This window comes from Paraburkholderia sp. J76, from assembly GCF_905220295.1.
Classification (GTDB): domain Bacteria; phylum Pseudomonadota; class Gammaproteobacteria; order Burkholderiales; family Burkholderiaceae; genus Paraburkholderia.
On the sequence record NZ_CAJMZJ010000001.1, the window covers coordinates 169,342 to 227,012 of the forward strand.

A 57,671-nucleotide genomic window follows, 5' to 3' on the forward strand; every position below is an offset into this window, starting at 1 on the left:
AGCGCGCGGCCTTCTATGCGGGCATTCCGCGTGCGCGCATGCTCATCATGACTTACGCGATGTGCGGCGTGCTGGCCTCGCTCGCGGGGCTCGTCAGCGTTTCGCACACGCTCAGCGCGAAATGGGACTACGGCAATTCGTATCTGCTGATCGCCATTCTCATTGCGGTGATGGGCGGCGTGAATCCGGCGGGCGGTTATGGACGCATCATCTGCGTGTTTTTTGCCGCCACGGTGCTGCAATTCCTTTCGAGCCTGTTCAACTTGATGGGTGTTTCGCAGTTCTTCGGCGACTGCGCCTGGGGCTTCCTGCTGTTGCTCTCGCTTGCGTTCGCGGGCGGCGAGCGGGTACGGGCGATTTTTGGTTTCGCAGGCACGCCGTCCGCGGGCAAGGGGCGAACCTCGGGTTGACCGGCTGAACCGTGCAGCAGGCGGGCTTCGAGCCTCGGAGGTCCGCCGCGATCGATTTCGGGGCGTGAGTTTATAACAAACGGAGACATGGAAATGAAGATCAAGCGACTCAGCGTGGCAATCACAGCGTGTGCACTCGCGGCTGGCATGGCGGCCGTGGCGTACGCGGCGGAAAACCCGACCATCGTCACGGTCGTGAAAGTGACCGGCATTAGCTGGTTCAACCGCATGGACGACGGCGTCAAGGAATTCGGCAAGGACAACCCGAACGTTTCGGTGTACCAAACGGGCCCGGGACGCGCCGACGCCGCCCAGCAACTGAAGATCATCGACGACCTGATCGCGAAGAAAGTGAGCGCGATTGCCGTCGTGCCGTACGATCCGCCCACGCTCGAACCCGCGCTCAAGAAGGCCATGGACCGCGGCATCAAGGTCGTCACGCACGAGGCCGACAACGAGAAGAACACGATGGTCGACGTCGAGGCGTTCGACAACTCCGCCTACGGCGCCGCGCTCAACGACCGCCTCGCGTCGTGCATGCACAACGAAGGCAAGTGGGCGACGATGGTCGGCTCGCTCGGCAGCCGCTCGCAGGTGCAGTGGGCCAACGGCGGCATCGACAACGCGAAGAAGAAGTTCTCGAAGATGCAGCTCGTCGAAACGAACCTCGAAACCAACAACGACGGCGAGCACGCGTACGAAGTGGCGAAGGAAGTGCTGCGCAAGCATCCGGACATCAAGGGCTTCCAGGGCTCGTCATCGCTCGACGTAATCGGCATTGGCCGCGCGGTCGAAGAAGCGGGCCTGCAAGGCAAGATCTGCGTGTACGGCACGGGTCTGCCGACGGAAGCGGGCAAGTACCTCGAAAGCGGCGCGATCAACGGCATTGCGTTCTGGGACCCGAAGCTCGCGGGCATGGCGATGAACAAGATCGCGCTGATGCTGATCGACGGCAAGACGGTGGAGAACGGCGCGAATCTCGGGTTGCCGGGCTATGAAAAGGTCACCGTGTCGAAGGGTCCGGGCAAGGGCATCATCGTGCGCGGCCAGGGCTGGGTGAGCGTCGACAAGTCGAACTACAAGCAATACAACTTCTGATCGGGAGAAAGCGGCGCGCGCAACGGTCCGCGGACCTCGCGCGCGCTTCGTCGCAACGTCACGAAGAGAAGACATGGCTTCAGAACCGTTATTGCAGGTGCTCGGCGTGCACAAGCGCTTTACGGGCGTGCACGCCCTGCGCGGCGTGACGCTCGCGTTCGAGCGCGGGCAGATTTATCACCTGCTCGGCGAGAACGGGTGCGGCAAGAGCACGCTCATCAAGATCATCTCCGGCGCGCAGCCGCCCGACGAAGGCGAACTCGTGATCGACGGCGCGCGCCATTCGCGGCTCACGCCGCTCGAATCGCTCGCGGCGGGCATCGAGACCGTCTATCAGGACCTTTCGCTGCTGCCCAACATGAGCGTCGCGGAAAACGTGGGGCTCACGACTGAGCTTGCCGAACATGCGGGCCGTCTTGCACGCACGTTCGACCGGCGCGAACTCGCGCGCACGGCGGAGCGCGCGTTGAAAGCAGTGGGCCTGCCTGGCGACGCCGACTTCCAGGCGACGCTCATCGAGCAACTGCCGCTCGCCACGCGCCAACTCGTGGCCATCGCGCGCGCCATTGCGAGCGAGGCGAAGTTCGTCATCATGGACGAGCCCACGACCTCGCTCACGCAAAAGGAAGTGACCAATCTCATCGCCGTGCTGGGGCAGTTGCGCGCGCAGGGCGTGACCGTGCTGTTCGTGAGCCACAAGCTCGACGAATGCTATGCGATTGGCGGCGAGGTGATCGTGCTGCGCGACGGCCAGAAAGTGACGCAAGGCCCCATTACGAATTACACCAAGGCGCAGTTGAGCGAACTGATGACGGGCCGCGAGCTTTCCACCGAACGCTACCGCAACGTCGCAGCGCAGGCCGACGTGCTGCTCGAGGTTCGCGGCCTTGGCCGCACGGGCCTCTTCAGCGAGGTGTCGTTCAAGCTGCACCGCGGCGAGATTCTCGGCGTGACGGGCCTGCTCGATTCGGGCCGCAACGAACTCGCGCGTGCGCTTGCGGGCGTCGCGCCCGCCGAGGCGGGCGAGATCGTGCTCGAAGGCCGCGCGATCAAGCTGGCGACGCCTGGCGACGCGCGGCGCGCGCGCATTGGCTACGTGCCGGAAGACCGCCTGAACGAAGGCCTGTTCCTCGACAAGCCGATTCGCGACAACGTGATCACCGCGATGATCGCGAGCCTGCGCGACCGCTTCGGCCAGATCGACCGTACGCGCGCTCGCGCATTGGCCGAAGACACCGTGAAGGAACTGCAGATCGCCACGCCCGATGTGCAGAAGGCCGTGCAGTCGCTTTCGGGCGGCAACCAGCAGCGCGTACTGATTGGCCGCTGGCTCGCCATCGACCCGCACGTGCTGATTCTGCATGGGCCGACCGTGGGCGTGGACGTGGGCTCGAAGGACATCATCTATCGCATCATGCAGCGGCTTTCGCAGCGCGGCATCGGCATCTTGCTCGTGAGCGACGACCTGCCCGAGTTGCTGCAGAACTGCGACCGCGTGCTGATGATGCGAAAGGGCCGCGTCGCCGAAGAGCATCACGCCGATGGCCTGACCGAGGCCGAGCTGTACCGCGCACTGCTTGCAGAGGCAGCCTGAATTCCGCGTAACGTTTTGCCGGACACCGCATGAGCATGAATCAGACAATGAGCACGTCGTCCAACACCGTCGAAGTCTCGCGCCAGACCGTGCCGCTCAACTGGCGCGCGAAACTCGCCCGCAATCCCGAGTGGTTTACGGCCACGCTGATCGTCATTACCTGCGTGATCGTGGCCTCTATCAATCCGCGTTTCTTCCAGTGGGCCACGCTGTTCGACCTGCTGCACTCGGCCACGATCACGTCGCTGTTCGCGCTCGGCACGCTCGTCGTGCTCGCTTCGGGCGGCATCGACGTGTCGTTCACGGCCATTGGCGCGCTCACGATGTACTCGATCACGAAAGCCGTGTTCGCGTGGTGGCCCGATGCGCCGTTCGCGCTCATTCTGCTCACGGGCGCAGTGGGCGGCATCGTGCTCGGCGTGATCAACGGCATGCTCGTGCACCGGCTGCAGGCGCCTTCGCTGATCGTGACGATCGGCACGCAATACCTCTATCGCGGCCTACTGCTCACCTTTGTGGGCACGACGTTCTTCATGAACATCCCGCACAGCATGGACCGCTTCGGCCGCATTCCGCTCATTGCGTACAAGACCGCCGATGGACTCAACGCGGTGCTGCCCGTTTCCGCAATCGCGCTTGTGGCAGCCGCGCTTCTCACATGGTGGCTGCTCAACCGCACGATGATGGGGCGCGGCGTCTACGCCATGGGCGGCAGCACGGCGATTGCGGAGCGGCTCGGTTTCAACCTGCGCGCGATCCGGCTGTTCGTGTTCGGCTATACGGGGTTTCTCGCGGGCGTGGCGGGCATTTTGCATGTGGCGAACAATCGCCTCGCTAACCCTTTCGACCTCGTGGGCTCGGAACTCGACGTGATCGCGGCGGTGATCCTGGGCGGCGCGCGCATCACGGGCGGCAGCGGCACGGTCGTGGGCACGCTGCTCGGCGTGGCGCTCGTTACGCTCATCAACAACGTGCTCATTCTCGTGGGCGTGCCGAGCACCTGGCAGAAGGTGATTGTCGGCGCGTTCATTCTGGTGGCCGGTACGCTGTTCGCGCTGCGCCGTCGCGGCTGATTCAACGCGTAGCCGGAAAGGCGGCCGGCCTTTGCGGCCGGCCGGCACTCATGCGCTGTGCCCGCGCAATGTCTGGCCTTTCTCGGTGATGATGGAATTGAAGTCGTCCATCTGCGAAAAGCGCCACGCCTTCACAATGCCGTATTTGCTTGCGTCCACAACGAGATGGCTTTCCACGGCGCTCGCCATGGCGGCCTGCTTGAGCGCGACTTCGTGAAAGTTCCAGCACGTCACGCCGCGCGCGGCGTCCACGCCGCCCGCTGAAATAAACGCCTTGTTGATGCCCATGCGGCGCAGCGTTTCAAGACTTTCCTCGCCGGAAAACGAATCGGACGACGGCACATACGCGCCTCCCAGCAAGATCATGCGCACGTTGGGCATGCGCCGCAGAATCTCGGCCACGTTCAGCGAATAACACACCGCCGTGATCTGCAGTTGCGAAGGGATGAGACGCGCGAGCGCGGCGAGCGTCGTGCCGCAGTCGATAAAAACGGTGTCGTTCTGCGAGATGAGCCGCGCCGCGTGCGCGGACGCTTGCGCCTTGGCCTGCGCGAAGTGGTCCTTTTCGTGTTCGAGCGAGTAGCCCGCGGTATTGGGCACGTCCTGCGCGCTCACGATATAGCCGCCCAGGTACGTGAAACGTCCGGGATTCGCGGCGATATCGCGCCGCACCGTCATTTCGGAGACGCCAAGCACGCTGGCTGCATCGCGCAGATGCATGACGTTGTGTTTCGCGAGCGCGTCGGCAAGGGCGCGCAGCCGGTCGGTTTTGGCCATGTAGTGGGTGTTGCGCCGGTGTGTGCCGCCTTCCGGCGAACGTTAGATTTGTTTCGTCCGTGTGATCGAATTATAACAAGCGCGCAATGCGAAAGCCACGCGCTTTGACTGGCGCCGTTGTCGCGCGCCACCTCGGCAAGCATGCGTTTTTCGCATGCTCCACTCGACAATTAATCGTTTGTCGCGTCCCGATGCCGCACAGATACTGCCCTTTCTCAAGAAGCGGCGGCAACGCCGAATGGGCGGCAATTCATGCGATCAGACCTCAATTTCATCAATGGGCAGTTCGTCGGCGCCGAAGGGCCGCGCATTGCTGTCCATAACCCCGCAACCGGCGACGCCGTCGGCCAGGTGAGCGCGGCGAGCCCCGCTGACGCGGTTCGCGCGGTCGTTGCCGCGAAGGCCGCGCAGCGCGCGTGGCGCAAATTGGCCGCCGCCGAACGCGGCGCGATCCTGAACCGGTTTGCGGACGCGATCGTCGCGCGTGCGCCGAAGATCGGCGCGGCACTCGCCGCCGAGTCGGGCAAGAGCGTTGCCGACGCCACCGCCGAAGCCCGGTACGCCGCCGAGATCCTGCGCTATCACGCGCAGTGGGCGCGCCGTATCGAAGGCGAGGTGATTCCGAGCGACAGCGCGAACGAAAACCTCGTTCTCATGCGCGAGCCGATTGGCGTGGCCGCCTGCCTGATTCCGTTCAATTTCCCTGTCTATACGCTGCTGCGCAAGGTTGCGCCCGCGCTCATCACGGGCAACGCCGTGGTCGTGCGGCCGAGCAACAACACGCCCTGTTCGGCGTTCGAAGTGGCTCACGCGGCGCAGGAAGCGGAACTGCCGCCGGGCATTTTCAACGTGCTGACCATGGACCACGACACCGCCGCGGTGCTTTGCACGCACGCGGACGTCGGCATGATCACGCTCACGGGCAGCGTGAGCGCGGGCCGCAAGGTGCTCGACTACTGCAAGGAAAACATCGCGAAGCCGTCGCTGGAACTGGGCGGCAAGACGCCGGCCATCGTCGAGGACGACGCCGATCTCGAAGCGGCCGCCACGGCCATCGTGCGCTCGAAAACCACGCATTGCGGCCAGCTTTGCACGGCAATCGAACGGGTGTACGTGCACGCTTCGGTGCACGACCGCTTCGTCGCGCTGCTGCGCGAGAAGATGAGCGCGGTGCGCTTCGGCGACCGCGCGCAAGACGAAACGCGCATGGGCCCGCTCGTGAGCGCGAGCGCCCGCACGGCGGTCCACGCCATGGTCGAGCGCGCAGTGGCCGAAGGCGCGAAGCTCGAAACGGGCGGCTATGTGCCCGAGGGCAAGGGGCACTTCTATCCGCCCACGTTGCTCACGCGTTGCCGCCAGGACTTGGAGATCGTGCAGGAAGAGATTTTCGGACCGGTGCTGCCGGTGCTGTCGTACGAGACGCTCGACGACGCGCTGCGCATGGCAAACGATCACCAGTTCGGCCTGTCGTCGGTGCTCTTTACGGAGCGCTACCGCACGACCATGCGTGTCGCCAATGAAATCGAGGCCGGCGAACTGTACGTGAACCGCACGCCCGCCGATCCCTACCAGGGCTATCACGCTGGCTGGAAACGCTCGGGCCTTGGCGGCGACGACGGCAAGCACGGCATGCTCGAATTCACGCAAACACGCCTTGTCGTGATGCCGTTCTGATCGTTCGACATACTGATCAATCGTAAAAAAGGCGCCCCGCGAAAGGGGCGCCACCGATAAAGAAAGAACGCCTCGCGCGGCAACCGCCCGCGCGCCGGTGTCAGCGTTGCATGGGACAGGAGACAATTTTGCAGAAGTCCATCGGAAGGCCCAATGCGCCGGCGAATTCGCCGCGCGCCGAAACCCCCTCGCTCACGCCCGCCGCTTCGGGCTCGATACAGCGCTACGTGCAGTTGCTGCTGCTCGTGCTCGCTGCGGGCGGCATCTATCCGCTGCTGTATCTGCGTCAGGTCTATCAGACCACGATGCTCGATGTGCTGCATATCGACAACGCCCAGCTCGGTTATCTCTACTCCGTGCTCGGCATTGTGTTCTTCGTTTGCTATCTGCCGAGCGGCTGGCTTGCCGACCGCATCGCGCCGCGTCTGCTGATCTGCTTCTCGCTCATCGGCACGGGAGCGCTGGGACTTTGGTACTCCACCGCGCCTTCGTTCCATGCGCTGCTCGTGATCTTCTGCCTTTGGGGCGTCACCACGGGGCTCACGTTCTGGGCCTCGGTGCTCAAGCGCGTGCGCATGATCGCGGCGGCGAACGAACAAGGGCGCTTCTTCGGTCTGCTCGACGGCGGACGCGGACTCGTCGAGGCGCTGCTCGCCACCGCGGCGCTCGCGCTCTTCGCCGCCGCAACCGGCTCGGGACGCGGCGAAGCGGTGGGCCTGCGCCACGTGATCTATATGTACTCCTTCACGTGCATCTCGCTCGGCGCGCTGATGAGCTTCTTCAAGGACCCCGCGCCCGCGCAGGCCGAAAGCGGGCAGACCGAAGCGAATGCCGCGAGTTCCCTCTGGCGCGATCTCGCGACGCTCGCCGCGATTCCGCAACTCTGGCTCATGGCGGGTGTGGTGTTCTGCGGCTATCAGATCTTCTGGGCGACTTACAGTTTCTCCGCGTATCTCCAGCAAGGCGAGATGCGTATGAGCGTCGTGGCGGCCGGCATGGTCACCACCGCGAAGCTCTGGATGCGTCCCATCGGCGGCATAGGCGGCGGCTTTCTCGGCGATCGTCTGTCGAACCTGCGCGTGCTGATCTGGGCGCTGTTTCTCGCCGTCGCGGGCCTGATCGGCCTGATCCTGCTGCCCGCGCTGCGCAATATGGCGCTGCTCGGCGCGGTGGTGCTGTTCATCGGCCTCATGACCTATGCGATTCGCGGCCTCTACTGGACGTTGCTCGACTACTGCGCGATTCCCATGCGCATAACGGGCCTCGCCATCGGTCTCGTTTCGCTGATCGGCTATTCGTCTGACATCTTCCTGCCGCTCGTGAACGGCTATATCACCGAACACTACGCGGGCATGCTCGGCTACCAGATTTATTTCGCCTATGTCGCCGCCATCGGCACGCTCGGCGGTGTCGCCGCGCTCGTGCTCCAGCGCATGACTCATTCCAAACCTGCCTGAAACAGCCTGAACCATGAAAGTCGTTGCCATTGAAACGAACGTCGTCGCGGTGCCTCCTCCGCACCTCGGCGGCATGTACTGGATTTTCGTTACGCTGAAAACCGATTGCGGAATCGAAGGCGTAGGCGAAATCTACGCCGCCACGTTCCACCCCGACGTGATGGTGCGCGCGATCGAAGACGTCTTCACGCGCTATCTGCTCGACCACGACCCGCATCGGGTCGAGCGCCTGTTCCGCGAGACGTATTCGAGCGGCTTCACGCAGCGCCCGGACCTCACGATGATGGGCATCGTGAGCGGCCTCGAAATGGCGTGCTGGGACATTATCGGCAAGGCGGCGGACAAGCCGGTGTACGAACTGCTCGGCGGCATGGTGAACGAGCGGCTTCGTTCGTACACCTATCTGTACCCGAAGAATGCGAAGGGCGAATACGACTACGACGACCCCGACCTCGCCGCGCAGTGCGCGGCCGAGAACGTGGAGCGCGGCTTCACGGCGGTCAAGTTCGACCCGGCGGGCCCGTACACGGCGTATTCGGGGCATCAGCTTTCGCTCGAAGTGCTCGACCGCTGCGAAACCTTCTGCCGCAAGGTGCGTGAAGCGGTGGGAAGCAAGGCCGACCTGCTGTTCGGCACGCATGGGCAGATGGTGCCTTCTTCGGCCATCCGGCTTGCGAAGCGGCTCGAAAAATACGATCCGCTGTGGTTCGAAGAGCCGGTGCCCCCGGGGCAGGAAGAGGCCATCGCCAATGTCGCGAAGCACACGTCGATTCCCATTGCCACGGGCGAGCGCCTCACCACCAAATACGAATTCCACAAGCTGTTGCAGGCGGGCGGTGCGTCGATCCTGCAACTGAACGTCGCGCGCGTGGGCGGCCTGCTCGAAGCGAAGAAGATCGCCACGCTCGCCGAAGTGCACTACGCGCAGATCGCGCCGCATCTCTACAACGGGCCCATCGGCGCGGCCGCGAGCATTCAGCTCGCCGCCTGCACGCCGAACTTCCTGATCCAGGAAAGCATCGGCACGTGGGATGGTTTCCATGCGAAGGTGCTCAAGCGGCCGATTCAGTGGGAAGACGGCTACATCATTCCCTCGAAGACGCCGGGCCTTGGCGTCGAACTCGACATGGACGTCGTGCGCGCGCACTCGCCCTATACGGGCGAGCGTCTGCATCTGCAGATGGCGAGCCAGCCGGCCGACGTGCGCGACACCTCGCCCGCACGCGGCTGACCTGCCGGAGCATTCAAATGAACTACGACTACATCATCGTCGGCGCCGGTTCGGCGGGCTGCATTCTCGCGCAGCGGCTCAGCGCTTCGGGGCGTCATTCGGTGCTGCTGCTCGAAGCGGGCGGACCCGACGATTCGTTCTGGTTCAAGATCCCTATCGGCTTTGCCAAGCTGTACTACAACCAGCAGTACAACTGGATGTACTACAGCGAGCCGGAGCCGGAGCTGGCCAACCGGCAGATCTACGCACCGCGCGGCAAGGTGCAGGGCGGCTCGGGCGCGATCAACGCGATGATCTACGTGCGCGGCGCCGCGCGCGATTACGACGACTGGGCCGCCGCGGGCAACGCGGGGTGGTCGTACCAGGAAGTGCTGCCGTACTTCCGCAAGCTCGAATCGCACCCGCTCGGCGACACGCCCTGGCACGGCGCGAACGGCCCCGTGCGCATCACGCCGATGAAGGACGGCGCGCATCCCGTGTGCCGCACGTTTGTCGAAGGCTGTACGCAGCTTGGCTACGAGCGCAACGACGACTTCAACGGCGCGCGCCTGGAAGGCGTGGGCATCTACGATGTGAACACGCGCAACGGCAAGCGCGATTCGAGCAGCGTGGCCTACCTGCATCGCGCGGGGCATCGCGCGAATCTGAAGATCGAGCATCATGCGCGCGCCACGCGCGTGCTGTTCGACGACGCGAAGCAACGCGCCGTGGGCGTGGAGATCGTTCAGCAGGGCGTGAAGCGCACGTTCCAGGCGAATCGCGAAGTGATCGTCGCGGCGGGCGCGGTCGATTCGCCGAAGCTGCTCCAGCTTTCGGGCGTGGGTCCGCGCGCGCTGCTCGCGAAGCACGGCATCGACGTGGTGCACGAACTGCCCGCGGTGGGGCAGAATCTGCAGGACCACCTGTGCGTGAGCTTCTACTATCGCTCGCGCGTGAAGACGCTCAACGATTCGTTCGGTAGCTGGTTCGGCAAGCTGAAGTTCGGACTGCAATACGTCTTCCAGCGCAAGGGGCCGTTCTCGATGAGCGTGAACCAGTCGGGCGGCTTTTTCCGCACGAGCCAGGACGAAGCGCATCCGAACATGCAGGTGTACTTCAATCCGCTGTCGTATCGGATTCCTAAGTCAAATCGGGCGCAGCTCACGCCGGAGCCGTATTCGGGCTTTCTCGTCTGCTTCAATCCTTGCCGGCCCACGAGCCGTGGTTCGGTGGAGATCGCTTCGTCGAACGTGGAAGACTCGCCGAAGATTCGCGGCAACTATCTCTCGACGCAGAAGGACCGCGACGAGGCGATTGCGGGCAGCCGCCTCGTGCGCAAGCTGATGACGGCGCGCGCGTTGCAGGACATTACCGTTGCCGAGGTGACGCCCGCAAACGAAGTGACCGACGACGCGAGCATGCTCAAGTTCTTCCGCGAGCAAAGCGGTTCGATCTATCACCTGTGCGGCACCTGCGCGATGGGCCCGGACCCGCGCACGGCGGTCGTGGATGCGCGCCTGCGCGTGCATGGCCTCGAAGGCCTGCGCGTGGTCGATGCATCGATCTTTCCAAATATCACCTCGGGCAACACCAACGCGCCGACGATGATGGTCGCGGAAAAGGGCGCGGACATGATTCTGGAAGACGCCGATCAGGCGCTCGCCGAGAAGGCCGTCGCGCAAGGCCGTCAACGCATGGCGGCGATTTCGTCCTGAAGCCATTGCCGGAACAGCTTGAGCGGCTTCGACGCCTTCTGTTCCGGCCGCACCACGAACCAGTATGACTGGCGGCCGTCCACGTGGATGTCGCGCACCGGCGCGAGCAGGCCCCGAGCCAGTTCGCGTTCGATCATGTGGCGGTCGGCCATCGTCACGCCGAGCCCTTCCACGGCAGCGCTGATCGCATGGTCGAGCAGGTCGAATTCGTAGCCGCCCGAGGTGTCCACGTCCTCGATGCGCGCCGCGTCGAGCCAGTGCCGCCACGTGAGATAGCGCTGGTTGTCGCCCGCGAGCACGTGCAGCAGGGTTTGCTTCGTGAGGTCGATGGGCCCGTGCGCAAGCAACGCTGGCGAGCACACCGCGATGTGCGATTCGTGCATCAGCAGCGAGCTGTCGAGTCCTTCCCATTCGCCATCGCCAAAGCGGATCGCGCAGTCCAGCGCCGTCGAATCGGCGAGACTGTCCTGCAGATGCGTCGTGAGGCTCAGTTCCAGTTCGGGATGGCGCGCATGCAGGTGCGTGAGGCGCGGCACCAGCCAGCGGCTCGCGAAGGTGGGCGGCGCGTTCACGCGCAGGCGGTTGAGGTCGCTCTTCTGCTGGATCGTGCGCACCGTCAGCTCGATGCGGTCGAACGACTGCTGGAGCGTGCGCAGCAGCGCGCGCCCCGCGTCGGTCAGTTCGAGCCGGTGGTGATGGCGCTCGAGCAGTTCCTCGCCAAGCTGTTCCTCAAGCTGGCGCACCTGGCGGCTCACGGCGCTTTGCGTCACGTTCAACTGCTCGGCGGCGCGGGTGAAGCTGCCGCTCGTGCCTGCCGCCTCGAACGCCTTCAGGGCGTTCAGCGCCGGCATCTTTCGCTTCAAGGTCGTCTCCTCGCGAAAGGCGCCATCTCGAAACGACGCCTCATGCAAACGACGCAGTATACCGGCCCGCGACCCCATTCAGGCGCCCCGCGCCCGTGAGAGCGCGGCGAGCGCGAGCGTGACGACGAGCGCGAACACATAGAGGCCGCCCGCCCCGAGCAGACGCATGAACAACGACGCGACGGTCGGGCCGGCCGCGCCGCCGAGCGAGAAGACGAGCAGCAGCGTCGCGCTCGTCTGCACGCGCCGCGCCTGATCCACGCGGTCGTTCACGTCGGAGACGATCACGCCGTACAGCGTGAACGTGAGCGCCACGTAGAGAAAGAGCAGCGTATCGACGAGAACCGGCGCGCGCAGGACGGCCAGCGCCGCGGCCGCGCACGCGGAGACGAGCGAGATCAGCCCGAGCGTGGCGCGCCGCCCGAGGCGGTCGGAGAGCCGCCCCACGGGCCATTGCGAAAGCAGCGCGCCGATCAGCACGACGCCCATGGCGCGCGAAATACTGCTGGCGGGATAGCCGATGCGCGCGAGATACACGGGCGTGAGCGCATAGAACGCGCTGGAAAGCAGCCCCGCGCCGATGCAGGCCGGCACGCTGCGCGGCGCGACGCGGTGCAGTTCGCGCAGACCGTCGAGAAGCAGCGTGGGGCGTTTGGGCGTGGCGAGCGCGGAAGGCGCGGCCAGCGAGGCTTCGCCCGATTGCCACTCGCCGATCAATGCCACCGGAATGAGCGCGGCCACGAACAACCCGTTCACCAGCGCGTGCTCGAAAATGCCGCCGGGCGCGCCGATACCCAGCAGAAACTGCCCGGCGCTCACGCCGAGATAGGTGAGCACGAGATAAAACGCGAACGCGCGTCCGCGCCGCTCGTTCGACACGGCGCCGTTCACGCCGCTTTCGATCGACGTGAATACGCCGACCATGCTGAAGCCGGTGATGAGCCGCAGCACGGCCCAGATTTCGGGGGAATCGAAGGAGAGATAGCCGAGCGCCGCGAGCGCGGCAACCGCGCCGAAGCCGATGAAGGCGCGCTGCGGCCCGATGCGGCGGACGATCGGCCCCAGCCCCAGCGCGCCCAGGATGAAGCCCACGTAATAGCAGGATTGAACGAGGCCGACGGCGAGCGCGGTGCGCTCGCCGTGCAGCATGCGCAGCGAGATGAGCGTCGTGAGAAGGCTGTTGCCGCAAACGAGAATCGTATAGCCGCCCAGCAGGCCGATGAGCGCCCGCATCTACGGCGGCTTAGTGCGCGGTCCCGGCGCGGCGCTCGACGAAGCGCCGCACGTAGTCGTCGGCGGGGCGGTGCAGGATGTCGTCGGGCGTGCCGCACTGGATGAGGCGCCCGTCGCGCAGAATGGCGATCTGGTTGCCGATGCGCAGTGCCTCGTCGAGATCGTGCGTGATGAACACGATGGTCTTTTTGAGCGTGGCCTGGAGTTCGAGCAACTGGTCCTGCATTTCGGTGCGGATGAGCGGATCGAGCGCGGAGAACGCTTCGTCCATCAGCAGCACGTCGGTGTTCGCGGCGAGCGCGCGGGCGAGACCCACGCGCTGGCGCATGCCGCCCGAAAGCTCGTCGGGATAGTGGTCCGCGTAACCCGCGAGGCCCACCTTGCCGAGCCATTCGCGCGCGCTCGCCTGCGCCGCCGCTTTCTTTTCGCCGCGCGTGGCGAGGGCGTACGCGGCATTGTTGAGCACCGTCTGGTGAGGCAGGAGTCCGAAGCTCTGGAACACCATGCTCACGCCGTAACGTCGCAACTCGCGCAGGCCGTTGTCGGAGAGCTTGAGCACGTCCTTGCCGTCGATCAGGATCTCGCCCACGGTCGGCTCGATGAGCCGGTTGAAGTGGCGCACCAGCGTGGACTTGCCCGAGCCCGAGAGGCCCATGATCACGAAGATCTGGCCCGAGCCGATCGACAGGCTCACGTCGTTCAGGCCCACGTTGCAGCGCGTCTTTTCGAGGACTTCGGCCTTGCCCGCGCCGCCGCGCAGCAGGTCGAGCGCGCGCTGGCTCGCGTCGCGCGTGCCGAAGATCTTGTAGACGTTCTTGACTTCAATGCCGCTCATGATCGTTTACCTCATTCCATGCTCGTTGCGTATGCTGGATGCGCCGGCCAGATCGCACATTGTGCCGGCGCTTGTGCCTTCGCGCCCGTTATTTGGCCGGCTGGCTCGTCAGGTCGCCGGGCTTCGCGGCTTCGGCGTTTGCGCCTTCCTGTTCGCGAACGCGGCGAAACGGAATGCGCGAGGGCTGCTTCGACTTGCGCGCGAGACCGCGTGTGCGCCGGCCCTGGCCGTAGCCCTGGCTGATGCGGTCGATCACGATCGCGAGAATCACGATAGCCACGCCAGCCTGCGTACCCTTGCCGACATCGAGCGTCTGAATGCCTGCGAGCACGTCTTCGCCCAGACCGCGCGAGCCGATCATCGAGGCGATCACGACCATCGAAAGCGCCATCATCGTGGTCTGGTTGATACCGGCCATGATGCTCGGCCGCGCGAGCGGCAACTGCACGCCGAAGAGCAACTGCGTGCGCGTGGTGCCGAATGCGCGCGCCGCTTCGACGATCTCCGCATCCACGTGGCGAATGCCGAGATCGGTCAGGCGAATGAGCGGCGGCAACGCATAGACGACGGTGGCGAGAATGGCGGGCACCTTGCCGAGACCGAACAGCATGAGCACCGGAATGAGGTACACGAAGCTGGGCAGCGTCTGCATGACGTCGAGCACCGGCAGCAGCACGCGGCGCAGCCCGCTGCTCGACGCCGCGAGAATGCCGAGCGGCACGCCGAGCACGACCGAGATGAGCGTGGCGACCACCATCAGCGCGAAGGTTTGCATGAGCTTGTCCCACAGCCCGAAGCAGCCGATCAGCCAGAGCAGCACGACGAACAGCAGCGCGACGCCAACGCGCCGCGACGCATGCCAGCCGAGCAGGCCCACGGCCGCGAGCACGACGATGGGCGGCGTGGCGCGCAACAGGCCTTCCAGCGGCACGAGCAGGTCGCGCAGCATCAGCACGCTGAAGTTGTGGAACGCGTCGCCGTAGCGCTGCACGAACGCGGCGACCTGATCGTTGACCCAGTCGGCGATCGAGAGGTGAAGAAAGGGAGATCCCATGTTGAGCCTCATTCTGCGTGTGTCATGTGATGCGTACTGTCGTGCGGCCGCGCGGCCGCGCGCAATATGGGTGGCTTACGTGCGCAGACCGGCCTGCACGCGCGCCGCGACTTCCGGCGTGACCCATTGCTTCCAGATTTCCGGATGCTGCTCGAAGAACGTGTGCGCGACCGTGGACGCGTCGAGCTTTTTGTCGTGCATCTGCTGGACCAGTTGCTCGTCGAGCGCGAGCGGCAAGCTCACCTTGCCGAAGAACGCGACCGCGTCGGGCTCGGCGTCGTAGAACGGCGTGGAGACCGCGACCTTCAGATGCGAGACCTTGAACGCGGAGGCGCACGGCGCGCCCTTCGGGTCGGCGATGGTGTTCCAGCACGCGTCGGAATACGGCGCGCCTTCCAGTTGCACGAAGTGGTACTTCGCCATCAGGCCGGCGGGCTGCCAGTAATAAAAGAGAATGGGCTTGCCGCGCTCGTAGGCGGAGGCGATGGCCGCGTCGAGCGCGCCGCCGGTGCCGGGGCGGAAGTTCGTGTAGTCGTCGCCGAGCTTGTAGGCCGTGAGCAGGCGGTTGTTGAAGCGCTCGCAATCCCAGCCGGCGGGGCAGTTGTAGAAGCGGCCCTTGCCGGGTTCTTCGTCGTCGGTAAAGAGGGATTTGTACTGCGGCAGTTGCGCAACCGAGCGCAGTTGCGGCGCCATGGGTTTGATGCCGCGCTTCGCGTCGCCGTTGATCACGTAGTCGGGAACGTACCAGCCTTCCTTGTCGCCGCCGGGAATCAGTTCGCCCACGAGCTTCACGCTGCCATCCTGCAAGCCGTGCGCGACGATGGGGCTGCGGCCCGTCCAGTGTTCGGCCCATACCTGCAGATCGTTTTTCGTGAGGGCCGTTTCGGTGGCGGCCGTGGCGCCCGGCACGACTTCGGTCTTGCAGCCGTAGCCCTTTTCGAGCACCGTGCGGACCATTTCGGTCATCAGCGCGCCGCTTTCCCAGGTGATCTGCGCGAGCTTCACGGTCTTGCCCGACTGGCACCAGCCGGGGGCCGCAAAGCTGCTCGTGGCCGCGCAGGTCAGCGCGAGGGCGGCGGCTATACGCACTTTACGCACGCCAGCCAGCGTGATACGTCTCATGTCGTCTCCAGTTTTATTTGCACGGGCGGCCGTGCTTTTCGAATCGATCGGACCAGAGTCTAGCCGTGGCATTTCGGGTTGCGAAAGCCACGAATAGTCATCGATGCATTACCTGATCTCATGCCACTTTCATCACGCGAATCACGCATGCGCAGCGATGACTGCGCGTCATGCCCCCATGAGATTTCATAGCTTTTGGGCGCTTGCGGCGTGTGCTGGAATGCGTCTGGCCAAATTCGAACTCATGACACAGGAGACGGAGTCAAACATGAAAGACCTGCAAGTTTACATCGGCGAAGGTTTCGCGGGGCCAGGCGTAAACGCGGCCCACATCAACATCATGATTGGCCCGCGCAATGGCCCCGTGGGGCAGGCGTTTACGAACAGCTTGTCGTCGCCCTCCCAAGGTCACGTGCCGTTCATGGTGGTCGCGCAGCCCAACGTGCCGGTGAAGCCCGCCACGCTCTACGTGAACAAGGCCGATATTCGCGGCGACCTGCACGGCAACGCCACGTGGGGCGCGTCGCAAGCGGCCATTGCGAAGGCAGTGACGGAGGCGATGCTCGACGGCACGCTGCCGCCGCAGGCCGAAAACGAATGGTGCATCGTCACGGCGAACTGGGTGAACTGGTCGTGCGACGACCTCGACGCCGTGTACGAGAACAATTACGCGGCCTGCAAAACGGCCATTCGCGCCGCCATGAACGGCCTTCCGAAGCTCGACGACATTGCGAAGATCAAGGATCGGATCAGCAATCCGTTCTACACGCCGAAGGCCCGCGCGGCGTGAGCCGCGCCATTCGTTACAGGTGACTGCGATGCAATACGTGCAACTCGGCCGCTCCGGCCTGAAGGTGTCCCGCCTGTGCCTCGGCACGATGAACATGGGCACGCCCGAATGGAAGCCATGGATCTACAACGAAGAGCAGAGCGAGCCCATTGTGCGCCGCGCGCTCGAAGCGGGCGTGAATTTCATCGACCTCGCGGACTTTTATTCGACGGGCGTGGGCGAAGAAGTGGTGGGACGCATCGTGAAGCGAATCGCGAAGCGCGACGAACTCGTGCTCACGACCAAGGTCGGTTATCCGATCGGCAATGGCGCGAATAACCAGGGCCATTCGCGCAAGCACATCATGGAAGGCATCGACGGATCGCTGCGCCGGCTGCAAACCGACTACGTCGACGTCTACATGCTGCACTACTTCGACGTGAACACGCCGGTCGAAGAAACCATGGATGCGCTCAACGATATCGTGCGCGCGGGCAAGGCGCGTTATATCGGCGTCTCGACCATGTTCACGTGGCAGTTCGCGAAGATTCTTCAGGCGTGCGAGCGCTATAACTTCGCACGCCCAATCAATATGCAGCTTCAACTGAACTGCGCGTATCGCGAGGAAGAGCGCGAGATGATTCCGTTCTGCCAGGATCAGGGCGTGGGCGTTTCGGTGTTCAGCCCGCTCGCGCGCGGCCTGCTTTCCGGCGATGCGAAGTCGGTGCGCAATCAAACCGACTTCTTCACCGTGCAGATGTACGACGACGAAGCCTCGCGCGATATCGCGCGTTCGGTGGCCGAAGTGGCGGCGGCGCGCGGCGTGTCCTGCGCGCAGATCGCGCAGGCGTGGGTGCTGGGCCGTTCGGGCATTTCGTCGATGCTCGTGGGCGCGGACACCGTCGCGCAGTTCGAGAGCGCGCTCGCGGCGCTCGACATGCAACTGGGCGCCGACGAGCTTTACGAACTCGATCGCAACTACACGCCGTGCGACGTGATCAACGATTACGTGAGCGCGCGCATTCCGCGCGTGCCGCGCGCGGCGCGACGCCTGGAGATCGCAGCATGATCGACGGACTCAAGGAAACGCGCCTGTGGCGCACGTCGAGTTTCATCGACGGCGAGTGGGTGGCGAGCGAATCAACCTACCCTGTCATCGATCCGGCCACGGGCGAGCCGCTCGCGCAAGTGGCCCGCGCCGGCGCGCGCGAGGCATTGCAGGCCGTGGCGGCGGCCTCGCACGCGTTCGCCGCATGGCGCGACGCCACGGCGGCCGAGCGCAGCGCGAAGGTGCGCCGCTGGGGCGAGCTGATGCACGCGCATCGCGAAGACCTGGCGCGCATCATGACGGCCGAACAGGGCAAGCCTTATGCGGAAGCGCTCGGTGAAGTGGCCTACGCGGCGAGCTTTCTCACGTGGTTCGCGGAAGAGGCGCGGCGCGCCTACGGCGACGTGATTCCCGCGCCGAAGAAGGGCGCGCGCATTGTCGTGACGAAGGAGCCCGTGGGCGTGGTCGGTGCGATCACACCGTGGAATTTCCCGCTCGCCATGGTCACGCGCAAGGCCGGCCCCGCACTCGCGGCCGGTTGCGCGATGGTGCTCAAGCCTTCTGAAGAGACGCCGCTTTCGGCGTTCGCGCTCGCCGAACTGGCGGCCGAGGCGGGCATTCCGCGTGGCGTGTTCAATGTCGTTTCGGGCGATGCGCCTGCCATTGGCGACACGCTCATGGCCTCGAAGGCCGTGCGCAAGATCTCGTTCACGGGGTCGACGCGCGTGGGCAAGCTGCTCATGCGCGCCGCCGCAGATACGGTGAAGAAGGTCTCGCTCGAACTGGGCGGCAACGCGCCCTTCATCGTGTTCGACGACGCCGATCTCGATGCCGCCGTGGAAGGCGCGATGGCCTCGAAATTCCGCAACACGGGGCAGACCTGCGTGTGCGTGAACCGCTTCTACGTGCAGGCGGGCGTACATGACGCGTTTGTCGGGAAGCTCGTCGAAGCGGTTCGGGCGTTGCGCGTGTCGGGCGGCATGGAGCCGGGCGCGACGCAAGGGCCGCTCATCAACGGCGCGGCGTTGCGCAAGGTCGAGGCCCACGTGAGCGATGCGGTCGAGAAGGGCGGCGCCGTCGTGTGCGGCGGACGCCCGCATGCGCTGGGCGGTACGTTTTACGAGCCCACGGTCATCACGGGCGCGCACGGCGGCATGATGCTCGCCCACGAGGAGACGTTCGGCCCCGTGGCCGCCGTGTTCCGCTTCGAGACCGAGGAAGAAGCGATCCAGGCGGCGAACGACACCGACTTCGGCCTTTCGGCGTACTTCTATGCGCGCGATATCGGTCGCGTGTGGCGGGTGGCGGGCGCGCTGGAAAGCGGCATGGTGGGCATCAACGAGGGCATTCTCTCGACTGAGGTCGCGCCGTTTGGCGGCGTGAAGGAGTCGGGCCTCGGGCGTGAAGGTTCGAAGTACGGACTCGATGAGTACCTCGAAACGAAGTACATGATGATGGGCGGGCTCGGCTGATCTTAAAGGCCGCCGCGCGAAAGCGCAGCGGCTTTTTTCTGGCGTCGGGCGCGGCAAACGACATGCCCACGTTCACAATGTCCGGTCAAAGCCCAAGGCAAACCGCCCCGGCCGCGACGACCACGCACGCGAGCCAACGCGCTCCACTCACCGATTCCCGCAAGAACAGCCGCCCGATCAGCACCGCGAACACGACGCTCGTCTCGCGCAACGCCGACACCGCGCCCATCGCGCCCGACTGCAATGCCCAGATCACGATGCCATACGCCGCGATGGACACGAGTCCGCCCGCGATCGACGAGGCGATCGACGATGGTTCGGTGCGCACCGGCATCAAGAACGACGCGACCCCGCGCGTCGCGACGAACAGCACCGGCATCGCCCAGTAGAACAGGAACATCCATGCGGTGTAGCTAACCGGCTGTCCGTTGGACAAACGCACGCCTATGCCGTCGATCACGGTATAGAGCGCGATTGTTGCGCCGGTCGTGAGCGCGGCGAGCGCACCCGCGCGCGATACGCGACGCCCCTGTACCGCGATCGCGATGATGCCGCCCGAAATCAGCACGATCCCGAGTCCATGCGAGGGGCCGATGGCCTCGTGTGCGAAGAGCGCCGCGCCGAGCGTGACGAGCAGCGGCGAGGAGCCCCGCGCGATGGGATACGCCAGCGCCAGATCGCTGCGGCGATACGACCGCACGAGACTCAAGTTGTAGAAGATATGCACAAGCCCCGAGGCGACGATATACGGCCAGGAGGCGCCGGCCGGCAGCGGCATCGAGAGGGCGACGAGTGCGGCGACCAACCCGATGGCGATGCTCATCCACGTCATCGACAGGAACCGGTCGCGATTGCCGTGCAGCATCGCGTTCCAGCTTGCGTGGAGCAACGCGGCGAAGAGCACGATACCGCCGGTGTAACTGAGCATGTGGGCGCGGACCGGGTTTCCCGGCTTTCATCAGGAGGCTAACAACAAGGATATCTATCTTGTGACCGCGCAACAAACGAGATAAATTGGCGATTCACGTTAGATAAACTATTGCGAATGAAACCGGTGTTGCCCCCGCTCAATGCCCTGCGCGCCTTCGAAGCCGCAGGTCGGCTCGGCAGCTTCAAGGAGGCTGCCGCGGAACTGCACGTGACGCCGGGGGCGGTGAGCCAGCAGGTTCGCCTGCTGGAGGAGTGGCTCGGCGCGTCTCTGTTCGAGCGGCACAACCGGCGCGTGGAACTCACTGCGGCGGCGAAGGCGTGGCTGCAGGAAATCGGCCCCTTGTTCGAACAGCTTGCGCAGGCAACCGCGCGATACGGCATGCCGCGAACGGTCTCGCGCACGCTAACGGTGAATGCCCCAGCGACGTTCACGCTACGGTGGCTGGTGCCGAGGCTGGCGAAATTCCGGGCCCGGCATCCCGGCGTGGACGTCAACGTGGAAACGTCGAACGAGCCGCTGGAGAGTTTGAAGTACGACTACGACCTCGTCATTCGGGGCGGTCCGGACACGTTCTACGGCTATTCGATGCGGCCGTTCCTTTCCGAGGAGCGGCTTCCCGTATGTAGTCCTACGCTTTTGCGGCGCACGCCGCTTCGGGCGCCCGGCGACTTGCGCGAACACACATTGCTGCACACGTCGAGCTTGCCGCGGCTTTGGCCCGACTGGCTGGCGAGCGCGCGGATTCCCGACCTGAGGCCCGCTGCCGCCTTGACCTTCGACCACTTCTATCTGACCTTGCAGGCGGCCATCGACGGTATCGGCATTGCAATGGGGCCCACCGCGCTAGTCGCCGACGATCTTGCCGCTGGCCGGCTCGTTGCACCGTTCGCGGGTCCACGGCTGCCCTCGCGCAGCTATTGCACGTACGTTGCGGATGAGAAGTCCGGCGAAGAACGAGTCGCGCTGTTTCGGTCGTGGCTCGAACGCGAGGGAAGCGGCTCGTGAATGCGTCGCTATTACGCGACGCCTCGCCGGTTTTTTCCTCGCACGCGCGTCTGGATTTGCGGCCCATTTCTTTGCCGCCCAGGAAAAAACGCGTTTAAGCCCTTCGATAGCGGATGGAACCCATTGGCGTTGGCGGCAATGTGACCATCGGCCCATGACTACAAACGGTGCGCCTACTCCATGACGGGATCGATATCAAGCTATGGATTCAGCCGCATTTTCTCCGCCCTGCGCCGCGCGTTGCATTCATATAATCTGCCGCGCGCTCGCGCAAACGGATGCGATGTCGCAACCCATCGCGGCATGACGTCCGCCAACAACAAGACTGTGACAACAGGAGAAACTGCATGAAGGCTCTTCAAGTATTCAAGCTGGCCGCGGCGACGGCGCTCGTGGCTGCGTCGCTGCACGCCTATGCGCAGGACGATGCGGCGAGCGGCGCGGCTGCCGGATCGGAGCAACAGGCCGCCCCGTCGAAGGCGCAAACGAAGCAGGCCAAGGCCGCGAATCGCGCGCTAAGCCGCAAGGTCCGATCCGCTCTCGCCAGGGACAAGAAGATCGACGTGGCGAGAATCACCGTGCGTGCGCGCGACGGCGCCATCGTGCTGCAGGGTTCGGTGCCGGAGCAGTCGCAGATCCAGCACGCCACCGAAGTCGCCACGGGCGTGCAAGGCGTCACGTCGGTCAAGAATGCGCTGACGCTGCGCCCGAACGAGTCCTGATCGTTGCCGATACCCGGAGACACGTCTCCGGGATTCATTATGAAAGCGTCAATGTGAAAGCGCTTCATGACGGTCTTTACAGGGCGGACGGTGCGTGAATTATGCAGCGCTCTGATGGGAATCCATTACCTCCAATGCCAAAAAGCGAAATAAATCGTTGCGCACAATGCGCTTAATTATCTGCGCTCGCTTTCCTAAACTTGTTATGAACTGGTAGTGGTCTGCTTTATGCGCACCACTGCGAACAGTTAAGCGATTTTGATCGCCGCGAGCCGCGTGCATTACGACCACCCGCAAGCAATACGAGTGGATTCGTCAGCGCCGGCATTCCAGCCCAATCAGAGGAGGAGCGAGTCATGAACAAGACAACCAGCACGTTGATGGCGGCCGTCGCCGCACTCACGCTGTCGGCCGGTGCGTACGCACAGAGCAACAATTCGCTGGCGACCCCGAGCGTCACGTCGCCGGCTGCTGCCGCCGCGGCCACCAATAACAATGCAACGAGCGGCTACGGCACGCCGGGCGCCACCAACTCGGACAGCGGTATGAGCGCTTCGCCGAACAGCGCGAACAATAGCGCGGCGCCGCTCCCAAGTGGTCCCGACAACAACTCGCTGGAGAGGCCGAGCGTAAAGTCGCCGGCAGCGAAGTAACCGCAGCCTCTCGCCGTAAGCCAGACCGCTGTCCGCATGGGCAGCGGTCTTTGTTTTTCCGTCGCGAACGCTCAAGTCTGTCCCCAAGCTGCCGTAATAGCAGGCTTCGGAATATTCTCGATGCATCGTGACACATCCCGGGACCCGGCCTTCACTGGACCTTGCTGCGCTTATCGAAACCGTTCAGCGCAACGAGCGCGCCTCCAGGTCGTTCCAGGACGTGGAACTGCGCCTGATCGGCGCGCACGACTGGTGCGCGTTTCTCGAAGGGGTGTTCGTCTATCTGCCCGAGGTGTTCCGGCTCGCAGCGTCGGGCATCTGGCTCGACGCCCGCACGCCGCTCCTGCGCGATCTGCTCGAATCCGGCTGCGAGCGCGCCGACCTCGAAGCGAACCTCAGATCCGGGCTCCAGTGCGGCCTCGCGTTATCGCGCCTGTGCGCGGGAAACCAGCCCTGGCTTGGCCGCGTGAGCGAACTGGGCGATCGCGAGCCCGCCGTGAGCGAAACCTTCTTCGGCGCGAGAACGGCGCATGCGGCGGACACCGCGAATGGCAGCGCCATCGTGTTGCCGCTTCTGAACCGTTCCCATGTGCTCGGCTATTTGTGCCTTGCAAGCGACGACTCCACGCGTTTCGACGCCAGCATGGGCACCGACTTGCTCATGCGCTTTAGCAGCGTGGCGGCGGCGAGTCTCGACAACGTCGCGCACCGCGAACATCTGCGCAAGACCGGCGTGACCGATCCGCTCACGGGTCTTTCGAACCGCCGCTACTTCGACGAACGTCTGCATCACGAGATCCGGCGCGCGAATTCGCACGCGGCGCCCATGTCGTGTCTGTTCATCGACATCGATCATTTCAAGCAGATCAACGACACACACGGCCACGCAACCGGCGATCTCGCGCTGGGCGCCATCGGCACCTGCCTGAAGCAGCAGGTGCGCGTGGGAGATACGGTGTCGCGTTACGGCGGCGAGGAGTTCGTCGCGCTGCTGCTGTGCGAACTGCCCGACGCGCTGGTGGTTGCGGAGCGCATCCGGCATGCGGTCGAGGCACTCGACGTGCTCGACGACGAGGGCGAGCGCATTGCGCTCAGCGTGTCGATCGGCGTGGCCGCTTACCGGCTGAACGGCGGGAGCGCGAGCCCCGAAGCGCTCGCACGCTCGCTGCTGGATCAGGCCGATCAAGCCATGTACCGCGCCAAGCACGAGGGGCGCAACCGCGTTTCCCTGCTGGAGGCTTGAACCCCGCTGAAACGTAAGTTTTCAAAATGCGGCACTATTTAGGGTAGCAGTGATTTCCCGGGCCCGTTGAGCGGTACCTCGACCAGGCAAACGAAATCGTGTCTACCGACCTTTTGATGACCGTTGCCTGTCTGGCCTGCGCGATCGCGATGTTCCTGATCGGGCGGCCCCGCTCCGACGCGGTGGGCCTCATCATGATCGTCGCGCTTGCGCTCTCGGGCGTCGTGACCGTCAACGAGGCGCTGGCCGGTTTCTCCGATCCCAACATCGTGCTCATCGCGGCGCTTTTCGTGCTCGGCGACGGGCTCGCGCGCACGGGCGTCGCCCAGCGCGTGGGCGACTATCTCATCGAGCGCGGCGGGTCCAACGAGCGCCGCCTCGTCATGCTGATCATGGTGGTTGTCGGCGTCATGGGTTCGGTCATGAGTTCGACGGCCGTCGTGGCAATCTTCATTCCCATCGTCATTCGCATTGCGCGGCAGTCGGGCGTCGCTCGCGCGCGCATGCTCATGCCGGTCAGCATGGCTGCGCTCACGAGCGGCATGCTCACGCTCGTCGCCACGACGCCGAATCTCGTCATCAACAGCGCGCTTGTCTATCGCGGCTACCCGGGCTTCAGCTTCTTCGCCATCACGCCGCTGGGCGTGCCGATTCTCGCTGCCAGCATCGGCTGGATGCTGTTCGCGAGGCGCTTTCTGAACGACACGGGCGGCGTGGAGGCGATCACGCGTCCGACGCTTAACGACTGGGTCGCGCGCTATTCGCTCGAAGGGCGCGCGTTTCGCCTGGAGGTGGGCGCCGATTCGCCGCTCGTGGCGCAGACGCTCGGGCACGCCGGGCTCGACGACGACCCCGTGGCGCACGTCGTCGCCATCGAGCGGCGCACGCGCATGGGCGCGACGGTGCTGCCCGCGACGGCCGACAGCAGCATCGCGCCCGGCGACGTGCTGCTGCTCGACGCGGAGTCCGCGCGCTTCGACGTCCAGGCGTTTTGCGCGCGCTATGCGCTGGTGATGCGCCGCATGTCGGGCGCGTACTTCACGGACCAGACTCACGACGTGGGCATGGCCGAGGTCATCGTGCCGCCGGACTCGTCGCTCGTGGGCAACGTCGCGCGCCGTTCCGCGGCGCTGCGCCGGCACGGCGTGACGGTGGTGGGCATGCGCCGCGCCGACGCCGCGCTCGCGCAGGACCTCGAGGCCACGCAACTGAAAGTGGGCGATACGCTGCTGGTGGTGGGGCCGTGGATCGACATCTTTTCGATGCAGTCGGTGGAGCGCGATATCGTCTGCCTCGCCATGCCGGTCGAAAGCGACGCCTACGTGCCCGTGCCGCACAAGGCGCTGCACGCGCTCGCCATCATGGCGTTCGTCATCGCGATGATGCTCACGCCGCGCGTGCCGAACGTGCTCGCGGGGCTGATCGGCTGCCTGCTCATGGGCGCGTTCGGCTGCGTGAACCTCGACAGCGCGTATCGCGCGATTCACTGGCGCAGCCTCGTGCTGATCGTGGGCATGCTCCCGTTTTCCATCGCGCTGCAACGCACGGGCGGCATCGATATCGCCGCCGACGCCCTGCTGCGCGTGGCCGGCGACTGGGGCGCGCAGGGTCTGCTGGGCGCCGTTTTCCTGTTGACGCTCGTGATCGGCACAGTGATCTCCGGGACGGCGACGGCGGTGCTGATGGCGCCCGTGGTGCTCGCAATGGCGGCGCATCTGCACGCGTCGCCGTATCCCTTCGCGATGACGACGGCGGTCGCGGCATCGGCGGCCTATATGTCGCCGATATCGACACCCGTGAATGCGCTCGTCAGCACGGCGGGCGGCTACCGGTTCCGGGACTTCTTCAAGGTGGGTGCGCCGGCGGCGTTCGGGGCGCTCGTGATCACCGTAATGCTCGTTCCGCTTATCTGGCCTGTTTTTCCGCGCTAGCGTGAGACAGCGCGAGAAAGCGTGAGAAAGCGCGGGGCACCCGTTCGTGAGGCATTGACCGGACATGGCGAATTTCTTGACGAGAGCGTGGGCGTTTCGCTGGATCAAGCGGCTTTTTCTTTTTGTGCTGATTGCGTTCGCGTGCCTTGCCGCCGTGCGCTTCTACGACGCGCAGCGCAAGGAGCCATTGAGTTTGTGGCACACGTACGTGCCGCAGGAGATGAATGCGCGCGAAATCGATCATGCGACGTGGGAGGAATACATCGCGAACGAGAACCGTGTGTTCGACGAGGTGAAGCAAAACGTCACCGACAAACTGCCGGCGGACGAACGCGTTCCCGCCAATCGCTATTTCTCGGGCAGTCCGATTTATCCGGGACACTTTCGCACCGACTGGAACCGCTCGTATACGCTCATGCCGCAGGGCGCGCCGCGCGGCGTGGCCGTCATGCTGCACGGGATGACCGATGCTCCCTATAGCTTGCTGCACATTGCGCAGCGCTATCAGCAGGATGGTTTCGCCGTGGTGGCGGTGCGCCTGCCGGGGCACGGCACCGTGCCCGCGGGGCTGACCGAAGTGACGGCGGAAGACTGGGAGGCGGCGACGCGCCTCGCCGTGCGCGAAGCGCGCCGTCTCGTGCCGGCGCCCGCGCCGCTGCATATCGTGGGGTATTCGAACGGCGGCGCGCTCGCGCTGCAATATTCGCTGGAAGCGCTCGACGACGCGAGCCTGCCGAAAGCGGATCACCTGATCCTGCTTTCGCCGATGATCGGCATTACGCGTTTCGCGCGCTTTGCGGGGCTCGCGGCATTGCCGGCGATCCTGCCTGCGTTTGCGAAAGCCGCGTGGCTCGACATCGTGCCGGAATTCAATCCGTTCAAGTACAACTCGTTTCCGGTGAACGGCGCGCGCCAGTCGTGGCGGATCACGAGCAAGATCCAGCGGGAAGTGGCGGATGCGGCGCGCAACGGCAAACTGGCGGCGCTGCCGCCCACGCTCACGTTCCAGTCCGTAATCGATTTCACGGTGAGCACGAGCGCGGTCGTCGGTTCGTTGTATTCGCAACTGCCGGCGAACGGCAGCAGCGAGGCTAGCGAACTCGTGCTGTTCGACATTAACCGCACCGCGCAATGGAGCCCGCTGCTGCGCGCTTCGATGCGTGAAGCGCTGCAACGTATCGCGCCCGCGCCGCCGCTGCGCTACCGGCTGACCGTGCTTACCAACGCCGGCGCCACCTCGCCGCGTGTGGTCGAAGAGAGCACGGCGCCCAACGAAACAACGGCGAAGGTCGAACCCACGGGGCTCGACTATCCGCCCGACGTCTATTCGCTTTCACACGTGGCCCTGCCGTTTCCGGTGACCGATTCGCTGTACGGCCGCACTCCCGATCCGAACGACGACTTCGGCATTCGTCTGGGCGCCCAGTCCGTACGCGGCGAAACCGGGGCGCTGATCGCGGGCGCGGGACTTCTCACGCGTCTCTCGTGGAACCCGTTCTACGGATACATCGCCGCGCGTATCGACTCCCTGGCGAGCCATGGGCCGTGAGCGCGAACGACCATGGCCCGCCTTGCGCTCAGGCGCGCGGCGCGAGTTCGACCCGTGCGGTCATCTGCTCGCCGTCGCGGGCAACGACGATCTGTACGTTGCTGCGTGCGTGCGAGATCATGCTTTGCAACTGCTCGACGGTGTCCACTTCGATGCCGTTCACCGCAACGATCACGTCGCCGGCGCTGATGCCGGCCGCCTTTGCCGGACCGCCCGTTTTCACGACGAGTACGCCGGCATCCACGCCGACTTGCTGCGCTTCGTCGCCGGTAAGCGCGCGCACGGCCACGCCAAGACGCGGATGCGAATTGCGGGCCAACGTGGTGCCGTTGCCGCGACCGCCGCCCTGCACGATCTGATCCTTCATGTGCATGGCTTCGTCGATGGGAATTGCGAACGAGAGGCCCTGGAAGCCGCCCGTGCGCGAATAGATCATCGAATTGATGCCGATGACTTCGCCGTTCAGGTTGAAGAGCGGACCGCCCGAATTGCCGGGATTCACAGGCACGTCGGTCTGGATCAGGTGCGTGGGGCTATCTTCCGAAAGCTGGCGCGACTTCGCGCTGATGATGCCCGAGGTCACCGTGTTGTCGAGACCATAGGGCGAGCCGATCGCGACGACCCAGTCGCCCACCTTGCTGTTGGCCGGGTTGCCGATCTTCACCGTGGGGAAACCCGTGCCGGCGATTTTCAGCACGGCCACGTCGCCGGCCTTGTCGGTGCCGATCACGCGCGCGGGGAATTGGCGGCCGTCGGTGAGTTTGACCGTGACGTCGTCCGCGCCTTCCACGACGTGATTGTTCGTGAGGATGTAGCCGTCCTGGCTCACGATGAAGCCCGATCCCAAAGCGCCCGAATGGCCGTCTTCGGAGTCGGGGTTTTCCTTGACGACCTCGACGTGGACCACAGCCGGACCGTACTGCGCGACGATCGCCGAGAAGTTCGGCGCCGAGCCCTTGACGTCGTCGGCCTTGGCCACCGGCGCCGACAATGTCGTTTTCGTGAGGCCGCTTTCGTCCGCGCTGGCGTGCTCGTGGCTCACGACCCAGGCGCCGGCAAGCGCCACCGCTACACCGGCGATCAGGCCCCGGCGCCGATATTTGAGGGTACTCATTGCTATGGTCTTCGAAGAGGTTGGTGAAGGTGGGCGTAAGGTACTTTTTGCTGCTTAAACGTGACTTAAAGGGCGACAGGATCTTTTGACCGCGCGGCGAGTCGATGTGCGCGCAACGAAAATGAGGGCGGGGTTCGCGGCTGCGCTTGTTCGGAATCGTCGTCAGCTAGCGCGCACGTCTTTTCCAAAGCGGCTAGTCTTGCGAAGTGGCGCCCGATCGCGCCCCCAAGACGCCTAATTGAGGGCCGGATAAAGTGGCGCGCGACGTTAGTGGATTACTAACGTTTCATCGCCGCAACGTGGTTCGTCATCCAGAACATCTCCATGAAACAGGATCTCGTCACGTTCACCTGCGTCGTCGTCGTCGCCGTCATCACGGGATGGGTGCTGTATATCGGGCGGCCGGTGCTGGTGCCGATCGCGTTCGCGATCATTACGTCGTACGTGATCTACGGGCTGGCCGAAATCCTGCGGCGCGTGCCTCGCGTGGGCAGGCGTATTCGCGCGGGCGTGCGCTACTGGAGCGCGGCGGTACTCATTCTCGTGGCCGCGTGGCTCGCAACCGAGCTGCTGCTCTCGGACACGGACCGCATGCTCGCCGTGGCGCCGAAATACGAAGCCACACTGTTGGCGTTGCTCGCCAAAATCACCGCGCTTTTTCATCTGGAGACCGAAGCATCGTGGACAGCCTTTCGCCGCGAACTGCTTGCGACCGTCAACGTGCAGTCGCTGCTCACCTCGCTCCTCGGCTCGCTCTCTTCGCTCATGGCGACGACGCTCGTCGTTCTCTTGTACACGGCGTTCTTCATGGTGGAGATGGGTCGGTTTCGCCGCAAGCTCTCGGCTGTCATGCGCGGCAAGGCCGACATGGAACCCGTGATCGACGCCATCAACGCGAAGATCGGCACGTACCTAGCGTTGAAAGCGCTGCTCGGCGTGGTGCTCGGCATGCTTAGCTGGCTCTGCATGCATCTGGTCGGCCTGGAGTTCGCGCCGCTCCTCGCCGTTCTCATCGTATTGCTCAACTTCGTGCCGTATGCGGGCTCGCTCATTTCCGTTGCGCTTCCCGCATTGCTCGCGGCACTTCAATTCGGGCAGTGGAACGAGCCGATCACGCTGCTCATTGCGCTTTCGGCAATCAACTTCGTCATGGGTAACGTGCTCGACCCCTGGTTGATGGCGGGTTCGCTGAACCTGAGCCCCGCGGTCATCCTCATGAGTCTCGCCACATGGACGGCGCTCTGGGGTATTCCCGGCGCATTTCTTGCCGTGCCGGGAACCGTGGCGCTCACGATCATCTTCTCGGCGTTCAGCTCCACGCGGCCGCTGGCGCTGCTGTTGACGAAGGACGATGTAATCAGGCATGCAGAATAAATTCGTGGCTTGGCGTGGCTTACTTTCACAGGTGATCTATGGCTTCCAGAAACAATCGTCGCGGCAACGCAATCGGCCCGGCTTCCGCATGCCTTTGCGACAAGGCGCTCGCGGATTTCGCCAATCGCCGCATCAGCGCCGATCTCAAGCGGCGCGGCTTTTTGATCGGCATGGGCGCATCCTTGCTGAGCGCGGTGGTGCCCGAGTTCAGCCGTGCGCAGCAGCCCGGCGCCGCGGCGCCCGCGCAGCCCACGACGTTCACGAATTTTCGCCTGTTCGACGGCAAGTCGGCGGCGTTGCAGGACGGCATGCATCTCGTCGTCGACGGCAATCGCATTTCGCAGTTGCGCCAGGGCTCGCCTGACGCGCAGAACGCATCGGGCGGCCGCGTGATCGACTGCGGCGGCAAGGTGCTGATGCCGGGCCTCATCGACATGCACTGGCATTCGCTGATCGCCGCGCTCCCGATTGCCGCCATCTTGCAGTCCGACTTTAATTTCGTGTACCTGGCCGCGGGCGCGGAGGCGCAGCGCACGCTCATGCGTGGATTCACGACCATTCGCGATGTTGGCGGTCCCGCGTTCGCCTTGAAGCAGGCCATCGATGCCGGCATGCTGAGCGGCCCGCGCATTTATCCCAGCGGCGCGATGATCACGACGACGGGCGGTCACGGCGATTTTCGCCTGCTGACCGACATCCCGCGCACGACCAGCCAGATCAGCGCGATCGAGCAAACCGGCGCGGCCGCGATTGCCGACTCGGCCGACGAACTGCGCCTGCGCGTGCGCGAGCAGTTCATGCTGGGCGCCACGCAAATCAAGCTTGTGGGATGCGGCGGCGTTTCCACGCCGCGCAGCCCGCTCGACATGCTCACGTTCACCGAGCCGCAACTGAGGGCGGCGGTGGAAACGGCGTCCGACTGGGGCACCTACGTGCTCGTGCATGCGTATACGCCGGAATCGATGAAGCGTGCGGTGGCCGCCGGCGCGCAATGTGTCGAACACGGCCACCTGATGGACGACCGGACCGCCGAACTCCTGGCGAAGAACGGCACATGGTTGAGCACGCAACCGTTTACCAGCGAAGAGGACGTTGCGCCGTTGGCGCCGTCGAGCCGGGAGAAGTTTCTCGAGGTGACGGCGGGGACCGACAACATGTACAAGCTCGCGCGCAAGCACGGACTCAAGGTCGCGTTCGGCACCGATCTGATCTTCTCGCAGGCGCTTGCCACGCGGCAGGGCATCATGCTCGGGCACATGACACGCTGGTATTCGAATGCCGAGGCGTTACGCATGGCTACGGGCACGAACGGGCAATTGCTCGCGCTGGCGGGCGAGCGCAATCCGTATCCGCACAAGCTTGGCGTGCTGGAAGAGGGCGCCTATGCGGATCTGCTGGTCGTGGCGGGCGACCCGCTTCAGGATATGGCGCTGCTAGGCAACCCCGATCAGAACCTGAACCTGATCATGAAGGACGGCCGGATATATAAAGACGCGTTGAAGGCGTGACGGTGCGTGGAAGCGCCCTGCGAAGGGCGCGAATACATCGATGCGGTCCCGATAAGTCGCCAGCACACGCCTGGCGCTTGCGTCTTCATCGCGTATCCAGGACGCTATTTCTGTATCAAGATGTCACTGCACAGGGCCATATCGCCTGCCGTATAGTGGCGCGCATCGCTGCGCCCTCAGGCAATCGCCGATCTACACCTGGCGCGGGGTCGAAATCCCACCTGTCCAAATCCGCCATGTGGCCGATTCCGCCGGTTGAACTTCACGGCGAAGTAGCCCATATTCAAATCGACTATTTGTTACAACCCTTCCGCCATCCGCGAAATACAGTAGGGATCAGGTAGTACACCCGAAACCATCCGTCAAAGTTTCCATGCCTGCAATGTTCAACGAACCTGGCCGAGCCAAGTCTGGTCCGTGGGGATGTCCATACTGCGGGACCGGCTTTAATGCGCCGCTGATGATCTGTCCTCAGTGCGGCGCGAAGCAACCTGCCGCTGGCCCGCGCATGTCGCCCGCGAGCGAAACCGCCGCGCCCGAATGGCACGATGGCTTCGCGCGCCATGCGCGCACCGAGTGGAGCGCGCCTGCATTCAGTTTCAGCGGTGTGCCGCGCGACAGCGACTACGCGCTGCGTGACGAAGCGCCCGCCGCACAGCGGTCGTGGGTGCCGTTCTACGCCATCGGCAGCGTGATTTCCATCGCCTTCCTGTTGACCGCGTACATGATTTCGCATCGGGCAGACCGGGAACCGACCCCGGGCGCGCAGATCGTCGAAGGCGCGATCCTCGGGCCGAATGCTGCGTCGGCGGTGCAGGACACCAAGCCTCACCCGGTGCGCAGCGTGCCGTCCGCGCCCGCTGCCAGCGTTGCCGCCGTGAAGCCGGCTCCTGTCGTGGCGCCCCCGCCCGTCGTGGCGCATGTCGCGCCGCCGCTTCCCGCGCAGCAGATCCCTGCGCCGATGACCGCTCGCACCCAGACCGTGCCGCCGGGCGATGCCGCGCGGAAGAACGCCGAAGCGCGTTCGCTCGCCGCCGCGAAGGCCAGGGCGGAGAAGGCAAACGACGAGAAGGCCGCGGCAGCGAAGGCCGCAGCGTCTGAACGCGCCGACGTCGCGAGAAGTCTGGCGAGCGCGCGCGCGAGTCTCGACAAGAACAGCCTGGGGCCCGCGCGCAGCGCGATCAATTCCGCGCTTGCGGAACAACCGGGCAATGGCACTGCGCTGCAAATGCAGGCCGAATTGACGTCGCGTGAAGATCAGCGCGATTCGTTGCTCGGCTATGCGCGGCTGTGCGCGCGAGATGGACGGTGGGTGTGCGCCTGGCATAACGCGGGGCACGCATTGACCGTCGATTCGTCCAGCGGCGAGGCGCGGGAAATTCTCTCGCGCTCCATCGCGGCCCAGGGAGCGGGCAACGTGGCGCAGGACGCGGGTCCCGGACCCACGGTGACGCCAGCGCCCGCGCCCACGCCAACCCCGGCCGTGAGGCAGGTGGATTCGGGGCCGCCGGGGCCGCCGATCGATCCCAACTGACCGCTCCCGCCGCGTAAGTCCGGGTGCATGACGCCAGTCATGTACCCGGATGAGGCGCGCGTGCCTGCGTGTTCTGTTCGCTGTGATGCTCGACCAGCCAGTTGCTGAAATTGCGCACGCGTAGCGTGTCCTGGACTTCGGGCCGCACGTCGAGCCAGTATCCCGAAGGTCCCACCACTTCCACCTCGCTCAATTGCACGAGCATTCCGTTCTCCAGTTCGGGCGCGATCATGTGCCGGTCGGCAACAGCAATGCCAAGACCCGCCACCGCCGCGTGTATCACCTGATCGAGCGTGCTGAATTCCAGTTCTCCGCGCGGCGCGATCTGCACGTCGAGCGCCGCCGCTTCGAGCCACGCTTCCCACACCAGCAGCCGCCGGTCGATATCGAGGATATAGAGCCACGGATGCTGCGCGAGAATCTCGCGCAGCGCGTGTTGATCGGCGGCGGCTTCGCTGAACTCGCGCCCCGAGCCAACGAGCACGTGACGCTCGCGCATGAGCAGCGTGCTTTGACCACCCGGCAGCGGCTCGATGCCGAAGCGTATCTGGCAGTCCTCATTGCGCTCCGTGCCGTGCAGCAGACCGTATTCGTTGGTGATGGAAATGCGCAGATCGGGGTGGCGCTTCTGGAAGTCGCGCAGACGCGGCGTGAGCCAGCGCGTGGCGAGCGTGGGCGCGGCGTTCAGACTGAGCAGACTGTTCGACGGATCGGCGCGGATCGTGTCGAGCGTATGCGCGATGCTGTCGAACGCGGCCTGCAGCGTGGGCAGGAGACGTTTGCCAGCCGCCGTGATTTCGAGCCGGTGATGATGCCGCATGAAGAGCGGCGTGCCGAGGTAGTCTTCGAGCAGGCGAATCTGGCGGCTGATCGCCCCTTGGGTCACGTGCAGATTTTGTGCGGCTCTCGTGAAGCTGAGCGTGCGGCTCGCCTCCTCGAATGAACGCAGTGCCGATAAAGAGGGTAGGCGGCGCATGCAAACCTCGCGATGCAGGCGCGCCGGCGTCCTGTCACTTACGCCGTCGCATTTCGATGATAAGGACTGCTAGCAAGCGTTAGAACGCGTGCGTGATGCCCACGCGGGCGACGGCCTGGTTGTCGGTGCCCGAGGGGTTGAAGCCCGTGATCTGCGCGTTTTCCGCCGAGCCCGCCGCGTGCTGGTACACGCCCATCGCATAGAGCGACGTGCGTTTGGACAGCGCGTACTGGCCGATCAGGTTGACCTGGTGATACTTCGGCGAGTCGTCGGTGGCGTGGTCCTGGCCCACCGTGTAGGTGTAGCCCGCGCCCAGGGTGAAGGCCGGCGTCACGGCATAGGTGCCGGCTACTTCGAAGTTCTGGAAGTGCAGGTCGCCGCTGCCGTTGCGCGAGGCGAAGTTCACGTTCGAGTAGTTCGTCATCAGCTTGAGGCTGCCGATCACATACGACGCGCCAGCCGAGAGAATGCCCTGGTAGCGGGCGTTGGCGAGCGCATCGCCGAACACCGAATTCACGAAGCTGCCGCCGCTGCCATAACCGGCCACCGCCGTGATCGGATCGTTCACGCGCAGGTAGCCGACGCCCGCGCTGAACGAGCCGAGCGTGTAGGCGCCCGCCGCGCTATACGAGGCGTTATTCGAAAACTGGCCCGCCTGGCCGCCGAACGAGTAGTGGCTTTCGAACTGGAAGCCGGCGAGCACGGGGCTCACGTATTTCACGGCATTGTTGACAGGGAATCCGTTGTCCAGGTTGTCCATGTCGTTCGGGTGTGCGAAATACCAGCCGCCGTAGTTGCCGTTGAGCGAATACGGTTCGATCAGATCGACAGTGGCGTCCCATTGCTTGCCGAAGGTCACCTGGCCGTATTGATCCGACTTGAAGCCGACATAGGCATTACGCGAAAACGCCAGACCGCCGCCGAGGCCGCCCGTCGCGGCATTGAAGCCGCTTTCGAGCCGGAAGATCGCGGAATAGCCGCCGCCCAGGTCTTCGGAGCCGCGCAAGCCCCAGCGGCTGCCCGCGGGCACGCCGCTTTGCATCTGCACGAGCTTGCTGCCGGTGCCCGGCACCAATTGGCCGTTCGCCCCGTTCGCAACATTGCTCGCATAGTCCACGCCGAGATCGATGAGGCCGTACAGCGTCACGCTGCTTTGCGCGTGCGCGCCCGCAGCGGCGAGCGCCAGCGGCAGCGCCGCGATAATTTTCTTCTTCAATTAAGTCTCCTTATCATGGAGCCGCGTTGCGCGGCTCCGCTTTCTGGTTGAAATCGTTTATCTCAAGCGGTGCATTGCGCTCACGCGCCAAGCGACTTCTGCAACTTCGCCGCCACGTCGGCGGGCACCCAGGCCTTCCACATCTCGGGGTGCTGCTTGAGGAACTTGAGCGCTTCGTCTTGCGCATCGACCTTATGCTCGGTCATGTCGAGAATCGTCGTGTTCAGGAAGTCGATGGGGAAGCTCACCTTCGAGAAGAAGGCCATGACGTCGGGCTCGGCCTGATAGAAAGGCGTCGAAACGCCTATCTTCAACTGCGAGACCAGATACGACGAGGCGCACTGTTGCGCGCTGTTGGCGTCGCGCAGCGTCTTCCAGCACGCTGCGTTGAACGGCGGCATCTTGAGTTGTACGAACTTGTACTTCGCCATTAGCGCGGCCGGTTCCCAGTAGTAGGTCAAGATCGGCTTGCCGCGCGCGTAGGCCGAGGAGATGGCCGCGTCGAGCGCCGCGCCGGTGCCCGGGCGGAAATTCGTGTAGGTGTCGTCGAGCTTGAGCAGCTTGAGCAGCCGCGTATTCACGCGCTCGCAGTCCCAGCCCGAGGGGCAGTTGAGGAAACGGCCGCGATCGGGTTCCTCATCGTCCACGAAAAGGCCCTTGTATCTGGGCAGATCGCTCACCGACTGAAGGTCGGGCGCGCTCGCCTTGATGCCGCGCTTCGGGTCGCCGTGCACGACATAGTCGGGCACGTACCAGCCTTCCTTCGTGCCGCCCGGCAGCGTGTCGCCCACGAGCTTGACCGAGCCTGCCTTGACAGCGCCGGCGATGATCTCCGAGCGGCCCGTCCACTGTTCGGCCCACACCTGCAGGTCGTTGCGCGAGAGCGCCGTTTCGGTGGCGGCGGTGCTGCCGGGCACGGTGTCGGTCTGGCAGCTATAGCCGTTCTTGAGGATGTAGCGCAGCACTTCGCTCGTGAAGTTGCCGCTTTCCCACGTGACGCCCGCAAAGCGCACCGGTTTGCCGCCGCTGCACCAGGTGCCGGCGGCGTGCGCCGGCAACGCGGCGAGGGCGAGCGGCGCCGCGAGGCAGGCCGCGCGAAAGAGGGATGTCAAGCGTTTCATTGCGTGTCTCCTTTTTATAGAAATGTTTCGGAATGCTATATATGTGGGCTGGAACCTCGTTCGTGCCGCCGCCCCCGTTTTGCTTCACTCGTAACGGCTGTCGTGTGCGCGCGTGGCCGCGAGCATGGCTTCGTCGAGTTCGATGCCAAGGCCCGGCGCATCGCTTAGTTCGATCCAGCCATTCGCGTCCACATCGATCACATGCTTGATCGGGAAATCGCGCCGCGCGGGCGTCCATTCGGGCGGGTCGTATGGAAACTCGACGAACGTCGCCGCCCCCGACTCGCCAACGGTCCCCGCCACGACATGCAGATTCGCCGCGAGGCCGATGCCGTTGCCCCACGTATGCGGCGTGAACACCTTGCCGTGCGCTTCGATTTGCGCCGCGAGCCGTCGTGCGCCTTCCATGCCGAGCGTGCAGACGACATCGGGCTGATAAACGTCGAGGCAGCCGTGCGCGAGCAGCGCCGCGAACTCGTGCGCGTCGCGCGTCATCTCGCCGCCTGCAATGCGGATCCCGCGCCCGGCCGTTTGCGTGCGCAACTGCGCGTGGCCCGTGTAGTCGCCGCGATGCAGCGGTTCCTCGACCCAGTACACGCGATGTTTTTCGATCTGCCGGATCACGGCGAGCGCTTCGTCGGCGCGCCATGGCGCCTGGGTGTCCCACGGCATGCGCCAGCCCTGGTTGCAGTCCACCATCAGTTCGATGTGCTCGCCCGCGGCTTCGCGCACGGCGGCGAGCGCGGCGAGATCGTCGGCGAGGGTCGGACGGCCGAAGCGCACCTTGAGCGCCGGGAAGCCGCGCGCGACGGCGTGTTCGGCCCACTGCGCCATACCTTCGAGCGAGCGATGCACACCCGAGGACGCATAGGCACGCACTCGCCTCGCGCGACCGCCGGCCATTTGCCAGCACGGCTCGCCGCGAATCTTGCCGGCCAGGTCCCAAAGCGCGACGTCGAGCGGCCAAAGGCGCCCGGCGTGGAAGCTGAGGTTGTCGAGTACTGCCGAGTGGCGCGCGAGGTCGAGCGGATCGGCGCCGATGAAGAGGTGGCGGTAGTCGTCGAAGCCGTACATCGCGTCGCCGGAGCCGATGCCCACGCGCCCTTCATCGTCCTCCACGCGCACGATCGTCGCCGGGAAGGCGCGCCGCGGGCGGCTGTCCCACGAGGCGGGGAACGGCGGATCGAGCGGCAGGCGGTGCTGGCTCACGGTGATGCGTGCGATGCGGTTCGTCATGGCGCGTGGCGCACCGGCCGCAGGGCGCAACGTTGCGTATCTTTTCATATGAAGATACGCGACGTTGCGCGCCTTGGGGTGGGCGATTGTCTCCTTGGCCTTGTGAGGCGTTACGGCATCCTAGAGGGTCAATTTCGCGCCCTCAATGAAGTCAATTGAAGTAAATGACAGCCTTCATTTCGCGGAATTGGGCGAGATAATGACGCAGCCGCCGCGCCGTGCCGCGGCGTGTTTTTCTCCCTCGGGAAAACCATGAATGGCTGGATGCCCACCCTCTCGCGCAGCAGCGGTCCCAAGTACCGAGCCATCGCCCAGGCTTACTCGCAGGCCATTCACGGCGGTCAGATGCTGCCCGGCGAAAAGCTGCCCGCGCACCGGCTGCTCGCGAAGAAGCTCAGCGTCACGACCGGCACGGTGAGTCGCGCCTATGCGGAACTGGAGCGCGGCGGCCTGGTGGTCGCGCGCGTGGGTGACGGCACCTATGTGGCCGAGCCCGATGCGGACGGCGCGCGCACGCAGGACCGCACGCGCGCCGCGCCCGAGTCCAGCGAGCGCGCCGCCGCGATCACGCCTGGCACGCCCGGCACGTTTGCGCCGGGACGCCTGATCGATCTCGGCCAGAACGTGCCGATGCCGACCGAGGAAGCCTTCCTGCTTACGCAAACGTTGCGCGAACTGGCCGCCGACGAGCGGCTGGCGGGCGAACTGCTGCTCTATCAGCCTGAAGGCGGCCGCCGTTCGCACCGCGAGGCGGGTGCCCGCTGGCTCGCGCGCATGGGTTGCACCGTGGCGGCCGAACGCGTGCTCGTCACGCAAGGCGCGCAGCATGGCCTTGCCTGCGTGCTGCGCGCGGTGCTGCGCCCGGGCGACACGATTTTCGCGGAGGCCTTGAGCTACCCTGGCATCGTCGCGCTCGCGCGGCAGTTACGGCTCAATCTCGTCGGCATCGAAATCGACGAGGAAGGCATCGTGCCCGCCGCCCTCGAGCGCGCGTGCGGCCTGCTCGCGCCGCGTGCGCTCTTCTGCGTGCCGACCCTGCACAACCCGACCACGGCCACGCTCTCCGAAGCGCGCCGCGCGGCGATCGCCGAGATCGCCGTGCGCCATCACCTCGTTGTGATCGAGGACCTCGTGCCCGCCGCGCTGCTCGATGCGCCGCCCACGCCGCTCGCGGCCCGGCTGCCCGAGCACGGCATCGTCATCAGCAGTCTTTCGAAAGCGGTCGCGCCGGGGCTGCGCATCGGCTACGTGCAGGCGCCGCAGGACTGGGTCGGCAAGATTCTCGCGGTGATACGCAGCGACTGCTGGATGACGTCGCCGCTCGCGGCCGAGATTGCGGCGCGCTGGATCGTGGATGGCGAAATCGATCGTCTCGTCGCGCAACAACGCGCCCAGGTGGACGCGCGCCATGCCATCGCTGCCGAAGTGCTGGCGGACTGGACCTACCGCACCGACCCGGCGAGCCCGCATCTCTGGCTGCCGCTCGCCGAGCCCTGGCGCGCCGCCGAATTCTCGGCGGCGCTGCGTCAGGCCGGCGTGCTGGCGAAAACCGCGGACAGTTTCGTGATTGGACGCGGGTCGGCGCCGCACGCGGTGCGCTTGAGTCTGGGCGGCGCGCGCAGCCACGAAGCGCTGCGCGAAGGGCTGGAGTTGCTGGCCCGCACACTGCGCAACGGGCCGGAAGGGCTTTACTCGGCGTAGCGACGCCCGGCGTAGCGACGTCCTGCGTAGCGACGCCCGACGTAGCGCTGCCCGGCGTAGCGACGCCCGACGTAGCGCTGCCCGACGTAGCGCTGCCCGGCGTAACGTTACGCTACGTAACGTTACGCCCTTTACCCCGCGATGAAAGAGACCGTGCGCTTGCGCCGTTCGTCGACCGAAAGCGAGAACACGTCGGGCCGCGCATAGTGGCCCACCACGTCGAAATCGTAGCGGGCGCGCGTGAGTTCGTCGGTGTCGATCTCGGCGACCACGAGCCCGGTCTCGCCGCGCAGCGGGCCGGCCAGCACGTCGCCAAGCGGCCCGACGATCACGCTGCCGCCGTTGATGAGCGGCCGGTTCTCGTCCCAGTGCGGCACCTCGATGCCGAGCGCCGCGGGCGAAGGCTGCACCTGGCACGCGCTGATCACGAAACATCGACCTTCATGCGCGATATGGCGCATCGAGCACTGCCAGATGTCGCGCTCGTCCACGGTGGGCGCGCACCAGATCTGCACGCCTTTCGCATACATCGCCGTGCGCAGCAGCGGCATGTGGTTTTCCCAGCATATCGCGGCGCCCGCGAGGCCCGACTCCGTGCGAACGGCGGGCAGCGTCGAGCCGTCGCCTTGCCCCCAGATGAGCCGTTCGGTGCCGGTGGGCATGAGCTTGCGGTGCTTCGCCACGAGCCCTTCGCCGGGATTGAAGAACAGCGCGGTGCAAAAAAGCGTGCTGCCGTCGCGCTCGATCACGCCGATCACGAGCGACGCGCCGCAACGCGTCGAAAGCTCGGCGAGCGCTTCGGTTTCCGCGCCCGGCACGTCGATCGCATTCCCGTAGTAGCGCGCGAATGCCTCGCGGCCTTCGGGCAGACGGTAGCCCAGACGCGTGCCGAATATCTCGCCCTTCGGGTAGCCGCCGAGCAACGCCTCGGGCATGACGACGAGCTTCGCGCCCGACTCGCGGATCTGCGCTTCGAACGAGAGAATCTGTTTCAGCGTGTGCGCCTTGCCGGCGGCGGACGAACCGATCTGCAGCGCGGCGACTTTCGACCTGGCCATAATGACGTGCTCCGAGGGTTGGGATAGCTCCCATCTTTCCACGGCGATAAAATCGCGAGAACGTATATCGATACTATGTGATATGAACCAGTTTGATATCGCAGCCGTAGACCTGAACCTGCTGAAGATATTCGAGGCGCTGTTCGAAGAAGGCGGCGCGAGCCGCGCCGCGATTCGCCTCGACATGACGCAGTCGGCGGTGAGCGCGGCGCTCAGGCGCTTGCGTACACTCTACGCGGACACGCTCTTCGTGCGCACCGGCCGCGGGCTCGCGCCCACCTCGCGCGCGCAGGAACTCAAGCCCGTGATCAGCGAAGCGCTCGACCGCTGCCGTCATAGCCTCGCGATTGCCTCGCCCGGCGCCACGACGTTTCACGGGCGCGCGGTCTCGATCGGGCTCTCCGACGACTTCGAAGTCGCCATTGGCCGGCGCATCATCGAAACGCTGGAAACCACCGCGCCGGGCCTGCGCATCATCTTTCGCCAGACGCACAGCCAGATCGTGGCCGACGCGCTCGCGAACCAGGACATGGACCTCGCCGTCGCGGCGGGCGGCTTCGCTTCGCGCGGCCTGAGCCACCGCGTGCTCGGCGATGGCAGCTATGCGTGCCTGCTGGACGGCGCTGCGCGCGCGCCACGGCGCCTGACGCTTGGCGACTACGTGTCGAGAGGGCATATTCTCGTGTCGTCGGGCGGCGTGGTGGGGATCGTCGACGAAGGGCTCGCCGCGCGCGGCCTGAGGCGCGACGTCGTGGCCTCCACCACGCATTTCGCCGCGTTGCCTTTCCTGCTCAAGGGCACGCGCAGCGTCGCCACGATTCCGCGCCACGCGGCCGAGGCCATCGCGCGCGTGGCCGGCCTGAGGCTGCTTGCGTGTCCGATCGATCTGCCGCGCTACCCGGTGGAACTCGGGTGGCGCAACAGTTCGCTGCGCGACGCCGCCATCGTCAAGGTTCAGGCTGCGATTGTCGCGTGCTTTCCGGCTAAACACTGATCGACACTGGCCCGGCATTCGCGTTGAATGATCGGGCACGAGATTTGCGTCCCACCATCGATTTTCCGGGGCGGCGATACTGCAATAACGACGTTATCGACGGACCGACAAGGAGATTTACCGCATGCGCGCAATGCCTTTACCCGACGGCTACACGATCGAGCCATATTCGCAGGAACCGCGCGATCTGCGCCGGGTGCCCATTCACCCCGATTACTGGTATCCGCTCGCCTGGTCGCGCGAACTGAAGCCCGGCAAGACGCTCGGCACGCATTTCGCCGGCGAGCCCATCGTGCTCTTTCGCACCGCGTCGGGCGCGGTGCACGCACTCGAAGACCGCTGTGCGCACCGGCAGGTCCCGCTGCATGCGGGCGTGGTGGACGGCGAATCGCTTCGCTGCGGCTACCACGGCTGGACCTACGATTGTTCGGGCCAATGCGTGGACGTGCCTTACCTCGGCAGGGAGCGCCTGCCCAACGGCGTGCGCGCCTATCCGTGCCGCGAGGCGCACGGCATGATCTTCGTCTTTCCCGGCAACGCCACGCTTGCCGAGGAACGGCCGCTGCCCGTGCTGGATTCGGTAACGGACAAGGCGTACAAGACGCGCCGTTTCGGCCGGGAAGTGAAGTGCCATTACTCGTTCATGCACGAGAACCTGATGGACATGAACCATCAGTTTCTTCACCGTCGCCAGATGGGCCAGATGCGGGCGCGCTCGCTGGGCCGGCGGCGCGGCGAGAACGCCATCGAAGTGGATTACACGTTCTCGCGCATGGCGGGCAAGCAGCCCAGGGGCGAGGCGCTGGTGTTCGGGGCGAGCAAGAACCGCGCGAACCCGAGCGATCAGAGCGTGATGACCATCCGCACGGAATATCCGTACCAAACGCTGAAAATCCGTTCGAGCGACGACTCGCTTTTGATGGACCTGTGGATCGTGTATGTGCCGCTCGACGCGCAGCAGCGCACGAACCGGACCTTCGGACTTCTTTCGATACGCAGGCCCGCGGTGCCGTTCCTGCTCGACGCGGCGTGGCCGCTGCTGGTCTGGTTCACGGAACGCATCTTCAAGGAAGACCGCATCATCGTCGAACTCGAACAGGCCGCGCACGACAAGCAGGGCGCCGACTGGAACCACGAAGTCTTTCCCGTCATCAACGAATTGCGCGATCTGTTGCGCGAATGCGGCCAGCGCACCGTGATTCCCATTCGCGAAGTGAGCGCCGCCGAAGCATGAGGCCAGCGCGTCAGGCTGGTTTGCTGGCGCGCGGTTTCGCGGGGGCTTTTTGCTTCGCTTTGCCCTGATTGAATTCGATGGCCGCGCGAACGAGCGCCTTCAGTGCGCGTTTGTCGACCTTGTCACCTTCGAGAAAGTCGATGGCGCGCCGCGCGTTGCCGTCGAGCCCGGCGTTGAAAAGCTGGTGCGGGTCGGGCAGGCTCGCGCCATACAGGAACGTGAGCTTGACCTTGCCCTTGTGCGCATTGCCCACGGCGATCATGCCGTCGCGATACCACACGGGGCTGCCCATGTATTTCCACTCCTCGACGATCGCCGGGTCGGCTTCGAGAATGGCTTCGCGCACAGCGGCGAAAGTTTCGCGGCGCCAGTCGGTGAGTTCGGCGATTAGCTGTTCGATACGTTCCGATGGGGTCATGCGCGCTCCGTGCGTGGCGTGATGGTTTGTCGTCGAGCGATCAGGATCGTAATGTAGCATCCGGGTCATCCTCGACATGCGCGCAAACGGCCAGGGATGCGGGCTTTACGGCACAGCGGAGGACGTCCCCGTTTGTGACGCGTAAGCGATGACATGTGGTGGATTGACCACCGTATTGGCGTCGCAATGAACGGAATAAAGCAATCCTAATGGATTGTTGTGCTGCTCGAGGAATTCGCGTCGCAATTCCAGAAATGCGATGCCGAGTTCCTTGCCGCCAAGAAACTTCTCGAAGAATCGATGGGCCCATTCCATTGCAAACCAGGCAGGCGTATCGCATTCGGTTCCGATCACGCCGCGCGCGCCCTTGCTCATGAAATACGGAACAAAGCCGTCGTAGAACGTGGGTGACAATCGCGACGACTGGCATGCGTTGATGAAGACAAGCGGCTTTCCCGCAAGCTGGATATTGGCCGGGGCGTCGATGCGAAAATCTTCGAGCGTGATCGCCTTGTCGGTCAGGATGATGCTCGACGCGTCCGGACCGCCAGGCTCCATCAATCCGCACGAAACGGCGTGGCAGTAGAAGTAGACGATCTGGTCGGGCGTTTGCTCGTCGCCGAGCGCCTTGAGCAGATCCGCGCGTGTCAGGCGCGTCGTTACGGGAAGATTTGTCTTTTCCCAGAACGCCTGTTGCTGCCCTACGTAGCCTTCGACGAACTGCTCGTCTATCGCCTTGTTGAGGTTCACGCTGATCGCGAGTGCGGGTTTGTCGCTTTCGATTAGATGGGTCCAGACGTTCAGCAAGGGTTGGTAGGGAATTTGCTCGACGATGTGGCGCACGCCAAGAAACTGGTTCCAGTCGAGTTTCGCGCCTTCGCGTGCGTCGCCGAGATACAGCATCCCCCAGGGAATGGGAAGATGCTCGGCGAGAATCTGGATCTTCAGGGACGACGCGTCGTCCGCGCACAGGCTGCGCAGGAACGCACCTACGGCGCGCGAGTCCGGGCCCGCAGCAGGGCCTTCGAAAAGCTTGATCAGGAGGTTCGCGCCTGCGCGCGCCAGCGTACGCAGCGCCGCGTCAGACGACGCTTTGGGAATGTCGATGCGGGTTTGAAAGACGGGCTCTTTCCCCTCGGTCTGTTCGACCACTGCGAGCAGCGCTGCGCGAGCGGCGCCGATTGCCGCATCGAGGTACGCGGCGGAAATGGGCAATTGCGCGTGGCCTTGCACGGGGCCCCAAACGGTGCATCGGTAGCCTCCGTCGCGTGGCTCGATGGAGAGCCCCGCGGCGCGCGTTTGCAGAAGCGGCGCAGCGGACAGCGCGCGCCCGCGAGCCTGCACCTCGGTTGCGGCCAGATTTTGCGTGCCGACCATGAAGGTGAGATCCATCTGCTGGATGAAGTTGCCGTCGCGATGAATGGTCGCCTTGACGTGCGCGCGCCCGTTGCGGTACGGCGAGAGGTCGAAGCGCGCCTTCGTGTGGCTGCGTCCGGCGCGCGGCACGCGCATCTGGCTCACTCGCCCGGAGAGATCGAAGTCGTCGGTGTCGAGCTGCACCGTGAGTATCACGTCGTCGTCGCCCGCAGCCGCCAGGGCTTCGTCGCGCAGCGGGCTTGCCGCGACAGCATCCGCGCGGGCTGCGATGTCGACGTCGAAAGCCAGTTGGTACCACTTGCCCTGGAGTAATTGCGCCGACTCGTCGAGCCCTTCGAAACTCGCGTTGATCCAGCGCGAGGGCGCATCGGTGGCTGGCGCGACGAGAGGCGCGACCGGGCTGGTGCCCGTAGGCTCCGGCGCCGCACCGGTCGCTTCGGGTGCCGGACCGGACAACGTGCGGTGCGGCGCGGCCTGTGGGACTTCGGGGCCGCGCGTGGTCCCCGCACTTAGTAAGCGACGGCGCCAACGAGATTCTTCAGGGGTGGAAAACGAATCGCTGTTTTTTCCGTACGGAGCCCGGTTCGGTGGCGGCGGCGCAGTGGTGCCCAGCATGGCCTTGCCGATGGCGGCCGATACCGCGCTCCAGAACGCATGCGCGATTTCTGCATGTGCGATATCGCTGTGGGCGCCCGAAGGCGGTGCGCCGTTGCAGATGACATCGCTCGCATCGAGGTTGCAGACAGGCTGGCCCGGCAATCCGAATTCGACGTCGCCCGCGTTGATACGGAGGTCCGCAATGAGCGGGGCCCCCGGCGCGCCCTTCACACCCTGAATGCCGAATGCGCCGATACCGCCGTATTCGGGAAATATGGCGCCCAGTAATCGCTGGCGTTTGACGCGCGCGCCGATCGGGTAGAAGTCCCCCACCGCGTTGTCGTGCGACGAGCGCGTGGTGACGATCGGACCGCGCACCCGCCGCTCGGCGAGGATGCGGTGAAAGTAGCCTTTCGAGCCAGGCGAGAAGGGGACGTCGTTTGCATAGGACCAAAGCGAAAGCGCGCCTTGCACGAGGAAGAGCGAATCGACGGGGCGATACAGGGGCTCGCTGCCGTCGCGCGGCCCGGCGATCATGGCCGACACGGCGATGCAGCCAAAGCTGTGTCCCATGAGATGGACGCGAACGTCCGGCGCCGCGAGTTGCACCGCGTCGAGCAACCGGTGGGCGCCCGTTTCTCCGAACGCCCGTGCGCGGTCCTTCATCGTCCAGAACGACAATTGGCGCATGGGGGAGAGGAGCGCGTCCTTCAAATCGTTTGCAATGCCAAGCACTCGGGCCTCGGTCGTGTTGCCTTGTGCTGCGCTGGCGCGTGCGTGGTCGACAATCGCCTGCGGATCGAAACGGTCCTGGTCGAAACCCGGGCGGCCAATCGCGCCTTCGGCGCGCAAGCCCGCCTCGTTGAACAGCGTCGCATAAGCGTCGAGCATGCGCGATGTGAGTTGCGAAGACTTTGCCGCGTTTGCTTCCTCCAGAATGGTCTGGATGGCGCGCTTAGCCGCAGCCGTGTTCGCCGTGGCTGCTGCGATCTCGTCGATGGCGGCCGTCACGCCGCCAGTGTCCGGCGACAAGGCCCGCCGTGTCGCGCTGGATACAGGCAGGCGTTCATTGCCCCACGGCAGGCTCGGCCAATGCAGGCAAACGATCAACGGCACGAAATTCGGCGTGCGTTGACGGATACGATCGAGGTCAGCGGTGGCCGCTGCGGCGGCCGCGACCCAGCGGTCGTATTGCTCTAGTGCGGCGGGCACGTCGGACTTCCAGCCGTGGCAGGAAAAGAGGATGTCGGTAATGGCAGGTCGTGCGTGCTTCAATGCGTCGAGTACGGCGTCGCTCGCGAGGTTCTGACCGTCTTCCACGCATTCGTGACCTGCTCCGTCGAAAGAGACGAGGTGATACTGAACGGTGCTGCCCGGAACGTTGCGGATTGCCATGATGCGCTCCTCGTTGTTTTTCCCCGCTTGCGTTCAGTCGTTGACGATGGCGACAGCGGAGGCCCAGATAGGCAGGCCGTGATTCGAGTTCCGGACTCCGCGGCAGGCTCCGTAATAAGCCTCTGAAATCGACTTGTTATCGATAAGGTACGACCGGTAAAACTGCCTGAAATACTCGACGCACGCGCCGTCATCGACGGTCCAGCGAAAGCCGAGCACGGCCTGCGCTTTATTGCGCATGACTTCGATTGCGGTACGCAGGGACGAACCGCTGCACGAAGAAAGCAGCACTACGCGAATCCCGGCTTTACCGACCCAGTCGGCGACTTCGCGTATCGACACGCCTTTGCCGCGACCTTCGCCGTCGGGAAGAATCAGGAAGGTGCCGCCATTGTTGTCCAGGGTGATCGAATGTCCGGCGAAATGCAGGATATCGAACGGTTTTGATTTCACGAGCAAGCTGATCTTTTCCCTCAAGTCGTCACAGGTCTGATTCGGTTTGGGCGTGACAACGGTTACGCGTTCCAATGCATGCTTCCATTTCGTGGTCGCGAAGGCCTTGACCGCCGTTAGTTCGTCGGCGGTGTTCTTTAATTCGTCGAAGCCCGGCACCCATTGGACGGGGCCTCCGTTTTCCGGTTTGACTTCCGCGCCGCCCTTGAAACTCGCGTTGATGAAAAGCACGCGCAACGGGCGGTCGTGACGTTTGGGTTCGAGATTCGGCTGAAAGGGCCCGCACTTCTCCGCAGCTTGACTGAAGTGTATGCGGCGCGCCATCGGCACGCTGGTACAGAGGAAGTTGTCGTATTGGCCCGGTGGCCTCGCGAGTTCGAATGGCATTTCGAACAGACGGGCGCGTTCGTCAAGACTCACATTGATATCGAAGCGAATATCGACGGGTGTGCCATCGGGCATTTCGGTTTCGAAAAGCTTGACGATATGATGGCCGATCGTTCCCGTGATGAAAGCGTTGTAGACGTCATTGCCGAATTCACGAAAATCGGCCTGCCAGTCGCGACCGGTCGCCGCGTTCGACGACGGTGAATAGCCCTGAATGCGGGTGAGCAGGTGTTCGAGGTCCGGCAAGTTTCTGTATTCATAGTCCTCCTCGTCGCGAACATCGCTCCCATCCATCCGGTAGAAGTGAGCGGCGAAATCGCCGACTACTATGCCGATTCGCTGCCTGGATGGCTTGGGTCCGTTCACGGCGAGATCCAGTGCGCGGGAAAACGCCGCGTTGAAATCGTTTTCCGCGAGGCTCAGTGAAACGATATTCCTGCGTTTGCGCAGACGCAGGTCGAGGCCGTCCACGCGCCGCGACGTCAGTACGATAACGGGCACATGAGGAAGGTTGTCGGCCAGCCAGTCGAGTAGCTCGATGGCAGCGCCGCCGTTGCCTGCTGGGAGTCCGTCGCGTTCCTTCCGGACCATGGCATCGAGCACGATCAGTCCGAGCACCGCGCTTGCCGCCTTGACTCCGAAGATCTTTGCGTGTGCCTTGTCTGTCGATGTATATGTCGTGACCTGCATGCCGGAAAAAACTGCGGCGGCGGGGAACCGTGCGGCGTGTTCGCCGATGCTCTCGTGCGCATCTCCGATCAATTCGGCTTTCGCCATATCGTCGGTAATGAGCGCGATGCGATTTGGGTTTGTCGTGTTCATGGGTGGCCCCCTTCCCGCACGGGCAGCACGATATGGAAACCATTCCATTTCGGCACTGGCTCGTCATCGGCATCGGCAGTCTTGTGTGTTTCGAGCTTTCCGCCATGCTTCTCGACGATGACCTGGATCGCGTCCAGCGCAAGACTCGCGTCGGCGTGCGCGACGCGCACCGCTTTGCCCACCACGTCCTGAACCTGCTCGTGATTGTCGCTTTCACCCATCGGCGTCGTGCTGGCGAGAGAAAGATTCAAATCGACGGTGGATTTTCCGGCCCCTAGTGTGAGGGCGACCACGACCTTTCCATCGTCCGGGCTGACGCGAATCAGCCACGCGAGCAGCGAACGAATGACGAAGCGCAGCCGCTCCGCGTCGCCATTCACCCATACAGAAGATTTCTTTTTCGGCCGACCGATCACCTTCTGATCGCGCTGGGGAAGCGAATCGATTACGCGCGTCACGCAACTAAGGAGGTCGAGCGGCTCCTTCGATCTCACTGGATAGCGTCGTATGTCGACGCCTTCGGCAAGGCGCTCGAACGTAATGTCGGCCTTGCCGATTTCCGCGAGCAGCCGCCTGGAGAGTGTTTCGCCGCCCGTCACCAATGTCTGGACCTCACTGTTGCCGGGCAGTGCGCTTCCGAGGAACTTTGGCAACGCGCGGGCAAGGTTGCTCGCGAGGGCAAGCGGTGCGCGCGTTTGCTGTGCGACGTCGGCAACCGTCTCGCGCAGAAAGCGCATGTCCACCTCCCAGGTGCGGCCCTTGGTGTCGATCAGAAACCAGATTGCGGTATCGAAACTGCCATCCAGCACGCGTCGTGTGGCGAATACGGGGCGCACGCGTCCGTCTTCGCCCAGCAACTTGATATGCCGCTTTTCCGTCGAGCCCAGTCCTTGCAGGACGTCGGACGCACACGCGTCGTCTTTCGCGGCGTAGTCCTTGAGAAAGGGATATTCCGGACGATCCTTCTGGATACCTAACAGACGGCGTGCCGCCTTGTTCAGGTCGAATATCGCGCCATCCATGCCGACCACGACAACACCTTGCCGCGTTTCCAGCATGACGATCTTGCTGATTTCCTCTGTCGCGCGCTGGTTGAGCCCCTCCTGCAGCAAACTGGACAGTTCTTCGATGGATTGCAGGTCGAGCCCGTGAAAAGCGTGCGCCTCGTGCGTTTCGATATTGAGCATCCAGCGAATGCGTCCATTGAGCCATAGCGGGATCGTGATCGCGGAATGAATCCCCTTGCGGCCCAGATTGATGTAGTCGTATTGTTCGACGCCAGGCTCGCCGAGCTGATTGCACATGAGTTGCTTTTCTTCGCGCAGGCAGGCGCCCAGCATGCCGTGCGCGAACGGCTGTGTATAGCTTTCCGGAATTTCAAAGGCCTTCTTTTGCGAATTCTGATAAAGCAGCGTGAACAGCTCTTTTTGCCGGTCGAGGCGATAGAGCGAGACAGAGTCCCAGTGAAAGGCCGGCACGAGCCGATCGACGACTTCTTTGGCGACTTCGGGTAGCGACTTCGCTGTTGCCACCATGTGCTTAAGTTCGAGACCAAGCTCGCGCCGCTGATTTTTGATCTGCTCTTCAATGCGTATCAGTACCGGTTCCAGATCGAGATTACGCAGCAGTTCGACATCGCTCTGCGAATAGGCGCCTACTGTTTTCGAGCAAAACGAAAGCGCCGACGTCGGCCCCTTTTCGTTGCGGGCGATGAGCGTGGCGCAGGCGCGCATGCCGCGATCTTCGTACATGCGTCCCACCGCGCTTTTGGCGCCACGGCGGTAGCGTGTGGAGAATTCCCTGATATCTGCAATCGATGTTCTGCCCGCTTCAAGCCACGTTTTGACCTCCGGCGCGATGGGCAGCCACCGGTCCGACCATCTCAGATGGTCGCGGGGATACAGCGCGAACGCGCGAAAGAACTGCATGTCGTCCGCGTACAAGCCGAAGTTGACATGGTCGAAGTCGATGAGCCGTCCGACTTCGTCGAGAATAGCCTTGAGGCGCTCCTGCCATGTGCAGATGGAAGCGTTGCGAGCAATTCGTCCTATCTGCTCTCTCACGCGGTCCTCCAGCTTGAGTTCGATGACGGCCAGCACACCCAGCACCCGGCCGCTCGGCGCCAGGTCCGGAATCAGCAGCAACCGGGCGGATTCGCGCTCGCAATGCGTATATTCGGCAACGGAAACTTCCAGCGTCACCGGTGCGCGTTGACTGATGCACTCATCGAACCTTTCCTTGAGTCTGCCCGAAACGGTGGCACAGTTTTGGGGCGAGGTTTCGTCTGATTTATCGAGAAGCGAAAGCAGCGTCTTGCCAACCACCTGCTCGGGCGTGAGCGACAGTGCGCGATACGTGGCCTCGTTCGCGATGCGCACGACGCCGTCGATGCAAACGCGCATGACGGCGAGAGGGGCTTCGCCAAGGCGTTGGAGTTCGGCGCGCCTGAGCGGTGCGCCGTCGGCAAGCAGCAGCACCTGCTCTCCGGTTTCCGGCGATTCGTAGACCGTGTGCAGCCAGGCCGGCACCAGTGCGCCGCCGTTGCTGTAATACAGGACTTCTACGGGGACAGCCGCGGCGCCGCTCTCGCCGGGTTCGTCGCGCGGGGAGGTATCGAAACGAAATAGCTCCGCAAGCGCTCGACCGGCGGCTGCAGGCGCGAGTTTCTCGAATGCGGAATTCGCCTGCGAGACAATGCCCGAGCGATCGACCAGCACGCAAGGGCTGGCGGAAGCGAGCAGCCCGTTCATGAAAGATGCGCTCGCCGAAGCGATCGTATCGACGGTGCCGAGACACGGTTCGCTGCTCATAGTCCCTCCGTGTGGCCATGCGAAGGTCACGCCGATGAAAGCCCGTGCTACGCGTTTTCTGTATGCACGATCGCGAGCGGGATTGAAGACGCATTCAGCCGCAGAATGTCTGTTATCGTGCTTGCGCGTGAATTACTTTGCAATCCTTAATCGAAGACCCAAATAGATTATTGAGTATCGAGTTCGGGGGATTTTTATGCGCTGCGTTTTTCGTCCCGCGTTAAAGAATCGTAGAACATTCTTCTATAAAAATCAGAGGAGGTTTTGAGCGAATCCGCACATACGGCATGAGTTAAGCGGGGGCTTGAGAGGGCAATTCAATGCGCTTGAACAGGCTGATTAACCGGGATATGCCAACACATGTCTCTTGATGATACGAACGTTTGCATAGATCGCTGGCGGCCCACGCCGGAAGGAAGCGCGCATGTCGCGCGCGCCCCGCTCCCCTCAATGATCGTGCCTCACCTGCGCCATCACGGGCCGGCTCGCCTTGCGGCTCAGCATCAACGTCACCACCGCGGAAAGCGCGAGCGTCGCGCCGACCACGTACAAGCCCGCGGCATAACCTCCCGTCTGCATCTTGAGCCAGCCGATCACGGCAGGCCCCACAAAGCCGCCGAGATTTCCGATCGAATTGATCATGGCGATGCCCGCAGCCGCGCCGGCGCCGGAGAGAAACATGCTGGGCATGGCCCACAGCGGCGCCTTCGCGGCGCTGATGCCGATATTCACCACCACGAGCGCCAGCACGATCATCAACGCGGTGCTCGCCTGACCGGCGAATACGAAGCCCGCGCATGCAAGCACGCAAGGGACCACGACGTGCCACGTGCGCTCCGCCGTGCGATCGGAGTGCCGCGCCCAGAGAATCATGACGATGACGGCCACGATGCTCGGAATGGCATTGAGCAGTCCGGTTTCGAGCGAACTGAATCCATATTGCCGTATGATGAGCGGCGCCCACAGTCCCAGCGTGTAAAGGCCCGCCGAGGTGCCGAAGTAGATCAGCGCGAGCGCCAGCACGCGCGGGTCGCGCAGAGCGCTCAGCGCGCCTGCCGTGTGGCCCGTATGGCTCTCGCGCGCCCGTGCCTCATCGGCTAGTTTCGCCACGAGCCAGTCACGTTCTTGCGGCTTCAGCCAGCGCGCTTTGGCCGGCGTATCGGTGAGAACCTTCAGGACAACGAAACCCAGCAGCACGGCGGGCACCGCTTCGATCACGTACAGCAGTTGCCAGTTGGCGAGACCGAACATGGGCGGCAATTGCATGAGCGCGCCCGAAATCGGCGAGCCGAGCGCGGTGGAGATCGGCGCGGCCGCCATGAACCATGCGGCCGCCGCCGCGCGTTGCCTCGCCGGAAACCAGAGGCTGAGATAGAGGATGATGCCGGGGAAAAAGCCCGCTTCCGCGACGCCCAGCAAGAAGCGCAGCGCATAGAAGCTCGTGGGTCCGGTCACGAACGCTGAGGCCGCCGAAACGATGCCCCACGTGATCATGACGCGCGCGATCCAGATGCGCGCGCCCACGCGGTGCAAGACAAGATTCGACGGCACCTCGAACAGAAAGTAGCCGATGAAGAAGAGGCCGCCGCCCAGTCCGAACGCCGCGGGCGAAAGGCCAATGGCCTTGTTCATCGTCATTGCCGCGAAGCCCACATTGACCCGGTCGAGAAAGCTCACGAAATAGAGCAGCATGACGAACGGGATAATGCGCCACATGAGTTTGCGCGTGACAATTACTTCGGTATCCGAATTCATGGAGATGTCTCCTCCCTGGAGGTTTGGCGCGGGCGCGCGAATATTTTTTGTGTCGCGCCCTCGTATCCGCGGTACTCGACGATGCGTACGCGCTCAAGCCGCGACGGCCGCCTTCTCGACGAGTTCGCAAACGGCCTTCGTGACCTGCGCCGTGGTCGCGTTGCCGCCAAGGTCGCCGGTGTGCAGCGCGGGATTGGCCGTCACGGTTTCGATGGCCTGCATCACATGTGCGGCGGCTTCGGTCTCGCCGAGGTGTTCGAGCAGCATCACGACCGACCAGAACGTGCCGACCGGATTGGCGAGCCCCTTGCCCATGATGTCGAAGGCCGAGCCGTGGATCGGCTCGAACATCGACGGATAACGGCGCTCGGGGTCGATGTTGCCCGTAGGCGCAATGCCGAGGCTCCCCGCGAGTGCGGCGGCCAGGTCGCTGAGAATGTCGGCGTGCAGGTTGGTCGCAACGATCGTGTCGAGCGAGGCGGGGCGGTTGACCATACGCGCCGTGGCGGCGTCCACGAGTTCCTTGTCCCATTTCACGTCCGCGAACTCTTTCGACACTTGCTGCGCGATCTCGTCCCACATGACCATGGCGTGGCGCTGCGCGTTGCTCTTGGTGATGACGGTGAGCAGCTTGCGGGGCCGCGATTGTGCAAGCCGGAACGCAAAGCGCAGGATGCGTTCGACGCCGGCGCGCGTGAGGATCGAAACATCGGTCGCAGCTTCGAGCGGATGGCCCTGATGCACGCGGCCGCCTACGCCCGAATATTCGCCTTCGGAGTTTTCGCGCACGATCACCCAGTTCAGGTCCTCCGGCTTGCAGCGCTTCAAGGGCGCGTCGATGCCGGGCAGGATGCGCGTGGGGCGCACGTTCGCGTACTGATCGAGTCCCTGGCAGATCTTCAGGCGCAGGCCCCAGAGCGTGATGTGGTCGGGCACCTCGGGGTCGCCCGCGGAGCCGAACAGAATGGCGTCCTTGTCGCGAATGGCGTCGAGGCCGTCGGCGGGCATCATCACGCCGTGCTGGCGGTAATAGTCGGCGCCCCAGTCGAAGTTTTCGAACTCGAACGCGAAGCGTTGCGTGGTTTTGGCAAGCGCCTCCAGCACCTGCTTGCCCGCGGGCACGACTTCCTTGCCGATGCCGTCGCCGGGAATGGTTGCGATGCGATAGGTCTTCATGTCTCCTTCCTTGTGAATGTGCCGGGATGGATTCACTTTACCGAACTGCCGGTTCAAAAACCGGTGCTAGACTCAAAGCATCCTTAACCTGAATTCACAAGTGGCGACCGTGGCCGACACCGTTCAACCCGCCGATCTGGGCTTTTTCTCCACGCTGGCTTCGTCGGGCAGCCTGAGCGCCGCCGCGCGCGAACTGGGCCTCACGCCCGCTGCCGTGAGCAAGCGGCTCGCGCAGATGGAGGAACGCGCCGGCGTGCCGCTCGTGAACCGCACGACCCGCCGCATGATGCTCACGCCCGAAGGCGAGGTGTACCTGGAGCATGCGCGGCGCATTCTCGACGAGATCGACGAACTGGGCGAGCTGCTGGGCGGCTCGAAAAAGCATCCCAAGGGCTTGTTGCGCGTGAACGCGACGCTGGGCTTTGGGCGCAGCCATATCGGACCGGCGCTTTCGCGTTTCGTCGTGCAGTACCCGCAGGTTGCCGTGCAGCTTCAGCTTTCGGTCATGCCGCCGCCGCTCACCGAAGATTCATACGATGTCTGCATTCGCTTTGGCGAGCCGCCGGATACGCGCGTGATCGCGCGGCGTCTCGCGGCGAACCGCCGATTGCTGTGCGCCTCGCCCGCGTATCTCGCGAGCCGGGGCTGGCCCGCCACGCCGCACGACCTTGCAAAGCACAACTGCATCAGCATTCGCCAGGGCGACGAAGCGTATGGAGTGTGGCGGCTTTCGAACGAGCGCGGCAATGCGCGCAAATCCGAAGCAATCCGCATCAATGGCAATCTCACGACCAACGACGGCGAGATCGCCGTGAAGTGGGCGCTGGACGGGCACGGCATTCTGATGCGCGCGGAATGGGACATCAACGAATATCTGGCGGATGGGCGGCTCGTGGTCGTGCTGCCCGAGTATGAAACGCCGGGCGCGGACATCTATGCCGTGTATGCGCAGCGGCACCAGCTTTCCACGCGCATTCGGGCGTTTGTCGATTTCCTCGCGATCGAATTGGGTAAAGCCCGCAGATATCCAGTACCCCAAAATAATTGATCGGGTTTCATTTCGCCGCCGCGCGAATCACAGCCGCGAGACGATGCGCGGCCTCTTTCATTTGAGTGCCGCTAAAGCCGCCGAAGCCCAGGATCAGCCCGGGACGCGCGGTGCCCGCGGCGAACATCGGCGACGCCGCGCGCACGGCGACGCCCTTGTCGGCAGCGAACCGGACCACCAGGCGATCGTCGAGTCCCGCTGCGAGCCATAGCACGAGATGCATGCCTTGATCGCCGGGCTCGATCCACGCGAGATGCCGGGGCAGCAGCGCTTCGAGCGTCCCGATCAGGCTGAGCCGTTGCTCCGCATACACGTTGCGGACCTTGCGGACGTGACGCTCCAGGTGCCCCTCGGTCATGAAGGCGGCGAGCACGTGTTGATCGGCGGTCGGCGGGTGGCGGTCCACAAGCACGCGCGCGCCGCAGAATGCATCGACGAGATTGGGCGGCACGACGACATAACCCAGCCGCAGCGACGGGAAGAGGATCTTGCTGAAAGTGCCGAGATACACCACGCGGTCGGGCGCGAGTCCTTGCAGCGCCGGAAACGGATAGCCCTCGTAGCGCAGTTCGCTGTCGTAGTCGTCCTCGACGACCCACGCATGCGCCGATCGCGCCCACGCGAGCAACGCCGCGCGCCGCGCCATGCTCAGCGGCATGCCGAGCGGATATTGATGCGACGGCGTAACGAACGCCACGCGCGCCTTCGGCGCCATGCGAACGCCGGCTTCCACGTCGAGCCCTTCTGCGTCCACGGGCACGCGGACCATGGCGTCGCGGTAGGGCATGCTTTCGAGTATGGCCGTGACGCCACGGTAGGCGGGGTTCTCGACCCATGCCTGGTCGCGCGGCCCCAGCAGCACCTGGCTTGCGAGAAAGAGCCCCTGCTGGGTGCCGCTCGTCACGATGATCTGATCGGCTTCGCAGCGCACCGATCGCGACTTGCGCACATAATCGGCAATGGCTTCGCGCAGCGCGAGCGCGCCTTGTGGATCGGCATAACCCGTAGGCGACGCCGGGCCTCGCGCGCGCAAGCGGTTGCCGAGCCGCCGCCAGACCTCGCCGGGCGCGGTCATGCCCGTCGGCACCGAAATGGCGAACGGCACCGGAGGAAGCGGCTTGAACTCGCGTCCGATTCTGGCGAACGCTTCGGCGCGTTCGGGCAGCCCGGCTTGCGCCGCGTGCCGCGACGTCGCGCGGGGCTCGCGCGCGGGCCGTTCCGCCAGCGCATGCGCCACGCGCGTACCGGCGCCCGCTTTCGACTCCAGAAATCCTTCAGCGATGAGTTGTTCGTACGCCTCGACCACGGTGCCGCGCGCAACCCGCAGCGAAGCGGCCAGCGCGCGCGTGGAGGGCAATGCATCGGCGGGCCGCAGATCGCCTTTGCGCACGGCTTCGCGCAGCGCCTCGGCCACCTGGCGGCTCAGATTGCCGGCCTCGCGGTCGAGCGCGCCGAACGATGGCATTTCGGCAGCCTGCGCTGTTCTCGGCATGATTCTGGTTCACTGAAATCGCAACAAAGTGGACCTATAGAATAAACCACTTTTGAGGCACACTCGGGCTGTCGCAGTCCAGGTCACGCTATCCAGTCACTTTACGAGCAGGGATACACGCATGTACGTACCAGCCCATTTCGCCGAAAACCGCAAGGACGTCCTGCACGATTGCATCGCCCAACATCCGTTCGGCACCTTGGTCACGCACGGGCAAAGCGGGCTCGATGCCAATCACATTCCCTTTGAACTCGCAGCGGGCGAAGGCGAACTGGGCGTATTGCGCGCGCACGTTGCGCGGGCCAATCCGGTGTGGCAGGACGTGGTGAACGGCGACGAGGTGCTCGTGATCTTCCGCGCCGGCGACGCATATATCTCGCCGAACTGGTATCCGAGCAAGCACGAGGCGCACAAGCAGGTGCCGACGTGGAATTACATCGTCGTGCATGCTCATGGGCGCATCAGGATTCTCGACGACGAGCGCTACGTGCGCGGCGTGATCGGCCGCCTCACGCGCACGCACGAGGCCACGCAGCCCAAGCCCTGGAAGATGGCCGACGCGCCCAGGGACTACATAGATACGCTCGCGAAGGCGATTGTCGGCGTGGAGATCGAGATTACGCGTCTGGTGGGCAAGAGCAAGCTCAGCCAGAACAAGGAGGAGCGCGATATTCGCGGCGCGGGCGAAGCGCTCAAATCAAACGGCGAGGTGAGCATTAGCGACGCCATGCTTGCTGCCGCCGACGCGAAGACGCAATAGCGCGCCATAAAGGGTTCGTCATGGCAAACGACTCAGGCTTTTCATTCGTCGATTCCGCGAGCATGCCATGGGTGCCCTCACGCTACGCTCAGGGCGTGGAGATCAAGAACCTCGGTAAGGCGGATGGCCGCGCCATGCAACTGGTGCGGTTCGCTGCGGGCGCAACGTTTCCCTTGCACCGCCATACCGGGCCGGAGTTCATCTACGTGCTCGAAGGCGAGGCCGTGCAAAACGGCCGGCGGCTGGCAGCGGGCTATGCGGGTGTCGCGGCGCGCGGCACCGTCGAAGTGGATTTCCGTAGCGATACGGGCTGCCTCTTCCTGCTCGCCTACGATCTGGACCAGGCTTTCGACAAAAGCTGACTGCCGCGCACGTTCGCGGGTAAACGCGGGTAAACCACATTCCAGGCGCTCGAAGAAAATCTTCACAGGCCTATTCAACTAGTATTTAATAAACCGGCGCGGCAGTGAGCGACGGGTCACGCGCGTCGCCGTGACCTGACCCTGACGGTACGAGGCCGGAACGATGAATCCCCACGAATACGAAATCCACGATGCGCGCTTTCGCCTGCTGTTGCAGCCCAACGCGCACTTCGAGAAGCTCGCGGGCGGCTGCATGTGGGCCGAAGGTCCGGTGTGGTTCCCCGCCGGCGACTTTCTTGTCTGGAGCGACATCCC

47 protein-coding genes (2 of these 47 only partly in view) are annotated in these 57,671 nt (G+C 64.4%); 27 read left to right on the forward strand and 20 right to left on the reverse strand.

Translation table 11 applies throughout. From position 1 onward, the window contains the following. From U5768_RS00825 to U5768_RS00840, 4 genes are all read left to right on the forward strand, one after another. A protein-coding gene (locus U5768_RS00825; RefSeq protein ID WP_322028483.1) for an ABC transporter permease crosses the window boundary here: on the forward strand, positions 1 to 410 show its final stretch. Its footprint begins 628 nt before the window's first position; the window shows 410 of its 1,038 coding nt (coding positions 629-1,038); its start codon lies off the left edge, out of view; its stop codon occupies positions 408 to 410. A 93-nt stretch (positions 411 to 503) separates the two neighbouring features. Continuing rightward, complete coding sequence (locus U5768_RS00830) at positions 504 to 1,508, forward strand: autoinducer 2 ABC transporter substrate-binding protein (RefSeq protein ID WP_322028484.1); 1,005 nt, start codon at positions 504 to 506, stop codon at positions 1,506 to 1,508. Positions 1,509 to 1,581: 73 nt separating this feature from the next. Next, positions 1,582 to 3,102 (forward strand): sugar ABC transporter ATP-binding protein, encoded by a 1,521-nt coding sequence (locus U5768_RS00835; RefSeq protein WP_322028485.1) that lies wholly within the window; start codon positions 1,582 to 1,584, stop codon positions 3,100 to 3,102. A 29-nt stretch (positions 3,103 to 3,131) separates the two neighbouring features. Beyond that, positions 3,132 to 4,175: an ABC transporter permease gene (locus U5768_RS00840; RefSeq protein WP_322028486.1), complete on the forward strand. Its 1,044-nt coding sequence runs from the start codon at positions 3,132 to 3,134 to the stop codon at positions 4,173 to 4,175. A 48-nt stretch (positions 4,176 to 4,223) separates the two neighbouring features. Here the strand turns inward: U5768_RS00840 and U5768_RS00845 are convergent, their stop codons facing one another. After that, positions 4,224 to 4,952, reverse strand: a complete 729-nt coding sequence (locus U5768_RS00845; RefSeq protein ID WP_322028487.1) for a DeoR family transcriptional regulator — start codon at positions 4,950 to 4,952, stop codon at positions 4,224 to 4,226. Between the two features lie 252 nt (positions 4,953 to 5,204). Here U5768_RS00845 and aldA point away from each other — a divergent pair, with 252 nt between their 5' ends. The 4 genes from aldA (at position 5,205) to U5768_RS00865 (ending at position 11,008) form a co-directional block, all read left to right on the forward strand. Beyond that, positions 5,205 to 6,626, forward strand: a complete 1,422-nt coding sequence (aldA, locus tag U5768_RS00850; protein WP_322028488.1) for an aldehyde dehydrogenase — start codon at positions 5,205 to 5,207, stop codon at positions 6,624 to 6,626. A 128-nt stretch (positions 6,627 to 6,754) separates the two neighbouring features. Continuing rightward, entirely contained in the window at positions 6,755 to 8,083 is a 1,329-nt protein-coding gene (locus U5768_RS00855; protein WP_415913825.1) for an MFS transporter, read from the forward strand. Between the two features lie 13 nt (positions 8,084 to 8,096). Further along, positions 8,097 to 9,314: a mandelate racemase/muconate lactonizing enzyme family protein gene (locus tag U5768_RS00860; protein ID WP_322028489.1), complete on the forward strand. Its 1,218-nt coding sequence runs from the start codon at positions 8,097 to 8,099 to the stop codon at positions 9,312 to 9,314. Between the two features lie 17 nt (positions 9,315 to 9,331). Continuing rightward, positions 9,332 to 11,008 (forward strand): choline dehydrogenase, encoded by a 1,677-nt coding sequence (locus tag U5768_RS00865; RefSeq protein WP_322028490.1) that lies wholly within the window; start codon positions 9,332 to 9,334, stop codon positions 11,006 to 11,008. On the opposite strand, the gene U5768_RS00870 is transcribed toward U5768_RS00865, so the two are convergent. From U5768_RS00870 to U5768_RS00890, 5 genes are all read right to left on the reverse strand, one after another. After that, positions 10,981 to 11,859 (reverse strand): LysR substrate-binding domain-containing protein, encoded by an 879-nt coding sequence (locus U5768_RS00870; RefSeq protein ID WP_322028983.1) that lies wholly within the window; start codon positions 11,857 to 11,859, stop codon positions 10,981 to 10,983. The two genes, U5768_RS00865 and U5768_RS00870, sit on opposite strands and share 28 nt — an antisense overlap. Positions 11,860 to 11,949: 90 nt before the next feature. Then, positions 11,950 to 13,104 (reverse strand): MFS transporter, encoded by a 1,155-nt coding sequence (locus tag U5768_RS00875; protein ID WP_322028491.1) that lies wholly within the window; start codon positions 13,102 to 13,104, stop codon positions 11,950 to 11,952. 10 nt (positions 13,105 to 13,114) lie between these two features. After that, positions 13,115 to 13,939, reverse strand: a complete 825-nt coding sequence (locus tag U5768_RS00880; RefSeq protein ID WP_322028492.1) for a betaine/proline/choline family ABC transporter ATP-binding protein — start codon at positions 13,937 to 13,939, stop codon at positions 13,115 to 13,117. 88 nt (positions 13,940 to 14,027) lie between these two features. Then, positions 14,028 to 14,993, reverse strand: coding sequence for a proline/glycine betaine ABC transporter permease (locus U5768_RS00885; protein ID WP_322028493.1), 966 nt, complete (start codon positions 14,991 to 14,993; stop codon positions 14,028 to 14,030). 75 nt (positions 14,994 to 15,068) lie between these two features. Continuing rightward, positions 15,069 to 16,115, reverse strand: a complete 1,047-nt coding sequence (locus U5768_RS00890; protein WP_322028494.1) for an ABC transporter substrate-binding protein — start codon at positions 16,113 to 16,115, stop codon at positions 15,069 to 15,071. Between the two features lie 268 nt (positions 16,116 to 16,383). On the opposite strand from U5768_RS00890, the gene fae reads away from it, so the two are divergent. Genes fae through U5768_RS00905 form a run of 3 tightly spaced genes read left to right on the forward strand, consistent with a single transcriptional unit; the run spans position 16,384 to position 19,404 of the window. Beyond that, positions 16,384 to 16,905: a formaldehyde-activating enzyme gene (gene fae / locus U5768_RS00895; RefSeq protein WP_322028495.1), complete on the forward strand. Its 522-nt coding sequence runs from the start codon at positions 16,384 to 16,386 to the stop codon at positions 16,903 to 16,905. A gap of 28 nt (positions 16,906 to 16,933) precedes the next feature. Continuing rightward, positions 16,934 to 17,953: an aldo/keto reductase gene (locus tag U5768_RS00900; RefSeq protein ID WP_322028496.1), complete on the forward strand. Its 1,020-nt coding sequence runs from the start codon at positions 16,934 to 16,936 to the stop codon at positions 17,951 to 17,953. Beyond that, complete coding sequence (locus U5768_RS00905; RefSeq protein WP_322028497.1) at positions 17,950 to 19,404, forward strand: NAD-dependent succinate-semialdehyde dehydrogenase; 1,455 nt, start codon at positions 17,950 to 17,952, stop codon at positions 19,402 to 19,404. Before U5768_RS00900 ends, U5768_RS00905 begins: the two co-directional genes overlap by 4 nt. A gap of 85 nt (positions 19,405 to 19,489) precedes the next feature. Here the strand turns inward: U5768_RS00905 and U5768_RS00910 are convergent, their stop codons facing one another. Further along, the gene (locus U5768_RS00910; protein WP_322028498.1) at positions 19,490 to 20,332 is read right to left on the reverse strand and encodes a DMT family transporter; all 843 of its coding nucleotides are present in this window, start codon (positions 20,330 to 20,332) and stop codon (positions 19,490 to 19,492) included. A gap of 117 nt (positions 20,333 to 20,449) precedes the next feature. Between U5768_RS00910 and gcvA the strand changes: the two genes are divergently transcribed. The 6 genes from gcvA (at position 20,450) to U5768_RS00940 (ending at position 27,438) form a co-directional block, all read left to right on the forward strand. Further along, positions 20,450 to 21,340 (forward strand): transcriptional regulator GcvA, encoded by an 891-nt coding sequence (gene gcvA, locus U5768_RS00915; protein ID WP_322028499.1) that lies wholly within the window; start codon positions 20,450 to 20,452, stop codon positions 21,338 to 21,340. Between the two features lie 347 nt (positions 21,341 to 21,687). Further along, entirely contained in the window at positions 21,688 to 22,062 is a 375-nt protein-coding gene (locus tag U5768_RS00920; protein WP_322028500.1) for a BON domain-containing protein, read from the forward strand. Positions 22,063 to 22,418: 356 nt separating this feature from the next. Continuing rightward, positions 22,419 to 22,715, forward strand: coding sequence for a hypothetical protein (locus tag U5768_RS00925; RefSeq protein ID WP_322028501.1), 297 nt, complete (start codon positions 22,419 to 22,421; stop codon positions 22,713 to 22,715). Between the two features lie 127 nt (positions 22,716 to 22,842). Beyond that, on the forward strand, positions 22,843 to 23,958 hold the full coding sequence (locus tag U5768_RS00930; RefSeq protein WP_322028502.1) for a GGDEF domain-containing protein: 1,116 nt from the start codon (positions 22,843 to 22,845) through the stop codon (positions 23,956 to 23,958). A 98-nt stretch (positions 23,959 to 24,056) separates the two neighbouring features. Beyond that, complete coding sequence (locus U5768_RS00935) at positions 24,057 to 25,889, forward strand: SLC13 family permease (protein ID WP_322028503.1); 1,833 nt, start codon at positions 24,057 to 24,059, stop codon at positions 25,887 to 25,889. Positions 25,890 to 25,953: 64 nt separating this feature from the next. Beyond that, positions 25,954 to 27,438 (forward strand): alpha/beta hydrolase, encoded by a 1,485-nt coding sequence (locus U5768_RS00940; RefSeq protein WP_322028504.1) that lies wholly within the window; start codon positions 25,954 to 25,956, stop codon positions 27,436 to 27,438. Positions 27,439 to 27,466: 28 nt separating this feature from the next. Here the strand turns inward: U5768_RS00940 and U5768_RS00945 are convergent, their stop codons facing one another. Further along, a complete protein-coding gene (locus tag U5768_RS00945) occupies positions 27,467 to 28,552 on the reverse strand; it encodes a S1C family serine protease (protein WP_415913826.1) in 1,086 nt (361 codons plus the stop codon). 324 nt (positions 28,553 to 28,876) lie between these two features. Between U5768_RS00945 and U5768_RS00950 the strand changes: the two genes are divergently transcribed. The 3 genes from U5768_RS00950 to U5768_RS00960 all read left to right on the forward strand — a co-directional run bounded on the left by U5768_RS00950 (position 28,877) and on the right by U5768_RS00960 (position 32,968). Continuing rightward, positions 28,877 to 29,926, forward strand: a complete 1,050-nt coding sequence (locus U5768_RS00950; RefSeq protein WP_322028505.1) for an AI-2E family transporter — start codon at positions 28,877 to 28,879, stop codon at positions 29,924 to 29,926. A 38-nt stretch (positions 29,927 to 29,964) separates the two neighbouring features. Beyond that, complete coding sequence (locus U5768_RS00955; protein ID WP_322028506.1) at positions 29,965 to 31,434, forward strand: amidohydrolase family protein; 1,470 nt, start codon at positions 29,965 to 29,967, stop codon at positions 31,432 to 31,434. A gap of 460 nt (positions 31,435 to 31,894) precedes the next feature. Continuing rightward, positions 31,895 to 32,968 (forward strand): hypothetical protein, encoded by a 1,074-nt coding sequence (locus U5768_RS00960; RefSeq protein ID WP_322028507.1) that lies wholly within the window; start codon positions 31,895 to 31,897, stop codon positions 32,966 to 32,968. A gap of 37 nt (positions 32,969 to 33,005) precedes the next feature. On the opposite strand, the gene U5768_RS00965 is transcribed toward U5768_RS00960, so the two are convergent. The 4 genes from U5768_RS00965 to U5768_RS00980 all read right to left on the reverse strand — a co-directional run bounded on the left by U5768_RS00965 (position 33,006) and on the right by U5768_RS00980 (position 37,517). Next, complete coding sequence (locus U5768_RS00965) at positions 33,006 to 33,944, reverse strand: LysR substrate-binding domain-containing protein (protein WP_322028508.1); 939 nt, start codon at positions 33,942 to 33,944, stop codon at positions 33,006 to 33,008. 79 nt (positions 33,945 to 34,023) lie between these two features. Then, positions 34,024 to 35,160: a porin gene (locus tag U5768_RS00970; protein ID WP_322028509.1), complete on the reverse strand. Its 1,137-nt coding sequence runs from the start codon at positions 35,158 to 35,160 to the stop codon at positions 34,024 to 34,026. Between the two features lie 80 nt (positions 35,161 to 35,240). Continuing rightward, entirely contained in the window at positions 35,241 to 36,281 is a 1,041-nt protein-coding gene (locus U5768_RS00975; RefSeq protein WP_322028510.1) for an ABC transporter substrate-binding protein, read from the reverse strand. An 84-nt stretch (positions 36,282 to 36,365) separates the two neighbouring features. Further along, positions 36,366 to 37,517: a mandelate racemase/muconate lactonizing enzyme family protein gene (locus U5768_RS00980; RefSeq protein ID WP_322028511.1), complete on the reverse strand. Its 1,152-nt coding sequence runs from the start codon at positions 37,515 to 37,517 to the stop codon at positions 36,366 to 36,368. Between the two features lie 252 nt (positions 37,518 to 37,769). Here U5768_RS00980 and U5768_RS00985 point away from each other — a divergent pair, with 252 nt between their 5' ends. Then, complete coding sequence (locus U5768_RS00985; protein ID WP_322028512.1) at positions 37,770 to 39,218, forward strand: PLP-dependent aminotransferase family protein; 1,449 nt, start codon at positions 37,770 to 37,772, stop codon at positions 39,216 to 39,218. A 131-nt stretch (positions 39,219 to 39,349) separates the two neighbouring features. On the opposite strand, the gene U5768_RS00990 is transcribed toward U5768_RS00985, so the two are convergent. Further along, positions 39,350 to 40,276 carry a carbon-nitrogen hydrolase family protein gene (locus U5768_RS00990; protein WP_322028513.1) on the reverse strand — a complete coding sequence of 309 codons (927 nt, stop codon included), beginning with the start codon at positions 40,274 to 40,276 and terminating at the stop codon, positions 39,350 to 39,352. A gap of 82 nt (positions 40,277 to 40,358) precedes the next feature. Between U5768_RS00990 and U5768_RS00995 the strand changes: the two genes are divergently transcribed. Both U5768_RS00995 and U5768_RS01000 read left to right on the forward strand, forming a co-directional pair. Continuing rightward, on the forward strand, positions 40,359 to 41,270 hold the full coding sequence (locus U5768_RS00995; protein ID WP_322028514.1) for a LysR family transcriptional regulator: 912 nt from the start codon (positions 40,359 to 40,361) through the stop codon (positions 41,268 to 41,270). Positions 41,271 to 41,394: 124 nt separating this feature from the next. Next, on the forward strand, positions 41,395 to 42,504 hold the full coding sequence (locus tag U5768_RS01000) for an aromatic ring-hydroxylating dioxygenase subunit alpha (protein ID WP_322028515.1): 1,110 nt from the start codon (positions 41,395 to 41,397) through the stop codon (positions 42,502 to 42,504). Positions 42,505 to 42,514: 10 nt separating this feature from the next. Here the strand turns inward: U5768_RS01000 and U5768_RS01005 are convergent, their stop codons facing one another. The 6 genes from U5768_RS01005 to U5768_RS01030 all read right to left on the reverse strand — a co-directional run bounded on the left by U5768_RS01005 (position 42,515) and on the right by U5768_RS01030 (position 53,694). Then, entirely contained in the window at positions 42,515 to 42,922 is a 408-nt protein-coding gene (locus tag U5768_RS01005; protein WP_322028516.1) for a DUF1801 domain-containing protein, read from the reverse strand. 105 nt (positions 42,923 to 43,027) lie between these two features. Continuing rightward, the gene (locus tag U5768_RS01010) at positions 43,028 to 46,291 is read right to left on the reverse strand and encodes a CHAT domain-containing protein (RefSeq protein ID WP_322028517.1); all 3,264 of its coding nucleotides are present in this window, start codon (positions 46,289 to 46,291) and stop codon (positions 43,028 to 43,030) included. A 33-nt stretch (positions 46,292 to 46,324) separates the two neighbouring features. After that, entirely contained in the window at positions 46,325 to 47,953 is a 1,629-nt protein-coding gene (locus U5768_RS01015) for a CHAT domain-containing protein (protein ID WP_322028518.1), read from the reverse strand. Continuing rightward, positions 47,950 to 50,277 carry a GAF domain-containing protein gene (locus U5768_RS01020; protein ID WP_322028519.1) on the reverse strand — a complete coding sequence of 776 codons (2,328 nt, stop codon included), beginning with the start codon at positions 50,275 to 50,277 and terminating at the stop codon, positions 47,950 to 47,952. The genes U5768_RS01015 and U5768_RS01020 overlap by 4 nt, the downstream gene beginning before the upstream one ends. A 933-nt stretch (positions 50,278 to 51,210) precedes the next feature. After that, positions 51,211 to 52,518: an MFS transporter gene (locus U5768_RS01025; RefSeq protein WP_322028520.1), complete on the reverse strand. Its 1,308-nt coding sequence runs from the start codon at positions 52,516 to 52,518 to the stop codon at positions 51,211 to 51,213. Between the two features lie 93 nt (positions 52,519 to 52,611). Further along, positions 52,612 to 53,694 (reverse strand): tartrate dehydrogenase, encoded by a 1,083-nt coding sequence (locus U5768_RS01030; RefSeq protein WP_322028521.1) that lies wholly within the window; start codon positions 53,692 to 53,694, stop codon positions 52,612 to 52,614. Between the two features lie 109 nt (positions 53,695 to 53,803). Here U5768_RS01030 and U5768_RS01035 point away from each other — a divergent pair, with 109 nt between their 5' ends. Next, the gene (locus U5768_RS01035) at positions 53,804 to 54,742 is read left to right on the forward strand and encodes a LysR family transcriptional regulator (protein WP_322028522.1); all 939 of its coding nucleotides are present in this window, start codon (positions 53,804 to 53,806) and stop codon (positions 54,740 to 54,742) included. Between the two features lie 7 nt (positions 54,743 to 54,749). Here the strand turns inward: U5768_RS01035 and U5768_RS01040 are convergent, their stop codons facing one another. After that, positions 54,750 to 56,234: a PLP-dependent aminotransferase family protein gene (locus tag U5768_RS01040; RefSeq protein WP_322028523.1), complete on the reverse strand. Its 1,485-nt coding sequence runs from the start codon at positions 56,232 to 56,234 to the stop codon at positions 54,750 to 54,752. Between the two features lie 121 nt (positions 56,235 to 56,355). On the opposite strand from U5768_RS01040, the gene U5768_RS01045 reads away from it, so the two are divergent. The 3 genes from U5768_RS01045 to U5768_RS01055 all read left to right on the forward strand — a co-directional run. Further along, positions 56,356 to 56,994 (forward strand): FMN-binding negative transcriptional regulator, encoded by a 639-nt coding sequence (locus tag U5768_RS01045; protein WP_322028524.1) that lies wholly within the window; start codon positions 56,356 to 56,358, stop codon positions 56,992 to 56,994. A gap of 20 nt (positions 56,995 to 57,014) precedes the next feature. After that, the gene (locus U5768_RS01050) at positions 57,015 to 57,356 is read left to right on the forward strand and encodes a cupin domain-containing protein (protein WP_322028525.1); all 342 of its coding nucleotides are present in this window, start codon (positions 57,015 to 57,017) and stop codon (positions 57,354 to 57,356) included. Between the two features lie 163 nt (positions 57,357 to 57,519). Next, a protein-coding gene (locus U5768_RS01055) for an SMP-30/gluconolactonase/LRE family protein (RefSeq protein ID WP_322028526.1) crosses the window boundary here: on the forward strand, positions 57,520 to 57,671 show its beginning. It continues 769 nt past the right edge of the window; only the first 152 of its 921 coding nucleotides appear in the window; the start codon lies at positions 57,520 to 57,522; the stop codon falls past the right edge of the window.

Excerpts from the sequence above, each read along its gene's own strand:
- U5768_RS00830 (WP_322028484.1), top strand. The coding sequence starts at position 504 with ATGAAGATCAAGCGACTCAGCGTGGCAATCACAGCGTGTGCACTCGCG.
- U5768_RS00835 (WP_322028485.1), top strand. The coding sequence starts at position 1,582 with ATGGCTTCAGAACCGTTATTGCAGGTGCTCGGCGTGCACAAGCGCTTT.
- U5768_RS00840 (WP_322028486.1), top strand. The coding sequence starts at position 3,132 with ATGAGCATGAATCAGACAATGAGCACGTCGTCCAACACCGTCGAAGTC.
- U5768_RS00845 (WP_322028487.1), bottom strand. The coding sequence starts at position 4,952 with ATGGCCAAAACCGACCGGCTGCGCGCCCTTGCCGACGCGCTCGCGAAA.
- aldA (WP_322028488.1), top strand. The coding sequence starts at position 5,205 with ATGCGATCAGACCTCAATTTCATCAATGGGCAGTTCGTCGGCGCCGAA.
- U5768_RS00860 (WP_322028489.1), top strand. The coding sequence starts at position 8,097 with ATGAAAGTCGTTGCCATTGAAACGAACGTCGTCGCGGTGCCTCCTCCG.
- U5768_RS00865 (WP_322028490.1), top strand. The coding sequence starts at position 9,332 with ATGAACTACGACTACATCATCGTCGGCGCCGGTTCGGCGGGCTGCATT.
- U5768_RS00870 (WP_322028983.1), bottom strand. The coding sequence starts at position 11,859 with ATGCCGGCGCTGAACGCCCTGAAGGCGTTCGAGGCGGCAGGCACGAGC.
- U5768_RS00875 (WP_322028491.1), bottom strand. The coding sequence starts at position 13,104 with ATGCGGGCGCTCATCGGCCTGCTGGGCGGCTATACGATTCTCGTTTGC.
- U5768_RS00880 (WP_322028492.1), bottom strand. The coding sequence starts at position 13,939 with ATGAGCGGCATTGAAGTCAAGAACGTCTACAAGATCTTCGGCACGCGC.
- U5768_RS00885 (WP_322028493.1), bottom strand. The coding sequence starts at position 14,993 with ATGGGATCTCCCTTTCTTCACCTCTCGATCGCCGACTGGGTCAACGAT.
- U5768_RS00890 (WP_322028494.1), bottom strand. The coding sequence starts at position 16,115 with ATGAGACGTATCACGCTGGCTGGCGTGCGTAAAGTGCGTATAGCCGCC.
- fae (WP_322028495.1), top strand. The coding sequence starts at position 16,384 with ATGAAAGACCTGCAAGTTTACATCGGCGAAGGTTTCGCGGGGCCAGGC.
- U5768_RS00900 (WP_322028496.1), top strand. The coding sequence starts at position 16,934 with ATGCAATACGTGCAACTCGGCCGCTCCGGCCTGAAGGTGTCCCGCCTG.
- U5768_RS00905 (WP_322028497.1), top strand. The coding sequence starts at position 17,950 with ATGATCGACGGACTCAAGGAAACGCGCCTGTGGCGCACGTCGAGTTTC.
- U5768_RS00910 (WP_322028498.1), bottom strand. The coding sequence starts at position 20,332 with ATGCTCAGTTACACCGGCGGTATCGTGCTCTTCGCCGCGTTGCTCCAC.
- gcvA (WP_322028499.1), top strand. The coding sequence starts at position 20,450 with ATGAAACCGGTGTTGCCCCCGCTCAATGCCCTGCGCGCCTTCGAAGCC.
- U5768_RS00920 (WP_322028500.1), top strand. The coding sequence starts at position 21,688 with ATGAAGGCTCTTCAAGTATTCAAGCTGGCCGCGGCGACGGCGCTCGTG.
- U5768_RS00925 (WP_322028501.1), top strand. The coding sequence starts at position 22,419 with ATGAACAAGACAACCAGCACGTTGATGGCGGCCGTCGCCGCACTCACG.
- U5768_RS00940 (WP_322028504.1), top strand. The coding sequence starts at position 25,954 with ATGGCGAATTTCTTGACGAGAGCGTGGGCGTTTCGCTGGATCAAGCGG.
- U5768_RS00945 (WP_415913826.1), bottom strand. The coding sequence starts at position 28,552 with ATGAGTACCCTCAAATATCGGCGCCGGGGCCTGATCGCCGGTGTAGCG.
- U5768_RS00950 (WP_322028505.1), top strand. The coding sequence starts at position 28,877 with ATGAAACAGGATCTCGTCACGTTCACCTGCGTCGTCGTCGTCGCCGTC.
- U5768_RS00955 (WP_322028506.1), top strand. The coding sequence starts at position 29,965 with ATGGCTTCCAGAAACAATCGTCGCGGCAACGCAATCGGCCCGGCTTCC.
- U5768_RS00960 (WP_322028507.1), top strand. The coding sequence starts at position 31,895 with ATGATCTGTCCTCAGTGCGGCGCGAAGCAACCTGCCGCTGGCCCGCGC.
- U5768_RS00965 (WP_322028508.1), bottom strand. The coding sequence starts at position 33,944 with ATGCGCCGCCTACCCTCTTTATCGGCACTGCGTTCATTCGAGGAGGCG.
- U5768_RS00975 (WP_322028510.1), bottom strand. The coding sequence starts at position 36,281 with ATGAAACGCTTGACATCCCTCTTTCGCGCGGCCTGCCTCGCGGCGCCG.
- U5768_RS00980 (WP_322028511.1), bottom strand. The coding sequence starts at position 37,517 with ATGACGAACCGCATCGCACGCATCACCGTGAGCCAGCACCGCCTGCCG.
- U5768_RS00985 (WP_322028512.1), top strand. The coding sequence starts at position 37,770 with ATGAATGGCTGGATGCCCACCCTCTCGCGCAGCAGCGGTCCCAAGTAC.
- U5768_RS00990 (WP_322028513.1), bottom strand. The coding sequence starts at position 40,276 with ATGGCCAGGTCGAAAGTCGCCGCGCTGCAGATCGGTTCGTCCGCCGCC.
- U5768_RS00995 (WP_322028514.1), top strand. The coding sequence starts at position 40,359 with ATGAACCAGTTTGATATCGCAGCCGTAGACCTGAACCTGCTGAAGATA.
- U5768_RS01000 (WP_322028515.1), top strand. The coding sequence starts at position 41,395 with ATGCGCGCAATGCCTTTACCCGACGGCTACACGATCGAGCCATATTCG.
- U5768_RS01005 (WP_322028516.1), bottom strand. The coding sequence starts at position 42,922 with ATGACCCCATCGGAACGTATCGAACAGCTAATCGCCGAACTCACCGAC.
- U5768_RS01010 (WP_322028517.1), bottom strand. The coding sequence starts at position 46,291 with ATGGCAATCCGCAACGTTCCGGGCAGCACCGTTCAGTATCACCTCGTC.
- U5768_RS01015 (WP_322028518.1), bottom strand. The coding sequence starts at position 47,953 with ATGAACACGACAAACCCAAATCGCATCGCGCTCATTACCGACGATATG.
- U5768_RS01025 (WP_322028520.1), bottom strand. The coding sequence starts at position 52,518 with ATGAATTCGGATACCGAAGTAATTGTCACGCGCAAACTCATGTGGCGC.
- U5768_RS01030 (WP_322028521.1), bottom strand. The coding sequence starts at position 53,694 with ATGAAGACCTATCGCATCGCAACCATTCCCGGCGACGGCATCGGCAAG.
- U5768_RS01040 (WP_322028523.1), bottom strand. The coding sequence starts at position 56,234 with ATGCCGAGAACAGCGCAGGCTGCCGAAATGCCATCGTTCGGCGCGCTC.
- U5768_RS01045 (WP_322028524.1), top strand. The coding sequence starts at position 56,356 with ATGTACGTACCAGCCCATTTCGCCGAAAACCGCAAGGACGTCCTGCAC.
- U5768_RS01050 (WP_322028525.1), top strand. The coding sequence starts at position 57,015 with ATGGCAAACGACTCAGGCTTTTCATTCGTCGATTCCGCGAGCATGCCA.